The 55,608-nt window shown below is 68.2% G+C and carries 54 protein-coding genes and 1 pseudogene (2 of these 55 running past the window's edge); 19 read left to right on the plus strand and 36 right to left on the minus strand.

From position 1 onward, the window contains the following. The 4 genes and pseudogenes from hflK to LZD57_RS05500 form a co-directional block, all read left to right on the plus strand. On the plus strand, positions 1-739 hold the 3' portion of the coding sequence (gene hflK / locus LZD57_RS05485; RefSeq protein ID WP_233718299.1) for an FtsH protease activity modulator HflK. Its footprint begins 401 nt before the window's first position; the window shows 739 of its 1,140 coding nt (coding positions 402-1,140); its start codon lies off the left edge, out of view; it ends in the stop codon at positions 737-739. Continuing rightward, positions 739-1,665: pseudogene (gene hflC, locus LZD57_RS05490) on the plus strand (protease modulator HflC); the annotation flags it as partial. The gene hflK and the pseudogene hflC, both read left to right, overlap by 1 nt. 330 nt (positions 1,666-1,995) lie before the next feature. Beyond that, complete coding sequence (locus LZD57_RS05495) at positions 1,996-2,181, plus strand: DUF2065 domain-containing protein (protein WP_233718301.1); 186 nt, start codon at positions 1,996-1,998, stop codon at positions 2,179-2,181. A 203-nt stretch (positions 2,182-2,384) separates the two neighbouring features. Beyond that, positions 2,385-4,100 (plus strand): Do family serine endopeptidase, encoded by a 1,716-nt coding sequence (locus LZD57_RS05500; RefSeq protein WP_233718303.1) that lies wholly within the window; start codon positions 2,385-2,387, stop codon positions 4,098-4,100. A 40-nt stretch (positions 4,101-4,140) separates the two neighbouring features. On the opposite strand, the gene LZD57_RS05505 is transcribed toward LZD57_RS05500, so the two are convergent. The 12 genes from LZD57_RS05505 to LZD57_RS05560 form a co-directional block, all read right to left on the minus strand. Then, entirely contained in the window at positions 4,141-5,520 is a 1,380-nt protein-coding gene (locus LZD57_RS05505; protein ID WP_233718305.1) for a TrkH family potassium uptake protein, read from the minus strand. Between the two features lie 228 nt (positions 5,521-5,748). Then, a complete protein-coding gene (gene pufC / locus LZD57_RS05510; protein WP_233718307.1) occupies positions 5,749-7,356 on the minus strand; it encodes a photosynthetic reaction center cytochrome PufC in 1,608 nt (535 codons plus the stop codon). Further along, on the minus strand, positions 7,353-8,336 hold the full coding sequence (gene pufM, locus LZD57_RS05515; RefSeq protein WP_233718309.1) for a photosynthetic reaction center subunit M: 984 nt from the start codon (positions 8,334-8,336) through the stop codon (positions 7,353-7,355). The genes pufC and pufM overlap by 4 nt, the downstream gene beginning before the upstream one ends. A 13-nt stretch (positions 8,337-8,349) precedes the next feature. Then, entirely contained in the window at positions 8,350-9,189 is an 840-nt protein-coding gene (gene pufL, locus LZD57_RS05520; RefSeq protein ID WP_233718311.1) for a photosynthetic reaction center subunit L, read from the minus strand. An 81-nt stretch (positions 9,190-9,270) separates the two neighbouring features. Continuing rightward, positions 9,271-9,465, minus strand: a complete 195-nt coding sequence (gene pufA / locus LZD57_RS05525; RefSeq protein WP_233718313.1) for a light-harvesting antenna LH1, alpha subunit — start codon at positions 9,463-9,465, stop codon at positions 9,271-9,273. Between the two features lie 12 nt (positions 9,466-9,477). Continuing rightward, positions 9,478-9,702, minus strand: a complete 225-nt coding sequence (gene pufB / locus LZD57_RS05530) for a light-harvesting antenna LH1, beta subunit (RefSeq protein WP_233718314.1) — start codon at positions 9,700-9,702, stop codon at positions 9,478-9,480. 86 nt (positions 9,703-9,788) lie between these two features. Next, a complete protein-coding gene (locus LZD57_RS05535) occupies positions 9,789-10,016 on the minus strand; it encodes a hypothetical protein (RefSeq protein WP_233718315.1) in 228 nt (75 codons plus the stop codon). A gap of 55 nt (positions 10,017-10,071) precedes the next feature. Further along, the gene (gene bchZ, locus LZD57_RS05540) at positions 10,072-11,535 is read right to left on the minus strand and encodes a chlorophyllide a reductase subunit Z (protein ID WP_233718316.1); all 1,464 of its coding nucleotides are present in this window, start codon (positions 11,533-11,535) and stop codon (positions 10,072-10,074) included. Then, the gene (gene bchY / locus LZD57_RS05545) at positions 11,535-13,145 is read right to left on the minus strand and encodes a chlorophyllide a reductase subunit Y (RefSeq protein WP_233718318.1); all 1,611 of its coding nucleotides are present in this window, start codon (positions 13,143-13,145) and stop codon (positions 11,535-11,537) included. Before bchY ends, bchZ begins: the two co-directional genes overlap by 1 nt. A gap of 11 nt (positions 13,146-13,156) precedes the next feature. Then, entirely contained in the window at positions 13,157-14,128 is a 972-nt protein-coding gene (locus LZD57_RS05550; RefSeq protein ID WP_233718626.1) for a chlorophyllide a reductase iron protein subunit X, read from the minus strand. Positions 14,129-14,175: 47 nt separating this feature from the next. Beyond that, positions 14,176-15,120, minus strand: coding sequence for a chlorophyll synthesis pathway protein BchC (bchC, locus tag LZD57_RS05555; protein WP_338034681.1), 945 nt, complete (start codon positions 15,118-15,120; stop codon positions 14,176-14,178). A 50-nt stretch (positions 15,121-15,170) separates the two neighbouring features. Next, on the minus strand, positions 15,171-16,403 hold the full coding sequence (locus tag LZD57_RS05560; RefSeq protein WP_233718320.1) for an acetylserotonin O-methyltransferase: 1,233 nt from the start codon (positions 16,401-16,403) through the stop codon (positions 15,171-15,173). Between the two features lie 98 nt (positions 16,404-16,501). On the opposite strand from LZD57_RS05560, the gene crtD reads away from it, so the two are divergent. Both crtD and LZD57_RS05570 read left to right on the plus strand, forming a co-directional pair. Continuing rightward, complete coding sequence (gene crtD, locus LZD57_RS05565; RefSeq protein ID WP_233718322.1) at positions 16,502-18,079, plus strand: 1-hydroxycarotenoid 3,4-desaturase CrtD; 1,578 nt, start codon at positions 16,502-16,504, stop codon at positions 18,077-18,079. After that, positions 18,043-18,912, plus strand: a complete 870-nt coding sequence (locus LZD57_RS05570) for a carotenoid 1,2-hydratase (protein WP_233718324.1) — start codon at positions 18,043-18,045, stop codon at positions 18,910-18,912. The genes crtD and LZD57_RS05570 overlap by 37 nt, the downstream gene beginning before the upstream one ends. On the opposite strand, the gene bchO is transcribed toward LZD57_RS05570, so the two are convergent. From bchO to bchI, 3 genes are read right to left on the minus strand one after another with little or no spacing between them, the layout of a single operon-like run. Then, entirely contained in the window at positions 18,885-19,799 is a 915-nt protein-coding gene (gene bchO, locus LZD57_RS05575; RefSeq protein ID WP_233718325.1) for an alpha/beta fold hydrolase BchO, read from the minus strand. The genes LZD57_RS05570 and bchO overlap by 28 nt on opposite strands. Continuing rightward, positions 19,796-21,667: a magnesium chelatase subunit D gene (locus LZD57_RS05580; RefSeq protein ID WP_233718326.1), complete on the minus strand. Its 1,872-nt coding sequence runs from the start codon at positions 21,665-21,667 to the stop codon at positions 19,796-19,798. Before LZD57_RS05580 ends, bchO begins: the two co-directional genes overlap by 4 nt. A gap of 19 nt (positions 21,668-21,686) precedes the next feature. Then, the gene (bchI, locus tag LZD57_RS05585) at positions 21,687-22,712 is read right to left on the minus strand and encodes a magnesium chelatase ATPase subunit I (protein WP_233718327.1); all 1,026 of its coding nucleotides are present in this window, start codon (positions 22,710-22,712) and stop codon (positions 21,687-21,689) included. A 176-nt stretch (positions 22,713-22,888) separates the two neighbouring features. On the opposite strand from bchI, the gene cobM reads away from it, so the two are divergent. After that, positions 22,889-23,659 (plus strand): precorrin-4 C(11)-methyltransferase, encoded by a 771-nt coding sequence (gene cobM / locus LZD57_RS05590; protein ID WP_233718329.1) that lies wholly within the window; start codon positions 22,889-22,891, stop codon positions 23,657-23,659. A 330-nt stretch (positions 23,660-23,989) separates the two neighbouring features. Here cobM and LZD57_RS05595 read toward each other — a convergent pair whose 3' ends face one another. Further along, entirely contained in the window at positions 23,990-24,721 is a 732-nt protein-coding gene (locus LZD57_RS05595) for a cobalt-precorrin-6A reductase (RefSeq protein WP_420844754.1), read from the minus strand. A 97-nt stretch (positions 24,722-24,818) separates the two neighbouring features. Further along, positions 24,819-25,943: a cobalt-precorrin-5B (C(1))-methyltransferase gene (locus LZD57_RS05600; RefSeq protein ID WP_233718332.1), complete on the minus strand. Its 1,125-nt coding sequence runs from the start codon at positions 25,941-25,943 to the stop codon at positions 24,819-24,821. Positions 25,944-26,049: 106 nt separating this feature from the next. On the opposite strand from LZD57_RS05600, the gene LZD57_RS05605 reads away from it, so the two are divergent. Genes LZD57_RS05605 through cbiB form a run of 3 tightly spaced genes read left to right on the plus strand, consistent with a single transcriptional unit; the run spans position 26,050 to position 29,440 of the window. Then, complete coding sequence (locus LZD57_RS05605) at positions 26,050-27,396, plus strand: cobyrinic acid a,c-diamide synthase CobB (RefSeq protein ID WP_233718630.1); 1,347 nt, start codon at positions 26,050-26,052, stop codon at positions 27,394-27,396. Beyond that, positions 27,393-28,415, plus strand: coding sequence for a threonine-phosphate decarboxylase CobD (cobD, locus tag LZD57_RS05610; protein ID WP_233718339.1), 1,023 nt, complete (start codon positions 27,393-27,395; stop codon positions 28,413-28,415). The genes LZD57_RS05605 and cobD overlap by 4 nt, the downstream gene beginning before the upstream one ends. Next, a complete protein-coding gene (gene cbiB / locus LZD57_RS05615; RefSeq protein WP_233718346.1) occupies positions 28,412-29,440 on the plus strand; it encodes an adenosylcobinamide-phosphate synthase CbiB in 1,029 nt (342 codons plus the stop codon). The genes cobD and cbiB overlap by 4 nt, the downstream gene beginning before the upstream one ends. A gap of 31 nt (positions 29,441-29,471) precedes the next feature. On the opposite strand, the gene LZD57_RS05620 is transcribed toward cbiB, so the two are convergent. The 5 genes from LZD57_RS05620 to LZD57_RS05640 form a co-directional block, all read right to left on the minus strand. Further along, complete coding sequence (locus tag LZD57_RS05620) at positions 29,472-29,795, minus strand: YnfA family protein (protein WP_233718348.1); 324 nt, start codon at positions 29,793-29,795, stop codon at positions 29,472-29,474. Between the two features lie 155 nt (positions 29,796-29,950). Then, positions 29,951-30,844: a class A beta-lactamase gene (bla, locus tag LZD57_RS05625; protein WP_233718350.1), complete on the minus strand. Its 894-nt coding sequence runs from the start codon at positions 30,842-30,844 to the stop codon at positions 29,951-29,953. 247 nt (positions 30,845-31,091) lie between these two features. Beyond that, positions 31,092-32,216 (minus strand): extracellular catalytic domain type 1 short-chain-length polyhydroxyalkanoate depolymerase, encoded by a 1,125-nt coding sequence (locus LZD57_RS05630; RefSeq protein ID WP_233718352.1) that lies wholly within the window; start codon positions 32,214-32,216, stop codon positions 31,092-31,094. An 88-nt stretch (positions 32,217-32,304) separates the two neighbouring features. After that, positions 32,305-32,721 carry a CopG family transcriptional regulator gene (locus tag LZD57_RS05635; protein WP_233718354.1) on the minus strand — a complete coding sequence of 139 codons (417 nt, stop codon included), beginning with the start codon at positions 32,719-32,721 and terminating at the stop codon, positions 32,305-32,307. 100 nt (positions 32,722-32,821) lie between these two features. Continuing rightward, complete coding sequence (locus LZD57_RS05640) at positions 32,822-33,688, minus strand: adenosylcobinamide-GDP ribazoletransferase (protein WP_233718356.1); 867 nt, start codon at positions 33,686-33,688, stop codon at positions 32,822-32,824. A 107-nt stretch (positions 33,689-33,795) separates the two neighbouring features. Between LZD57_RS05640 and cobT the strand changes: the two genes are divergently transcribed. Together cobT and LZD57_RS05650 are read left to right on the plus strand one after the other, a co-directional pair. Beyond that, positions 33,796-34,812 carry a nicotinate-nucleotide--dimethylbenzimidazole phosphoribosyltransferase gene (gene cobT / locus LZD57_RS05645; RefSeq protein WP_233718358.1) on the plus strand — a complete coding sequence of 339 codons (1,017 nt, stop codon included), beginning with the start codon at positions 33,796-33,798 and terminating at the stop codon, positions 34,810-34,812. A 117-nt stretch (positions 34,813-34,929) separates the two neighbouring features. After that, complete coding sequence (locus tag LZD57_RS05650; protein WP_233718359.1) at positions 34,930-35,826, plus strand: 2-dehydropantoate 2-reductase; 897 nt, start codon at positions 34,930-34,932, stop codon at positions 35,824-35,826. Here the strand turns inward: LZD57_RS05650 and LZD57_RS05655 are convergent. Continuing rightward, on the minus strand, positions 35,810-36,223 hold the full coding sequence (locus LZD57_RS05655; RefSeq protein ID WP_233718360.1) for a universal stress protein: 414 nt from the start codon (positions 36,221-36,223) through the stop codon (positions 35,810-35,812). The two genes, LZD57_RS05650 and LZD57_RS05655, sit on opposite strands and share 17 nt — an antisense overlap. A 265-nt stretch (positions 36,224-36,488) precedes the next feature. Between LZD57_RS05655 and LZD57_RS05660 the strand changes: the two genes are divergently transcribed. Beyond that, the gene (locus tag LZD57_RS05660; protein ID WP_233718362.1) at positions 36,489-36,938 is read left to right on the plus strand and encodes a PRC-barrel domain-containing protein; all 450 of its coding nucleotides are present in this window, start codon (positions 36,489-36,491) and stop codon (positions 36,936-36,938) included. Between the two features lie 65 nt (positions 36,939-37,003). On the opposite strand, the gene LZD57_RS05665 is transcribed toward LZD57_RS05660, so the two are convergent. Together LZD57_RS05665 and LZD57_RS05670 are read right to left on the minus strand one after the other, a co-directional pair. After that, entirely contained in the window at positions 37,004-37,798 is a 795-nt protein-coding gene (locus tag LZD57_RS05665) for a GNAT family N-acetyltransferase (protein WP_233718364.1), read from the minus strand. A gap of 200 nt (positions 37,799-37,998) precedes the next feature. Further along, positions 37,999-38,880: a LysR family transcriptional regulator gene (locus LZD57_RS05670; RefSeq protein ID WP_233718366.1), complete on the minus strand. Its 882-nt coding sequence runs from the start codon at positions 38,878-38,880 to the stop codon at positions 37,999-38,001. A gap of 157 nt (positions 38,881-39,037) precedes the next feature. Between LZD57_RS05670 and LZD57_RS05675 the strand changes: the two genes are divergently transcribed. Both LZD57_RS05675 and LZD57_RS05680 read left to right on the plus strand, forming a co-directional pair. Next, the gene (locus LZD57_RS05675) at positions 39,038-40,537 is read left to right on the plus strand and encodes a CoA-acylating methylmalonate-semialdehyde dehydrogenase (protein ID WP_233718368.1); all 1,500 of its coding nucleotides are present in this window, start codon (positions 39,038-39,040) and stop codon (positions 40,535-40,537) included. A 465-nt stretch (positions 40,538-41,002) separates the two neighbouring features. Further along, on the plus strand, positions 41,003-41,380 hold the full coding sequence (locus LZD57_RS05680) for a hypothetical protein (protein WP_233718370.1): 378 nt from the start codon (positions 41,003-41,005) through the stop codon (positions 41,378-41,380). A gap of 124 nt (positions 41,381-41,504) precedes the next feature. On the opposite strand, the gene LZD57_RS23970 is transcribed toward LZD57_RS05680, so the two are convergent. The 8 genes from LZD57_RS23970 to LZD57_RS05715 all read right to left on the minus strand — a co-directional run bounded on the left by LZD57_RS23970 (position 41,505) and on the right by LZD57_RS05715 (position 50,472). Then, a complete protein-coding gene (locus tag LZD57_RS23970) occupies positions 41,505-41,627 on the minus strand; it encodes an MFS transporter small subunit (RefSeq protein WP_255699774.1) in 123 nt (40 codons plus the stop codon). A gap of 15 nt (positions 41,628-41,642) precedes the next feature. After that, complete coding sequence (locus LZD57_RS05685; RefSeq protein WP_233718372.1) at positions 41,643-43,034, minus strand: L-lactate MFS transporter; 1,392 nt, start codon at positions 43,032-43,034, stop codon at positions 41,643-41,645. A gap of 378 nt (positions 43,035-43,412) precedes the next feature. After that, a complete protein-coding gene (locus LZD57_RS05690) occupies positions 43,413-44,666 on the minus strand; it encodes an OpgC family protein (protein WP_233718373.1) in 1,254 nt (417 codons plus the stop codon). A 17-nt stretch (positions 44,667-44,683) separates the two neighbouring features. Further along, positions 44,684-46,486, minus strand: a complete 1,803-nt coding sequence (gene mdoH, locus LZD57_RS05695) for a glucans biosynthesis glucosyltransferase MdoH (protein ID WP_233718374.1) — start codon at positions 46,484-46,486, stop codon at positions 44,684-44,686. A gap of 319 nt (positions 46,487-46,805) precedes the next feature. Beyond that, positions 46,806-47,141 (minus strand): hypothetical protein, encoded by a 336-nt coding sequence (locus LZD57_RS05700; protein WP_233718391.1) that lies wholly within the window; start codon positions 47,139-47,141, stop codon positions 46,806-46,808. Then, positions 47,123-48,742 (minus strand): OpgD/OpgG family glucan biosynthesis protein, encoded by a 1,620-nt coding sequence (locus LZD57_RS05705; RefSeq protein ID WP_233718392.1) that lies wholly within the window; start codon positions 48,740-48,742, stop codon positions 47,123-47,125. The genes LZD57_RS05700 and LZD57_RS05705 overlap by 19 nt, the downstream gene beginning before the upstream one ends. A 157-nt stretch (positions 48,743-48,899) precedes the next feature. After that, positions 48,900-49,868, minus strand: coding sequence for an aldose epimerase family protein (locus LZD57_RS05710; protein ID WP_233718393.1), 969 nt, complete (start codon positions 49,866-49,868; stop codon positions 48,900-48,902). Between the two features lie 157 nt (positions 49,869-50,025). After that, positions 50,026-50,472: a MarR family winged helix-turn-helix transcriptional regulator gene (locus LZD57_RS05715; RefSeq protein WP_233718394.1), complete on the minus strand. Its 447-nt coding sequence runs from the start codon at positions 50,470-50,472 to the stop codon at positions 50,026-50,028. Between LZD57_RS05715 and LZD57_RS05720 the strand changes: the two genes are divergently transcribed. Further along, the gene (locus LZD57_RS05720; protein WP_233718396.1) at positions 50,471-50,806 is read left to right on the plus strand and encodes a hypothetical protein; all 336 of its coding nucleotides are present in this window, start codon (positions 50,471-50,473) and stop codon (positions 50,804-50,806) included. The genes LZD57_RS05715 and LZD57_RS05720 overlap by 2 nt on opposite strands. Continuing rightward, complete coding sequence (locus tag LZD57_RS05725; protein ID WP_233718398.1) at positions 50,794-51,207, plus strand: dihydrofolate reductase; 414 nt, start codon at positions 50,794-50,796, stop codon at positions 51,205-51,207. The genes LZD57_RS05720 and LZD57_RS05725 overlap by 13 nt, the downstream gene beginning before the upstream one ends. Here LZD57_RS05725 and LZD57_RS05730 read toward each other — a convergent pair whose 3' ends face one another. Genes LZD57_RS05730 through pabB form a run of 3 tightly spaced genes read right to left on the minus strand, consistent with a single transcriptional unit; the run spans position 51,208 to position 54,063 of the window. After that, on the minus strand, positions 51,208-52,095 hold the full coding sequence (locus LZD57_RS05730) for an aminotransferase class IV (RefSeq protein WP_233718400.1): 888 nt from the start codon (positions 52,093-52,095) through the stop codon (positions 51,208-51,210). Continuing rightward, complete coding sequence (locus LZD57_RS05735) at positions 52,079-52,675, minus strand: anthranilate synthase component II (RefSeq protein WP_233718402.1); 597 nt, start codon at positions 52,673-52,675, stop codon at positions 52,079-52,081. The genes LZD57_RS05730 and LZD57_RS05735 overlap by 17 nt, the downstream gene beginning before the upstream one ends. After that, a complete protein-coding gene (pabB, locus tag LZD57_RS05740) occupies positions 52,672-54,063 on the minus strand; it encodes an aminodeoxychorismate synthase component I (RefSeq protein WP_233718404.1) in 1,392 nt (463 codons plus the stop codon). The genes LZD57_RS05735 and pabB overlap by 4 nt, the downstream gene beginning before the upstream one ends. Before the next feature lie 193 nt (positions 54,064-54,256). Between pabB and LZD57_RS05745 the strand changes: the two genes are divergently transcribed. After that, positions 54,257-54,547 carry a hypothetical protein gene (locus tag LZD57_RS05745; RefSeq protein WP_233718406.1) on the plus strand — a complete coding sequence of 97 codons (291 nt, stop codon included), beginning with the start codon at positions 54,257-54,259 and terminating at the stop codon, positions 54,545-54,547. A 100-nt stretch (positions 54,548-54,647) separates the two neighbouring features. Continuing rightward, on the plus strand, positions 54,648-55,608 hold the 5' portion of the coding sequence (locus LZD57_RS05750) for an SH3 domain-containing protein (RefSeq protein ID WP_233718407.1). The gene runs 902 nt beyond the window's last position; 961 of the gene's 1,863 nt are visible here — the first part of the coding sequence; its start codon is at positions 54,648-54,650; its stop codon lies beyond the right edge, outside the window.

The following is a 55,608-nucleotide window of genomic DNA, read 5'->3' on the forward strand; positions in this document are numbered from 1 at the left end:
GCTCGGCTCGAACCAGCGCGGCGACAGTTCCGGTCTCATGCTGTCGGGCGATCAGAACATCGTCGACGTCCAGTTCGCGGTTCTCTATCAGGTCGACGATCCGAAGAACTTCCTGTTCAACGTCGACGATCCGGTCTCGATGGTGCAGCAGGTTTCCGAGAGCGCGATCCGTGAAGTCGTCGGCCGCCGCCCGGTCCAGGACGTCTTCCGCGACGATCGCGCCGGCATCGCCGACGAGGTTCGCCAGATCACCCAGGACACCCTGAACTCCTATCAGGCCGGCATCCGCATCAATGCCATCTCGATCGAGGACGCCGCGCCGCCGTCGCAGGTCGCCGATGCGTTCGACGAGGTGCAGCGCGCCGAGCAGGACGAGGACCGCTTCGTCGAGGAGGCCAATCTCTATCGCAACAAGCAGCTCGGCCAGGCCCGGGGCGAGGCGGCGCAGATCCGCGAGGACGCGGCGGCCTACAAGAGCCGGGTGACCCAGGAGGCGACGGGCGAGGCACAGCGCTTCTCCTCGGTTCTCGAAGAATACCGCAAGGCCCCCGACGTGACCCGCAAGCGTCTCTTCCTGGAGACGATGGAAGGCGTGTTGAAGGATTCCTCCAAGGTCATCCTCGATCAGAACGCGCCCGGCGGCGGGCAGGGGGTCGTTCCCTATCTGCCGCTCAACGAGATCACCCGCAACAGTTCCGCCCGCCAGGGCGGGACCACCGAGAGGGGCACGAACAACTGATGGCCAATCGTTTCTACGCCATTCTGATCGTCCTTGCCGTCGGAGCGCTCTTGTTGTGGAACTCGGTCTTCGTCGTCAACGAACGGGAGCAGGCGATCGTCCTGCGCTTCGGCGAGATCCGCCGGGTCGTCGACGAGCCGGGGCTTTACTTCAAGATGCCCCTGTCCTTCATCGGCGCCGACAACGTGCAGATGCTGCCCGACCGGTTGCTGCGCTTCGATCTCGACGACATCCGCGTCCAGGTCTCGGGCGGCAAGTTCTACGAGGTCGACGCGTTCCTCGTCTACAACATCGCCGACGCCGCGAAATTCCGGCAGACCGTCTCGGGTTCGGTGCCGCAGGCCGAGCAGCGGCTGCGCACCCGTCTCGACGCGGCCCTGCGCCGGGTCTACGGCCTGCGTGGCTTCGAGGCGGCGCTGTCTGACGAGCGCGGCGAGATGATGCGTCAGGTGCGCGACGAAATCCGCCCGGACGCGGCGAGCCTCGGCGTCAACATCGACGACGTCCGCATCCGCCGCACCGACCTCACCCAGGAAGTCTCGCAGCAGACCTACGAGCGGATGAAGGCCGAGCGCCTCGCCGAGGCGGAGCGGCTGCGGGCGCGCGGTCAGGTCGCGGCCCGCGAGATCCGCGCCGCCGCCGATCGCGAAGTCACCGAAACGGTCGCCACCGCCCGCAAGGACTCCGAGATCGTCAAGGGTCAGGGCGACGCCGAGCGCAGCGGCATCTTCGCCGATGCCTATCAGGGTGATCCGGAATTCTTCGACTTCTATCGGTCGATGCAGGCCTATCGCACGGCGCTGGAGAATTCCGGGACGACGATGGTGCTGGCGCCGGACTCCGAGTTCTTCCGCTATTTCAACGGTGGAAGCGCGGGCGCCGAGGGTTCTTCCTCCTCGTCGGCGCCGACGGGCGAGCGCGCGCCGGAGAACGCTTCGCCGGAAAATTCCGTCCCGCCGGCCGACCAGTCGAGCGCGGTCGAACCCGCTGCCGGATCCTCGCCTGCCGGCGTGGTGTCGCCCGACACGGCTGCCGCGACGAGCGGCAATGGCGGCGAAGAGGGCGCGACGGCGCAAGCGGCCGCCGGCACGGACGCTGGCGCACCGACGCCGGCCGAGCCGGCGGGGACCACGGCGGCCTCACCTGCAGAGCCCGCTTCGCCGGAGCCAGAGGATCAGCAACCGGCTGCCGCGGCGCAGGCCGATGCGCCCCAAGGCGCGGCCCCGGCGACCGTCCAGTAGCGGGCGGTCCCGGCGATGATCGACTTTTTCGATGCCCTCGGTCTCCTCCTGGTGATCGAGGGCATCGTCTATTGCCTGTTTCCCGCTTTCGCCAAACGCATGGCGAAGGCGGCGCTCGACGTTTCGGCCGAGAGGCTGCGCTATGGCGGGCTGGTCGTCGCCTGCCTCGGCGTGGCGCTCGTCTGGATCACCCGGCATTGACGAGGGGCTGCCGGTCTTCCGCCGGTGCTGCGCTTCGCGGCCCGGCGACGGCGGGTGCGGCCTCCCGCCTCGATCACCATTTCTCCAACTGTCGCCCGTCCCCTTGATTAAGTCGAAATTCTCCGCTCCGCTCGCATTCGTGCAGCGCGACCCGTTCGGTTCCCCGACGTGACGCCAGACTTTGAGGCCCCGCGATGACTTCGATGCGCGTTCAAGCTCTTCTTCCCGTCCTGTTGGCGGCGCTCCTGGCGAGTGTGGCGCCACCGCACATGGCGGGCGCCCAGACGCCGGGCGGGGCGGAACCGGCACACCCGGCGCCCGGGGCCGAAGCGCCACAGGCGGCGCCCGGGGCCGAGGCGCCCCCCGAACCGCCGGCTACCAATGAAGAGCGCGTCCCGGCGCTGCCCGTGCCGCCGACCGACGGCGGCGCCACCGAACAGGCTCCCGCCAACGGCAACGCGCTTCCCGGCGCGCCGGGCGCGGCTTCGCAGGCGCAGGGCGAGGCTCCGCGGCCGACGCGATACGGGCCGGTCTCGGTGGCCGATCTGGCCGACAGGCTGCTCGATGCCGTCGTCAACGTCTCCACCTCGCAGGGCGTCGACCGGCCGGGGCGCGGCGTGCCGCCGCTGCAGGCACCGGAGGGTTCGCCCCTGCAGGACTTCTTCGACGATCTGCTGCGCGACCGGGAGGGGCCGGGCGAACGGAGCGTCCAGTCGCTCGGCTCGGGCTTCGTGATCGATCCGAGCGGCATCATCATCACCAACAACCACGTCATCGGCGACGCCGACACGATCACGGTGAATTTTCCCAATGGCGACCAGCTCGACGCCGAGCTGCTCGGCAAGGACGCCAAGACCGACATCGCCGTCCTCAAGGTCGACGCCGGCAAGCCGCTGCCCTTCGTCAAGCTGGGCGATTCGGAAGATCTGCGGATCGGCGACTGGGTGATGGCCATCGGCAACCCCTTCGGCCTCGGCGGCTCGGTCTCGATCGGCATCGTCTCGGCCCGGGGCCGCAACATCAATGCCGGCCCCTACGACAACTTCATCCAGACCGACGCGGCGATCAATCGCGGCAATTCGGGCGGGCCGCTCTTCGACATGTTCGGCAACGTCGTCGGCATCAACACGGCGATCATCTCGCCGACGGGCGGCTCGATCGGCATCGGCTTCTCGATTCCGTCCAACCTCGCCGTCAACGTCATCGACCAGCTGCGCGAATATGGCGAGACCCGCCGGGGCTGGCTCGGCATCCGCCTGCAGGCGCTGAACGAGGACATCGCCAAGGGGCTCGGCGTCGAGCGGACGGAGGGCGCCGTCGTCATGGGCATCGTGCCGGGCGGCCCCTCGGACAACGGCAGCCTGAAGGTCGGGGACGTCATCGTCTCCTTCGACGGGCGCAAGGTCGAGGGCTCGAACGACCTGCCGCGCATGGTGGCCGAGACGAAGGTCGGCAAGAAGGTTCAGATCGGTATCCTGCGCAAGGAATCGGTGTCGGCGGCAGCCACGCCCGAGACCGTCGAGGTCACGCTCGGACGGCTCGAGGACGGCGAGAAGATGATCGCCGAGAACGAGACGGAACCGACCCCCGAGGCGGGCGAGCCGACCGAGGAGACCGGAGCCGTCGAGACCCTAGGCCTGACGCTCGGCGACGTCGACGAGAAAACGCGCAAGAGCTTCGACCTCGCCGAGGATGCGTCGGGTGCCGTGGTGACGGCAGTCGCTCCGAACTCGGCGGCAGCCGAAAAGGGCGTCGAGGCCGGCATGCTCATCACCGAGGTCGCGCAGGAGCCGGTGTCGAGTGCCGCCGAGGTGAAGGAGAAGATCGACAGGCTGAAGGACGAGGGCCGGCGCAACGCGCTGCTGCTCTTGACCGGGGCGAACGGCGACGTTCGCTTCGTCGTCGTGCCGATCGACTGACCGCGCGGTACGGCACGGGCGGGAGCGCCGCCGGGCGGCCTCACACGGCGAGGTCGTTGTCGGCCTCTTCCTCGCGACTCTCGTCGGGAATCGCCGTCGCGAGGCCGAACGTCAGGACGCCGAGGCGCCCGACGATCATCAGCACGATCAAGATCAGCTTGCCGATCGCCGTCAGATCGGTCGTCAGGCCCATCGACAGGCCGACCGTGCCGATCGCCGAGACCGCTTCGAAGATGATTTCGTCGAAGGCCACCGTCGGTTCCGTCAGGCCGAGGAGGAAGACCGCCACCGCCAGCGCGCCGCAATAGCAGGCGAGGGAGGTGGTTGCCGCCTGGAGCTGCGCCGGGGGGACATCGCGCTTGAAGAACCGCACCGAGCTTCGCCCTTTCAGCGTCGATCGGACCAGCGCGATCAGCGCGGCGAAGGAGGTGGTCTTCAGGCCGCCGCCGGTGCCGGCCGGCGAGGCGCCGACGAACATCAGGAAGAGAAGCACGACCAGCGTCGCGTTGGAGACGCCGCCGATGTCGATCGTGTTGAAGCCGACGGTCGTCGAAGCGGTCATCGCCTGGAAGAACGCGGCCTGCAGCCGCTCCCAGGGCGGCATGCCGGCGATCGACGGCTCGACGACGAAGATCAGCAGGGTTCCGAGGACGAGGAGGGACGCCGTCATCCGGGCGATCACCTTGCAGGTGAAGCCGAGGTGGGTCGTCTGGCCGGCGATGCGCCTGACGATGTCGGTGACGACGATGAACCCCATCGCTCCGAGGATGCTGAGGACCGAAAGCGTCGCGTTGAGGGGAACGTCGGCGACATAAGGCGCGAAGCTGTCCGCTCTCAGGCTGAAACCGGCGGTGCAGAAGGCCGACACGGAATGGAAGATCGCGCTCCATAAGGGGTCCGGTTCTCCGCCGCCCTTCAGGATCGGATAGAGAACCGCGGCGCCGACCGCCTCGCAGGCGAAGGTGAAGAGGATCACGGAGCGAACGAACAGCGCCGGCGTGATCGAATCCGGCAGCGAATACGCCGTTCTGGCGGTGTTTTCCTGGGTCTTGCTCAGATGATTGCGCAACGACAGGAACAGGAAGGACGAGCCCGTCATGTAGCCGATGCCGCCGAACTGGATCAGCAGGCAGACGACGATCTCGCCGACGAAGCTGTAGCTCGTGCCGGTGTCGATGGTGGTCAGGCCCGTCGTCGAGACCGCCGAAACGGCGGTGAAGAGCGTGTCGAGCGGCGACAAGGGCTTTACCTGGGAAAAGCCGAAGGACAAGGCGATCCAGCCGGCGACGACGTAGGACAGATAGCCGACGAGCAGGAGTTTTGCCGGGCCGGCCCGCTCGCGGGAGACCTCGGCCGGCGATTCCTCTGCCCCGACGGCGATCTTGAGCGACTGAAGCGACTTGTGGAGGTCCATCGGCATGCGTTTCCAGATGAGGGCGATGCGCCTCGACGCCGCCCTCACTCGGATGGCCGGTAGACGCGAACTCGCGGGGGCGATCGGCTCCCGGACGGCCGGAAGCCGACTCCAATCATAGGAAGCCGGGCGATTTCGGCCATCGGGCGATCCGGCGATGTGCCGAACGAGCGACGGCCGGGCTGCCCGAGCAACCCGGCCGTCGGAGATGGGCCTCGAGGTCCGCTCTTGCGGTCAATCGAAGCGGGTCGTCGTCCCTTGCGCCGGGCCGCGGTTCGCCGGCGCGCTTCCCGCGCCTCCGCCGGAGCCCGCGGCGTCCGCACCGCCGGTCTCTCCGCTGCTCTGCGGCTCGTCCTTGCCGGGGGTTTCCTCGTCCGGCGGCGGGTTGCTGGCCGGCTGGCCGGTCGAGGGCGCGTTCGCTGTGCCCTTCGTGGCCGGGGAACCCTCGCTCGGCTGCATCGACGTGCCGGGGTCGAGCTGCGACGGCGCCGCCCCCTGGGGAGACTGGTCGCCCGTCGGTTCCGAGGAGGGCGGGGCGGCGTTCTGGTCCTGCGGGACGGGCCGGACCGTGCCGCCGAGATCGTCGTTCCCGGTGGTTGCCGGCTGCTCCTGCGATTCGTACGCGGCGCCGTTGCCGCTTCCGCCGCTGCCAGGCGCCACCGATTGACCGATCGCTTCCTGCGAGACCGGGGCAGGGGAGGGCGCCGGCTGCGCGGCGTCCTGGTCGGGGCCGGTGACCGCCGTCGGCTTCGCTTCGCCGATCAGGATCGCCTCTTTAGGGGCGGGATCGGGCGCCTTGCCGTCCTCGGTCAGGCCGACGAGATAGTGGTCGAGCAGCTTGTAGCCGCCGAGCGGCTTGTTGTTGCCGAGATGGCAGGTGCCGCAATGGGCCTTGGCCGGATCGCCGAGCGGTCCCTTGCGCTCCTCGGGGAAGACGCTTGCGAGCGGCTCGATGTAGTTCGAGTTGATGTCCCGCGCCATGCGGATGCCCCAATAGGCGATCCAGCGATAGGGCGTCGACTGCGACCAGTCGCGGAAGGCCCGCGAGTTGTGGCAGTAGGTGCAGTTGACGCCCATCGAATTCGCCATCTGCATCATGAAGAGGTAGAGGTTTTCGGCGTCCTGTTCCCTGGCGACCTCGGCGTTGCCCGTGCGACTGACCAGCGGATCGGTCGACTGGATCTGCGCGCTGGCGTGCTCCTCCATCAGATATTTGTCGTAAGGCACGTTTGGGAAGAACTGCCGGATGGTCTTGGCCTCGAGATGCCATGGCCGCGGCTTGCCCATGAAGCTATCGCCGGCCGGCTCGTTCTGCTCGTACCAGCTCCAGGGCGGCACGTTCTGGCCGCGGTGGCAGGTATAGCAGGTGACGCCCGAGGGAGCGACGTGCTCCGGCCAGTTGGTGTTGATGTGGCGCACCATCTGCAGCATCTGACGCGCGACCTTCTTGGTGTAGAGGGCGTCGCTGGCGAAGCCTTCGTCGGAGGTCAGGTCGTGGCAGTATTCGCAGCCCTGCTCCGGCGAGACCCATTCGGTGATGGCGAGCATCAGCCGGGTGAACTCGGCGTCGGTCAGTTCGCCGAGCACCTGGACGTTCTGGTAGACCTCGCTGGCCTGCGGGCTGCCTTCGTTGTCGGCCGGCTCGAGGGCGATCGGCTTGGCGCTGTAGGGCAATTGCCGGCTGGCGGCCTTGAACTGCACCATCTCGATCGCCGCCGGGCCCGTCTCGATCGATTCGATCGGCGGCAGCACCCAGGGCGGCACCGTCAGCCCGACGAGGACCAGGGCGAAGGCGACGACCCCGACGATCACGGGGCTGTAGCGGACGTGCTTCGTGCTCATTGCATCACACTCCGCGTGGCCTCGTCGGGGATCGGGAAGGACGGATAGACGGAAGGGTAGCTCGGCGCGATGCCGTGCTTGACGCCCCACAGATACCAGTTGTCCACCACCGTGCCGGTCAGGAGGACGCCGATCGCGCCGGTGAAGGTGGTCAGCACCGCGAACCACCAGGCCCAGCGGTGGATGGACTCGAAGGTGGCGTTGAAGCCCATGGTCCAGCGCCAGAAGAGGGCGCCGCGCTCGGCCGCGGTGCCGCGGTCGACGATCTCCTCGGCTTCACGTTCGCCGCCGAAGCGCGAGACCGCGAGAATGGTGGCGCCGTGCATGGCGAACAGCATCGTCGAGCCGTAGAGGAAGACGATCGAGAGCATGTGGAACGGGTTGTAGTACCAGTTGCCGTAGAGCACCGAGACCGAGGCCGTCCAGTTGAGATGGGTGATGATGCCGAAGGGCACGGCCTCGGACCACGAGCCCATGAGGATCGGCCGAAACAGGCCGAGCGACAGGTAGAGGAAGATCGCCGAGGCGAAGGCCCAGCTCGTATGGGTGCCCATGCCGAGCGCCCGGGCCCGGGTGTAGCTCCTTACCCACCAGAGCAGGATCGACGTCGTCAGGAAGAAGCCGGCGAGGATCCACCAGCCGCCGTCTCCGAGCGGCACCAAGGGGTTGAGGCCGTATTTCGCCGGCGGCGGATCGAGCGACAGGAAGGCGATGTTGCGCACGAAGGCGTAGGGATCCCAGTCGACCGAGGCCCACATGTTGAGGCCGATGATCTCGATGGCGATGAAGCCGAAGGCGAGCGAGGCCGCGCCCGACCAGCCGAGATAGAGGGGGCCCAGCTGCGGGTCGCCGATCTTGCCGAGCCAATAGGAAAAGGCCTTGGACTGGATGCGCTCGTCCGAGCCGGGTTTCATCGGCACGCCCGGATCGAACGGCCCGCGAACCTGGATGCGATTGTAGATGCTGGAATAGGATCCCATCGTCCCGCCTCCCTCAGTAAGCAACGTTGCCGATGGCGGCCGGGGTCTTCAGGAAGAAATCGAAGAAATACGGCCAGCCCCTGTCCCAGAAAGGACCCGAGATGATGATGCAGACCGCGCTCCAGAAACCGGCGTTCAGGGCGAAGAACAGGCCGAGCCGGTGAATGCCGTAGGGGCCGACGGAGTAGCAGATGTAGTCGCGGAAATAGGCGTTCTCGTGCTCGCCATACTTGACGACCTCGTCCTTGCCTGGATTGACCGCGCCGAGAATGACGCCGGCATGCAGGCCCAGGAACATCGTGGTGGTGAAGAAGAAGGTCACCGCCAGCATGTGCGCCGGATTGTAGTGGAAGTGCAGGAACTGGTAGCCGACGTTGGATACCCAGTCGAGATGACTCATGATGCCGTAGGGAAAGCCGTGGCCCCAGGCGCCGAGCAGCAGCGGGCGGATCACCACCAGCGAGACATAGGCGAGGAGCGCGAAGGAGTAGGCGACCGGCACGTGCCAGCCGATGCCGAGCTTGCGGCAGATCTCCACCTCGCGCAGCGCCCAGGAGGAGAAGGCGCCCACCGCACACATCGTGACGAGCTGCCAGGTGCCGCCCTCGTCGAGCGGCGCGAGCCCGAGGCCGTATTTGATCGAGGGCGGGTTCACCGAAAAGGCGAAGACGTTGGTCTCGTTGCCCTGGCTGATGTCGTAGAAGATCAGCAGCGAGCCCAGAAGGGCGAAGAAGATCGCGGTGACGCCGAAGAATCCGACATAGAAGGGGCCGACCCAGAAGTCGAAGAGATCGCCGCCGACGAGCGTGCCTCCCCGCACACGATATTTGCGTTCGAACGACAGCATCGCCATGGCGAGATTCCCATCCCTGTCAAACCGGGTCGTTTTCCGGGACGGCGCGGAACGCCGTCCCGAGGTCGCGTCGAATTCGCCTCAGCCGAGCTGCGTGAGGGGCGTTTCGAGCTGGCTGGTCTGAGCCGCGCCGCCCGGCGGGTTCGGATTGGCTAGCCAGTTGAAACGGGCCGTCGAGAGCAGGATGAAGTGAATGAGGAGCGCCAGCACCAGAAGGAAGGTGAAGAGCCCGATGAGCGCTCTGCGCGGGTCGAAGAGAAGCCACATTCTCCACATAGTTCTATCTCCTTAGCTGAGCATCGTGAGAAGCGACTTGGCCGTGTCGAGGCTCGCCTGGCTCACCTCGGGGGTCTGCAGCCAGGGCCGCCAGATCCAGACGAGAATGTGCGCGACGACCGCGATGCCCAAGAAGACGAAGAAGGAGGTCATGAAGAGTCCGTTGAACTCCTGTGCCTCTCTCTCCGTCATGCCGGAGAGCGTTCCCGCCTCCCGGCCTGTCATGTGATCTGCCATTTCCTTTCTCCTTGTTGCCTGTATCTCCGGGCCGGCCGCGCCGATGACGGGGTCGCCGCCGAAGCTTCAAAGTCCTCGTCTCGCGCTCAGCGCATGAAGGCGAAGGGGAGGACGGAGTTGGCCGCGGCCTTCGCATCCCGGAAAACGGCGAGGACGCCCTTGTTCTCGGACGGGGTGGGACGCAGGCGGGCCGGCAGGAGCCGCGAGACCAGCGCGACGCAGAGAAAGATCGGATAGGTCACCGCGTAGACGATCCGATATTCCTGCTCGTCTGCTCGAAACTGCGACAGGCCATTGCGTTCGACGAGGCTCATGTGACGGTTCTCCCTGGCTGTCCTTGCGATCGGCGGGTGTCTGAGGCGGCTTCGGTCATGCGACGGGTTCTCCCGCCGGAGTGCAGGCCGCCACGTGGCGCAGTTCGACGGTTTCGGACCGCTCCTGCCGGGCGGCCGCCTCGGCGGCGTCGCGCAGGCGCCTCGCCGCGGAGATCCGCACCAGCACCGGCTCGCGCTCGAGCGCATCCTGCAAAAGGTCGTTGGCGGCGCTCGACCAGGCGAGCTCTTCGCTCCGCTCCCGCCTGCCCTTGGCCGGGGTGGCGACGACGCGGTCCATCTCGGTACCGAGCGGCAGGATGTGGAAGAGCGCGTCGAAGAGCGCGTTGCAGACTTCCTGGACGAGATAGGTGGCGCCGGAATAGCCCATGAAGGGCGTGCCCGTGTGCCGCCGGATCGCCGCGCCGGGGAAGGAGGCGGGGATGAAGGCGCCGCGTCCGCCGGTCTCGGCCAGATACATGCGCTCGTTGTAGCTGCCGAAGAGGACGAGCGGCGGCGTGTCCTTCAGCTTCTGCCGGACCTCGTCGTTCAGCGTCTTCTTGCCCGACAGGCGCGGAACGGCGAAGCGGCAGGGCAGGCCCATCTCGTCTTCGAGGAAGTGCCGGATGCCCCTCGCATAGGTTTCGTTGGCGACGATCGCAAAGCTCGCCGTGCCGAAGAAGTCCTGCGTCACCGAGCGCCAGAGATCCCACAGCGGCTTGATCGTCGTGTGCTTCTCGCGGGTGATGAAGGGTTCGGGGTCGAGCCCCAGCATTTCGCCGAGCCTGCGCAGGAAGGCGGTGGTCGAATGCAGGCCGATCGGCGCCTGCAGATAGGGGCGCTCCAGCGCCTCGCAGAGCTGCCGGCCGTATTCGCGGTAGAGGCAGACATTGGCGTCGGCGAGCGTCAGTTTGGGCACGTCGCGGAGGTGGCTGCCGAGCGGGAAGACCAGATTGACCTCGGCTCCGATGCCCTCGATCAGCCGGCGGATCTCGTGGAGGTCCGAGGGCATGTTGAACATGCCGTAGGCCGGGCCGATGATGTTGACCTTCGGCTTCTCGCCCTCCCTGCGCTCCCTCGGCGCCGGAATCTTTCCCTTCTTGGGCCCGTATTCGGTCAGAAGCCACTTCAGCGCCCGGTCGGCGCATTGCCACTGGTCCTCGTCGATGGTGCGCGGCAGGAAGCGCTTGAGATTGGTGCCTTCCGGCGTCACGCCGCCGCCGATCATCTCGGCGATCGAGCCGGTCACGACCACCGAGGGCTGGGCCGGGTCGAGCGTTGCGTGGGCGCGCTTCATCGCGCCTTCGGTGCCGGTCTGGCCGAGGTTTTCCTCCGACAGGCCGGTGACGACGATCGGCAGTTCGTGGGGCGGCAGGGCGTCGGTATAGTGCAGCACCGAGGTGACGGGGAGGTTCTCGCAGCCGACCGGGCCGTCGACGACGACCTGCAGGCCCTTCACCGCGGTGAAGACGTAGACGGCGCCCCAGTAGCCACCGGCCCTGTCGTGATCGAGGACGAGCATCAGACGTCCCCCATCCCGGCATCGTAGGTGGGTGCCTTCCTTCCGTTGATGGCGACGTCGGCGCGGATCTTCGCCGGCTTCGGCTTTTGCGGAACGTCCTCCCAGATGCCGGAGGCGTAACCCTCGCCGACGCCCTCGAAGAAGGCCTTCATCCGGTCGAAGCGGGGCTTGCCGCCGATCGCGCCGTTGATCACCTCGGCCAGCGAGCCGGCTCCGGCCGGGCCCATCAGCGGCCGCGAGGAGATTAGATTGGTGAAGTAGAGCGCCGGCGTGCCGGACTGTTTGGCCGTCTGCACCACCGGGGTCGTGCCGATGGCGAGATCGGGCGAAAATTCCGCGAAGGCGGCGAGATCGTCTTCCAGCGAGGCACGGAATTTCACGTGAACGCCCCTGGCTTCCAGCCATTCGCGGTCGGCGGCCGACCACGGCGTCTTCGGGCAGGCGGTGCCGACATAGCGCACGTCCGCGCCGCTCTCGACGAGGAGCCGCGCTACCAGAAGCTCGGAGCCCTCGTATCCGGACAGCGTGATCCGGCCTCTGACCGGAGAGCCGGCGAGCGCGCCCCGGATCGCCGGGAGAATGGCGTTCTGGGCAGTGGCCACGCGGCTCGCCGGCACGGCGGCGGCCTCGCCGATCCGAGACAGCCACTCCGCCGTGCCTTCCACCCCTACCGGGGCGGAGCCCACCACGGGCCGGCCGGCCATCTCGAATTCCCTGATCGATGCGGTGTAGAAGGGGTGGATTGCCGCTGCGACGGTGCAGTCCAGCGCGGCATAGAGTTCGCGCCACTCGCGGGTCGGCACGACGGGACCGGCGGCGAGCCCCATCGGCGCGAGGAGGCGGCCGATCACCATCGGATCGGCCGGGAACATCTCGCCGAGGAGCGCGACCGACGGCCTTTCGTTCCGTCCGCCCGCCGGCGCCGCGACCGGCCCCTCTTCGGCTTCGCCGCGGGCATAGGCGAGCATCGCACCGGCGAGGATGTCCTTCGCCTCGGCATGGGTCGGCACCCCGAAGCCGGGAACGTCGATGCCGATGATCCGGACGCCCTCGATCTCCTTCGGCAGGAGCCGCAGCGGCACGCCCGAGGCCGTCGGAACGCAGAGATTGGTGACGACGATCGCGTCGTAGAGGGCCGGATCTGCGAGCTCGTGGACGGCCTCGCGGATGTCCTCGAACAGCTTGCCGGTGACCAGCGTCTCCGAATTGAACGGCACGTAGCCGACGGTGCGCCGGGCGCCGTAGAAATGCGAGGTGAAGGTCAGGCCGTAGACGCAGCAGGCCGAGCCGGACAGGACGGTCGCCGTGCGGCGCATCCTGAGGCCGACGCGCAGCGAGCCGAAGGCCGGGCACATGGATTGCGGCTGGTCGTGCGGCCCGGCCGGATAGTCCTTCGCGTAGCGTTCGAGGATCTCGTTCTGGCCGGCCTTTGCGGCGGCGGCACGCATCTCCGCCTTGCCGCCGTGGCAGGCGGCGTCGCCGTCGGCCGGCGCCCGGGCGAGGGTCGCCGCGTCGCCGGTCCCGGCCGCCGGAAAAGGACGCTCGACGGGCGCTTCGGCCGCAAGGCCGCCGCCGTCGTCACGCTTCAGGTCGATGTCGGAATAGTCCATGACCTTGCCCCTCACGCGTCGTCGTAGACGACTTCGAGGGACGGCCGCTGCACGACGGGACGGCCCATCATGTCGGCAAGGCTCGCCGGCTGGAGGACGACGTCGCGCCCGGTCTCCTCGTCGCCGAAGAGACCGAGGAGGCCATCCTGATCGAGCGGCGTCGGATGGAGCGGCGGCGCCTCCGCCACGTTGGTGGCGAGCCGTTCGAACAGCGGCGCCCAGCGCCCGCCGGGCTTGCCGACGATCTGGTAGTTGGCGCTCTTCTTGCGGATGTCGTCGTCGGCGGGGATCGCCGAGAGGATCGGAATGCCGACGGATCTGGCGAAGGCCGCAGCCTCGCCGGTGCCGTCGTCCTTGTTCACCACCATGCCGGCGACGCCGACATTGCCGCCGAGCTTCCTGAAATATTCGACCGCCGAGCAGACGTTGTTGGCGACGTAGAGGGACTGGAGGTCGTTGGAGCCGACGACGATGACCTTCTGGCACATGTCGCGGGCGATCGGCAGGCCGAAGCCGCCGCAGACGACGTCGCCCAGAAAGTCGAGCAGCACGTAGTCGAAGCCCCAGTCGTGGAAGCCGAGCTTTTCGAGGAGTTCGAAGCCGTGGATGATGCCCCTGCCGCCGCAGCCGCGGCCGACCTCCGGCCCGCCGAGCTCCATGGCGAAGACGCCGTCGCGCCTGAAGCAGACGTCGGAGACGTCGACCTCCTCGCCGGCCGCCTTCTTGGCGGACGAGGTCTGGATGATCGTCGGGCAGGCCTTGCCGCCGAACAGCAGCGACGTCGTGTCGGACTTCGGGTCGCAGCCGATCAGGAGGACGCGCTTGCCCTGGCTCGCCATCATGTAGGAGAGGTTGGCCAGCGTGAAGGACTTGCCGATGCCGCCCTTGCCGTAGATCGCGATGATCTGCGTCTCCTTCGTCGCCTTGCCGGGGGCGACGGCATCGGGCTCGATCGCGGCCTCGGCCCGGAGCCGTTCCGCCATGGCGCCGGCCGGTCCGCTCGCGCTTTCGAGATGTCGCAGCGCGTTGCTCACATCGTTCTCCAGTCCAGGATCATCTTCAGGCAGTCGGCGTCCTCGAACGCCGTGCGATAAGCAGCTTCCGCCTCGGCCGGCCGGCCCCGATGGGTCGCAAGGCCGTCCAGGGAGAGGCGGCCGGCGCCGACGAGCGCCAGCACCGTTTCCATGTCCTCCGGCCGCCATTCGGCGGCGACCTTCATCCGCGCCTCGCGCATGAAGGCGGGCGGGAAGGCGAAGCTGACGGGCTCCTTGTAGAAGCCGGCGAGGACGATCTCGCCGCCGCGGCCGAGCCGCGGCACCAGCCGGTCGAGAATCTGCGGGGCCCCCGAGACGTCGAGGATCTGGCGGTAGTCGGTCCACTCGTCGTCGGAAGGGTCGATCACCGCATAGCCGACGGCGCCGGCACGGCGGGGCTTTGCTGTTTCCCAGACGACGGGCTGCCCTCCGAGCGCGACGACCATCCGTGCGGCGAGCCGGCCCAGCGCGCCGTGGCCGACGACGAGTTCCGGCAGGTCGCGGCCGGAGGCGCGCACCGCATGATGGGCGGTCGCCGCAAGGGCGAGGAGGGTCGCCTCGTCGCCGAGACCGTCGCCGATCGAAACGACACGCCCCTCGGGCAACTGGACGTGGGAGGCCGAGGCGCCGAACAGGCCCCGCGCTCCGTCGAACCCGTTCGAGCCCGGGACGAAAACCCTGTCGCCGACCGCGAGCCGGCGCGCGTCCGGCGCCTCCACCACCCGGCCGACGGCTTCATAGCCCGGGACGAGCGGATAGCCCATGCCGGGGAAGGCCGGCATCTCGCCGGACCACAGGAGCCGCTCGGTTCCGGTGGAAATGCCCGAGGCTTCGATCTTAACGATCACGTCGCCGGGTTTGCGCGCCCCCGCCAGACCCAGCCGCCGCATGCCGAGCTTGCGGGGCTGATCGAAGACGATAGCATCGGATTGGGTGACCACGGTGATGAACTCCTGGCTTGCATGTCAGTCTAAATTGACACTTCGGTATGTCAAGAAAAACTGACATTGCGGCGCGGAATCTCGCCGACGACGATGCTCGTCGCCAGCGGCAGCGCGGTGGGGATCTCGTGAGCGCGGGTGAGCCCGGCGGCGGTCATGAGCCGGCCGATCTCGCGCGGCGTGCGCGGACGGCCGCGCCCCATGGCGAGCAGGTAGAAGCCGAAATAGGCGTCGGCGACGGCGGCCGAATCGCGGCCTCCGGCCATCGGTTCGGCGACCATCACGACGCCGCCGGGCTCGAGGCTCTCGCGCGCCCGCGTCAGGAGCTTCAAGGCCTCCTCGTCGTCGTGGTCGTGGAGGATGCGCACGAGGGTGATCAGGTCGAAGCGGCCCTCGGGATAGGGATCCTCGAAGAAGTCGCCGGAATGGACGTGGATGCGCCGCCCGAATCGAGTCTGGCCGATCCGCTCCGCGGCGATCCCGGCGACCTGCGGCAGGTCCATGAGATGCAGTTCGGCGTCCGGATGATGCTCGGCCACCCGGCGCAGGAACCGGCCGTCGCCGCCGCCGAGGTCGAGGATGCGCCTCGCCCAGGAGACGTCGTAGGAGCCGAGGATTTCCTCGGCGACAAAATCTTGGCTGGTGGCCATGAGGTCGGTATAGGCGGCGACGTCGCCGTCCGGCGCCGCCCCGCCGGGCGCTGCCGCATAGGGCCACAGCTTCGACAGCCGGGTCGCGGGCGCCGTGCCTTTCAGAAGCGCGACCGGATCGCCGAGATCCTGATAGAAGTCCTTGTGGTGGCGGATCATCGCCTCGGCGCCGGGATTGGCGACCAGCGCCGCGCCGAGCGCGCCGAGGCCGTAGACCGTCTCGTCGTCGCTGTCGTCGATCTCGACGAGATCGATGGCGTCGAGGGCGCGCAGCAGCCGATCGGCGGCATCGAGCGTCAGGCCCGCCGCCGCCGCGATCTCGGCCAGGGTTCGCGGACCGCGCGAGAGGTGCCGGAAGACGTTCAACTCCACGCCCGCCGCGAGAACCTGCGAATAGACGAAACCGGCGACGAGATCGAACAGCCTGCGCGAGTTGCGACGGGCGAAGCGCCGCGTCAGCCAGAACCGCGCCGAGCTTCGCTGGAAGGCCCGGTCCTGCAGCTTTCGGTTTCTGAAGCTCTGCCAACTCTCGCGGCTCGGCCGGAAGAAGCGACGGATCTCCCGGATCGGATCCGCCCAGCCGGATGGCCTGTCGGAGTGGAGAGAGACGGGCTCTGTTTCCGTGGTCGACATGATCGTCAATCCTTTTGGACAGATTTATCTGTCAATTTTATTGGACAACCAGACGGGCGCCGTGTCAATCTCTCGCGAAAGGTTCCGAGGATGATCCAATGCACGTCGCCATCGTCGGCGCCGGGATCGGCGGTTTGGCTGCGGCCGTCAGGCTTGCTTCGCAGGGGCTCCGCGTCACGGTCGTCGAAGCTGCCGAACGCCCCGGCGGAAAATTGCGGGAGATGGACATTGCCGGCCGGACGATCGACGTCGGTCCGACCGTCTTCACCCTGCGCGACGTCTTCGACGACGTTTTCGCCTCGGCCGGCGAGCGGCTCGACGAGCATCTGACGCTCCATCGCTCCGAGACGATCGCCCGGCATGTCTTCGCCGACGGCGCCGTGCTCGATCTCTTCGCCGACCAGGAGCGCTCGGAGCGGGCGATCGCCGCGTTTTCGGGCGAGCGGTCGGCCGGGGAGTACGGGGCCTTCTGCGACCGGGCGAGGGACGTCTGCGAGACGCTGTCGCCGATCTTCATGCGCGCCGGGCGCCCCGCCGGGCCGCTCGGCCTCGTCGCCCGGGCCGGCCCGAAAGGCTTGCCGGCGATCATGCGGATCGGAGCGGAGACGACGCTCTGGCGGGCGCTCTCGGCGCAGTTTTCCGATCCTCGCCTTGCCCAGCTTTTCGGCCGCTACGCCACCTACAACGGCTCCTCGCCCTTCCTCGCCCCGGCGACGCTGATGCTGATCGCCCATGTCGAGAAGTCCGGCGTCTGGCTGGTCGAAGGCGGCATGATGCGCCTTGCCGAGGCGCTCGCGGCCCTGGCCGAGCGATCCGGTGCGACGCTGCGCTACGGCGTTCCCGTCGCCGCGATCGACGCGTCCGCTTCCGCCGTCTGCGGTCTGACGCTTGCGGACGGCGAGACCATCGCCGCCGACGTCGTCCTCGCCAATTGCGACGTCGCGGCGCTCGCCGCCGGCCAGTTGGGCAAGGCCGCGCAAGCGGCGGTCGATCCGCCGATCACGCGCGAGGAGCGCTCGCTCTCGGCGCTCACCGCCGCGATGGAGGCGGCGACGGACGGGATGGAGCTCTTGCGGCACAACGTCTTCTTCTCGGCCGACTACCGGCGCGAATTCGACGAGATCCTGACCCGGCGCCGGCTGCCGTCCGACCCGACGGTCTACGTCTGCGCGAGCGACCGGGACGATCGCGGACGGCTTTCCGACGAGGCTGCGACGCGCGGCCGCGAGCGGCTTTTCCTGATCATCAACGCGCCAGCCGACGGCGGCGAAAGAGACTTCGGCAAGGAGGAGGTCGAGCGATGCGTGACGGCGGCATTTTCGAGACTTCGCGCCTGCGGCTTGCGGGTGGAGGTGCCGGACTTTCGACGGATCGGACTTTCGACGCCCTCCGATTTCGCGAGACGCTTTCCGGCGACGGGCGGAGCGCTCTACGGGCGGGCCTCGCATGGGTCGACGGCTTCGTTCCGCAGGCCCGGCGCCAGAACGAAGCTCGAGGGCCTCTATCTCTGCGGCGGCAGCGTCCATCCGGGGGCCGGCCTGCCGATGGCGGCGCTCTCCGGCAAGATCGCGGCGGAAGCGATCCTGGCGGACCGCGCTTCGACCAGCATGTCCCGCCGGGCGGCTATGCCTGGTGGTATGTGGACGCGCTTTCGGCGGACGGTCGGCACGCCCTGACGCTGATCGGCTTCGTCGGCAGCGTGTTTTCACCCTATTACCGCTTTGCCGGCCGCCGCCGGCCGGAGGACCACGTCGCGCTGAACGTCGCGCTCACCGGCGCGGGCGCCAGGCGCTGGACGATGACCGAGCGCAGGACGAAGGCGCTCCGCCGCGACGCCGGCACCCTGTCGATCGGACCGAGCGCCATGCGCTGGGACGGCAGCGGCCTCACCGTCACGATCGACGAGATCTCGCCGCTGATCCCAAAGCGGGTGCGGGGCACCGTCCGGCTCTATCCGGAGGCCGTGGTCAACCATCCGGTGGCGCTCGATGCAGAGGCCCGCCACTGCTGGTGGCCGATCGCCCCTTGCGCGCGGGTCGAGGTGGAACTCGACGAGCCCTCGCTCTCCTGGTCGGGCAGCGGCTATTTCGACTTCAACACCGGCGAGGTGCCGCTGGAGGAAAGCTTCCACCGTTGGAACTGGTGCCGCGCCTCGGTGCCGGACGGCACGGTCGTCCTCTACGACCTGCTCGACCGGGACGACCAGTCCTGCTCGCTGGCGATCAAGTTCGATCCGCGGCAGGGCGTGACGGATTTCGAGGCGCCGCCGCCGGCGCGGCTGAAGAAGAGCTTCTGGGGCATGCGCCGCTCGACCCGCTGCGAGCGCGACGCCTCGGCCAAGGTGATCGAGACCCTGGAGGATTCGCCCTTCTACACCCGCTCGGTCGTCGGCACGCGGCTGCTCGGACGCGACGTCACGGCGATCCACGAAAGCGTCGATCTCGGCCGCTTCGCCAACCCGATCGTGCAGATGATGCTGCCCTACCGGATGCCGCGCCGGTTCGTCTGATCGTCGAGCTGGTCGTCGGCGAACACCCCCAGCATCACCTCCGCCACCCGATCCGGGGCCTCCTCGTGGGCGAGATGGCCGAGGCCGGGGAGCCTCTCGATCGCAGCGCCGCGGACCATGCGTGCGACGCGTTCGGAGACTTCCGGGGGAATGGCCCGATCCCTGCTGCCGACGACCAGCGTCAGCGGCACATTCAGCTGGGGAAGATCGCGGCGCAGGCCTTCCAGATCCCAGTTCGCCATCATTGACAGGGCACCCTCGACATGGGTCGGGGATGAAAACAGCCTTTCGTAATAGGCGACGCCCTCAGGTGATATCCGCGAGCCGGTGCTTTCCATGAGCTGCGCCACGGCCCGCGTGTTGCGGGCCCGCCAGGAGAAGAAGCGCGGCGCGACGGGGTTGAGGAAGAGGAGCTTGGCGAGCCGCGGAAAGAGATGGGCGGCGACGCCCGGAAAGGGCAGCAGCGCGCCGTTGAGCGAGACGATCCGCTGCGGCGCGATCTGGCCGTCGAGGGCCATGCGCAGGAGGATCGCCGCGCCCGCCGAATGGCCGGCCGCATAGACGGGCGCAACGCCGAGCGCCGAAAGCATGGCGGCGATCGCCTTCCCCATGCCGGTGATCGAAACGCGGCGCCAGCGCGGCGCGGCGGTGAAGCCGTGGCCCGGCAGGTCCGGCACGATGACGCGATAGTGTTCGGCGAGGATCGGCGCGAGGTCGCGGAAGGAATGGGTCGAAGCCCCGGTGCCGTGCAAGAGGAGCAGCGCCGGCGCGTTCTCCGGGCCGAAGATCTGGACGTGGAAGCGCGTGCCGCCCGCCTCGACGAAGCGGCTCTTCTCGCGGTGCGGCCAGTGGCGCCCGTCGCGGGCAAAGTCGAGCGGCGCGGTCACGGCCGGCTCGTGCGGGGGGCATCGCCGCCCCGCGGCGCGGCGGCGACCGCATCCGACAGGGCCCGGGAATCGGCCCGCGGCAAGGCGAGGTAGGTCGCGCCCATGTCGGCGGCGATCTGCCGCGCCTCGGCGCTCGGCCGTTGCGACAGGTCGATGACCAGGGCGGCGATGCCGCCGGCGCGCACCGCCTTCGCCGCCTCCTTGGCATCGGCCCCCGCCTGCGGCCGGCCGGCTGCGCCGTTTCGCCCGATATTGGCGCGCCCGTCGGTCAGAAGCGCCAGCAGCGGGGTGCGCCCCTCCCTCGCCGATGACCTGGCGAGATCGAGCGCGGCGAGGATGCCGCTCGCCAGCGGCGTGCCGCCGCCGGCCGGCAGTGCGGCGAGCGAGCGCTTGGCCCTCGTCAGGGATTTCGTCTCGGCAAGGAGCACGTCGGCGCGGGTTCCACGGAAGGCGACGAGGGCGACGCGGTCCCGCCGGACATAGCATTCGGCGAGGATGCGCTCGACGGCCCCCTTGGCCTCGGCGAGCCGGGCGAGCGCCGCCGAGCCGGAGGCGTCGACGCAGAAGATCGTCGCCGTCTCGGCCTTGCCGCGATGCCGGCGGACGCGGATGTCGGAGATGCGCATCTCGAAGAACCGCGGCACCACGCCGGGCGCGCGTTCGGCCCGCCGGATGGCCTGCCAGGGCGCGGCGGTTCGCAGCGTCGCCAGAAGGTCGAGCCGGTCGCGGCACGGATCGCCCTGCCGCGTGCCGACCACCCGGCCGCGCCGGGCCCGCTTGGCGAAGCCGCCGCTGCGGCCTGCCCCGGATCTTGCGAGCGGCGGCCTCGTCATGGTGGCGAGGGAGGCCAGAAGATCGGCGGGGAGGCCCGTTGCCGCCGCGTCGATCGTCATGTCCTGGGGCGGCTCGGCGTTGCGGTCGTTTTCGCGCGGCGTTTCGGTTTCCGGCTCGGGCGGAGGAGGCTCTGCGGCCGGCTCCTCGTCGGGACTGGAATTCGCCGGCTCGTCGTCCCGGCCCTCGTCGGCATTTGGCATCTGCGGCATGGTGACGGCGCGGGGCAGGAGCACCAGCCGGATCGCCGTTTCGACGTCCTCGGGCGAGGGGTGCGATCGGCCGGTGAGCGCCGCAGACGCGCGAGCGGCGCGGACCGCCAGATGCGGCACGCGCAGCGAGACGATGCCGAAGGCCATCGCCGCCTGGCAGATCGTCTCGATCGCCGCCTCGTCCGGCTCGACGGAGGGCAGGTGCCGCCGCGCGGAGGCGATGCGGTCCGCATCGAGGCCATGATCCGGCGCGCCGCGGGGGTCGGCGCCGTCGAGCGAAAGCCACAGGCCGAGCCGTTCGCAGAGGCTTGCGGGCGGCGCCTCGTCCGGCTCCATGCCCTCGTCGAGGGCGACGATGCCGATCCGCGTCGGCAGCTGCCGGGAAACGCCGTCCCGCTCGACCGAGACGTGCCCGCGGTCGAGGGCGAGGGCGAGCAGGCCGGCGGCTTCTTCCGTCATCCGCTCGGCCATGGCCGCGACCAGCACCCCGCCGTCGCTGGCGGCAAGAAGGCCTCTCTCCAGAACCGGCTGGCCGCTTTCCAGAGAGGCCGCGAGGTCGAGCCCGCCGAGAAGGGCCGCCTCGGCGATCCCGGCCGGCATCCTGCGGAAGGGGGCGTCCCGGGGAAGCAGCGACCGCAGCGTCTCCAGGGTGGCCGCGCGAACCGGTCCCGCCCGGGCCGCGAGCCTGAGGCCGATCCCGGGATCGACGGCGAAGACGCCGATGGCCCGCACCGCCTCGTGCCACAGGGCGGCGGCCTTGCCGGGCGTCTCGGTCCAGGCGGGGCGGGCTGCGTCGTTCGCCGCTGCGAGCCGACCCGCGGTCATGGTCGGCCGCGCCCGGCCATCAGGCTGCGGCGAGTTCGTCGACGGCGCGCTCGACGCGCGTCGCCGAGCCGGCCTCGTCCAGCGGATCGCGGCGCAGCCGGTGGGAGAGGGCGAGCGGGGCGAGCGCGGCGAGATGGCTCCAGCCGACGACGCTGTCGCCGCGCAGCGCGGCAAAAGCTCTCGCGGCGCGCATCAGCGTCAGCTCGCCGCGCAGCCCGTCGGTGCCGAGGCGGATCGACAGCTGCGCCGCCTTTTCCAGGCTTTCGTCGGGCACGGCCACGTCGTTCAGCCGATCGCGCGCGGCCAGGATTGTGTCCCGAACCTCGGCGTTTGCGGCTTCGTATTCGGCGGCGAAGCCGGCCGGATCGCGCTCGAAGGCGTCGCGTCGCTTGACCACCTGGATGCGGGTCGCAAGGTCCTGCGGCGTCTTCACCTCGACCGACAGGCCGAAGCGATCGAGAAGCTGCGGCCGCAATTCGCCCTCTTCCGGGTTGCCGCTGCCGATGAGGACAAAACGGGCAGGATGGCGGACGGACAGGCCCTCGCGCTCGACGACGTTCTCCCCCGACGCCGCGACGTCGAGGAGGAGGTCGACCAGATGGTCCTCCAGAAGGTTGATCTCGTCGATATAGAGGAAGCCGCGATGGGCCTTGGCGAGGAGCCCCGGCTCGAAACGCTTCTCGCCAGCGGACAGGGCCCGTTCGAGATCGAGCGATCCGGCGATCCTGTCCTCCGTCGCGCCGAGCGGCAGGTCGACGACCGGCACACGCACCATCCCGGTCTTTTGCGGGATTTTCGACTCGGCCCGCGACCGGCAGAGGTCGCAGGCTTCCTCGGGCCGGGCGGGATCGCAGTGATAGGGACAGTCCGCCGTTTCGATGTCCGGCAGGACGGCGGCGAGCGCCCGAACGGCGGTCGACTTGCCGGTGCCTCTGTCGCCGAAGACGAGGACGCCGCCGACTGCCGGGTCCACCGCGGCGATCGACAGAGCGAGCTTCATCTGGTCCTGGCCGACGATGGCGGCGAAGGGAAACATGATCCTCATGAAAGCAGGCTAACGGCTTTCCCCCGCCGTGAGAAGCCGGCTCGGCCCGAAATGGACGCCGATGTGTCAAATAATCTGGACACATCCCCATGTGACCGGGGAAGCAGCGGTGTTGTCCGCGCCCCGCGACTGTGGTCGAAGGCGGGCAGACGCAAAAGAGCAGGACACGAGCAGCCATGACGGTTCATTTCATCGGGGCGGGGCCCGGTGCGCCCGATCTCATCACCGTGCGCGGGCTCCGGCTGATCGAGCGCTGCCCGGTCTGCCTCTATGCCGGCTCGCTGGTGCCGCAGGAGGTGGTGAAGGCGGCGCCGGACAGCGCACGGGTGATCGACACCGCGCCGATGACGCTCGACGAGATCATCGCCGAGATCGAGGCGGCCCATGAGCGGGGCGAGGACGTCGCCCGCGTCCACTCGGGCGACCCCTCGCTCTACGGCGCCATCGCCGAGCAGATCCGCCGGCTGGAAGCGCTCGAAATTTCCTACGACATCACCCCCGGCGTGCCGGCCTTCGCCGCCGCCGCGGCTGCGCTGAAGCTCGAACTGACGATTCCGGAAGTCTGCCAGACGGTGATCCTCACCCGAACGGCGATGAAATCCTCCTCCATGCCGGCGGGCGAAGAGCTTTCGACGCTGGGCAGAAGCGGCGCGACGCTGGCGATCCATCTGTCGGTCAGGAACATCCCGCACATTCAGCGCGAGCTGACCCCCTTGGATGCCTATGGCGCGGACTGCCCGGCGATCATCGCCTACCGGGTCGGATGGGAGGACGAGGCCTTCATCCGCACGACGCTGGGTGAACTCCACCGTGCCGCCCGCCAGGCCAAACTCACCCGCACGGCGCTGATCTTCGTCGGCAAGGCCCTCGGGGCGACGGAATTCATCGATTCGCGGCTGTACGATGCGGGGCACGTGCATGTGCTGCGGCCGAAGCGGAAGGCTTGAGGGCTCAGAACGCGCCGCCGCGTCGCGTCGGCCAGATCATCCGGAAACACCGCGGGCCGTCTTTGACGTTTGCGCCACGACGTCGCTCTGCCCTGCCGGGCATCTCCCCCACAAGGAGGGAGATCGACCTCGCGGTGAGGCCTTGCGAGCCTTCGCACGGTCTCTGATTGCACGAACGTCGAAGAGCGGCCGCCGAGGCTCGATCCTGTGATCTCCCCCCTTGTGGGGGAGATGCCGGCAGGCAGAGGGGGGTGCCTCGGCGCATCGCATGAAGCTCTGCGAATATCGGCACCGTGCGCGGCCGGTCGAGCGCAGCCTCGAGCCGCGTCCTCAGCCCGCCGCCGCGATTGCCGCCACCACGTCCTCCACAGTCTCGCACACCGTCCCCTCCGGCGCCGGCGGCCGTGCGATCATCACCACCGGCAGCCCCAACTCCCGCGCTGCCGCGACCTTGGCGTAGGACGCTGCGCCGCCGGCATTGCGGGTGACGAGATGGCTGATCCCGTTCTCGCGCATCAACGCCGCCTCGGCCTGACTGTCGGATGAGGGACGGGCGAGGACCAGCGTCCAGCCTTCGGGAAGCGGCTGTTCGGGCGGCTCGATCATCCGGGCGAGGGGGGAAATGTCGCCGCGCCGCGTGAAGGGCGACAAGTGCTGTCGGCCGAGGGCCAGAAACGGCCGGGCGCCGGCAGGCAGGGCGCGGCAGGCCTCGGCGAGGCAGGTGACCGCCATCCAGCGGTCGCCCTCGACCGGCTGCCATTCGGGCCGCAGCAGCTTCAGCCGGCATACGCCCGCACTGGCCGCAGCCTTTTGGACATTGCGGGCCATGCCGGCGGCGAAGGGATGCGTCGCGTCGATCACCAGCGATATGCCTTCGGCCACCAGGAAGGCGGCAAGGCCGTCCGCGCCGCCGAAGCCGCCGATGCGGACTGCGACGCCTTCCGGCAGGTGCGGCGCGCGCGTGCGGCCGGCGAGCGAAAGAATGACGCGGCGCTCCGGCCAGCGCGCGCGCAAGGCCTCGACCAATGCGTTGGCCTCGGCCGTGCCGCCGAGGACGAGGATGGCGGCCGCACCCGCCGTCGGCCAGCTCTCGTCCGAGGAGCGGTCTTGTGCCGACCCGTCCGCGGCTTCGACGCCGGACCCCGGCGGCGTCGTGGCGCTAGACCCGGGCAAGAAGGCCTCCCTTGCGGTCGGCGACGACGATCTCGACCGCCACCCCCGAGCCCCCGAGCCGTTCGAGGCTGACGGCTCGCGCCCGCCGGGCGATCTCGCCGGCGAGGTCGAGCCCGCCGGCGGCCGTCATGTCGAGCACTTCCTTGGCCGTGTTGGCGGAAAGGATCTGCGGTTCGAGCCGTTCGGCGGCCAGCGGGTCGAGCCCGGCGAGGGTCGTGAGCAGAAAGGCGAAATCCACCTGGCTGCGGCCGGAGTGGAGGTCCATCGCCCCCTGCGCCAGCTTGGTCAGCTTGGCGAAGCCGCCGGAAATCGTCAGCTTCGGTACGGGATGGGCCTTCAGATACTTGATCAGGCCGCCGGCAAAATCGCCCATGTCGAGAAATGCGATTTCGGGAAGCTCTGGATGGAGCCGGCGGGCGAGGTCCTCGCTGGCCGAGCCGGTCGAGCCGACGACATGAGACAGTCCGGCGGCGCGCGCGACGTCGACGCCGCGGTGGATGGAGTGGATCCAGGCCGAGCAGGAGAACGGATGGACGATCCCGGTTGTGCCGAGAATCGACAGGCCGCCGAGGATACCGAGCCGCGGGTTCCAGGTCTTCTGCGCCAGGTCCTCGCCATTGGTCACGGCGATCTCGATCACGACGTCCGCCGGCCGCCCATGCTCCCCGCAGAGCGCTTCGACCACCTCGGTCATCATCCGCCGGGGGACGGGGTTGATCGCCGCCTCGCCGGGCGCGATCGGCAGGCCGGCGCGCGTCACGGTGCCGACGCCGGGACCCGCCTCGAAGACGAGGCCCGACCCCGGAGGCCCGAAGGAAACGGTCGAAACGATCTCGGCGAGATGGGTGACGTCCGGATCGTCGCCCGCGTCCTTGATGATCGACGCCATTGCAGAAGGAGACGAACGGTCTGAGCGGAGCGCCTGCCGGTGCAGTGCAAAGCTCGGCGTTTCGCCTTTCGGCAGGCGGATCTCGACCGGATCGGGAAAGTCGCCGGTCAAAAGCGCCGTCAGCGCCGCCTTGGTCGCGGCGGTGGCGCAGGCGCCGGTCGTCCAGCCGCGGCGCAGCGGCCGGCCCTTTGGCCTGACAGTCTCATTCGGCGGAAACCCCATTGCGCGCTTATAGCCGAGTTCCCTAAAGCTGCCACCGGCGCCCGGAACGCTTCGGCGCGTCTTTGAGGATCGCCCGCTTTGGACGGGCCGCGTGACGGAGAAACGCTTGGCCGGGCTGATGATCGCAGCGCCCTCTTCCGGGGCCGGCAAGACGACCGTGACGCTGGCGCTGATCGCCGCGCTGCGGGCGGCCGGGCACGGGGTCGCCTCGGCCAAGGCGGGGCCGGACTATATCGACCCGGCGTTCCACGCCGCGGCGAGCGGGCGCGAATGCGTCAATCTCGATCCCTTCGCCATGCGGCCCGCTCTGATCGCGAAGCTCGCGCAGCGGCAGCAGAGCGGGGCCGACCTCTTCGTCGCCGAAGCGATGATGGGGCTCTTCGACGGGGCCGTCGACGGGACCGGCTCGGCCGCCGATCTTGCGGCTGCGATCGGCGCGAACGTCGTTCTCGTCGTCGATTGCGCCCGCCAGTCCCATTCGGTTGCGGCGCTGGTCTCGGGCTTTCACCGGTTCCGCGCCGACACGACGATCTCCGGCGTCGTCCTGAACCGCGTCGGTTCGGATCGGCATCGCGCCATGCTGACGGACGCGCTTCGCCCGCTCGGCATTCCCGTCCTCGCCGCCCTGCCGCGCCGGGACGATCTGGGTCTCCCCGAGCGCCATCTCGGCCTCGTCCAGGCCGGCGAACACGGCGACCTTGCGACATTCCTCGACCGGGCGGCGGCATGGATGGCCGAGAACGCCCATCTCGACGCCCTGGCAGACCTGGCAAAACCGGATCGCGCAGGGAGCGGCGGCGCGGTCGGAGCCGATGCTTCCCGTGAAACGCCGGGCGAGCCGTCCGGCGCGACTTCCCTGCCGCCGCTCGGGCAGCAGATCGCGATCGCCCGCGACGAGGCCTTCGCCTTCGCCTATCCGCACGTGCTTGCGGGCTGGCGCGAGGCGGGGGCGACGCTTTCCTTCTTCTCCCCTCTCGCCGATGAGGCGCCGGCGGAGGGTTGCGACGCCGTGTTCCTGCCGGGCGGCTATCCCGAGCTTCACGCTGGACGGCTGGCTGCCGCGGGGAAGTTTCGCGCCGGCGTGACGCATGCGGCAGGCCGCGGCGCGCTGATCTATGGCGAGTGCGGGGGCTACATGGTTCTCGGCGAGGGGCTGGTGGATGCCGAGGGCGTGCGGCACGAAATGCTCGGGCTCCTGCCGCTCGAAACGAGCTTTGCCGAAAGGCGGCGGCATCTCGGCTATCGCCGCATGACGCCGATCGGCGGATCGCCCTTCGGCGAAGGGGAACTGATGGGCCATGAATTCCACTATGCGACGACCGTCTGCGAAGGGAGCGATCGGGGCTCGCCGCTGTTTGCCGTCCGCGACGCGGCAGGCGCCGATCTCGGCCGCACGGGGCTCGCCGTCGGCCGCGTCATGGGTTCCTTCTGCCACGTGATCGACCGGCGATGACGCAAGACGGCGCCTATGTCCATGGCGGCGGCCTCGACGCCGCCGTCGCCCGCTTCGGCGGCAGCCGGGCCGACTGGCTCGACCTGTCGACGGGCATCAACCCGGCGCCGGTCGCGCTGCCCGATCTTCACCCGGACATCTGGGCGAGGCTTCCCGAAGCCGGGCTTCAGGCGCGATGCATCGCGGCGGCGCGCGGCGCCTATGGCGTGCCGGAGACCGCCGGCATCGTCGCGGCGCCGGGCAGCCAGGCGCTGATCTCGCTTCTGCCCTTCCTCCTGCCGCAGGCCGAGGTCGCGATCGTCGAGCCGACCTATGGCGAACATCGCGCGAGCTTCGAGGCGGCGGGCCACCGCGTGACCGGAATAGGGACGATTGCGGACCTGCCCGACGGCGCAAAGGTCATGGTCGCCGTCAATCCGAACAATCCCGACGGGCGGCGAGCGGGGCGCGAGGCGCTCGTCGAACTCCTCGGCGAAATGCGGCGGCGCGGCGGGCTGCTGGTCGTCGACGAGGCCTTCGCCGACGCGACGCCCGGCCTGACCATCGCCGACATGGCGGGCGAGCCGGGGCTGCTCGTCCACCGCTCCTTTGGCAAGTTCTACGGGCTCGCCGGCGTCCGGCTGGGCTTCGCGCTGACCACCGCGACGCTTGCCGAGGGCCTGCGACAGCGGCTCGGTCCCTGGGCAGTCAGCGGCCCGGCGCTCGCCCTCGGTGCGGCGGTGCTGTCGAGCGAAACGGCGCGGAAGCGGATCGCGGCGGAGGTGCTGGTCCAAGCGCGGCGTCGCGACACGGTGCTGGCCGCGGCGGGCTTGCCGCTCGTCGGGGTAACGCCGCTGTTTGCCACCGTCGAGACGCCGGGGGCCGGCGATCTCTTCACAGCGCTCTGCCGGCGTCGGATCCTCACCCGGCCGTTCGCCTACCGTACCGACTGGCTGCGCTTCGGCAATCCGAAGGACGATGGCGAGGCCGCAAGGCTCGCCGGCGCGCTGGCCGAGGCCGCGCGGGAGAGACATCCGTGATCGCCCGCCTCGCCATCCTCCTCGCCGCCCTGCTGCTCGACCGGCTGGTCGGCGATCCGCCCTGGCTGTGGCGGTCCGTCAAGCACCCGGTCGCGGTGATCGGCGAGGCGATCGATGCGCTCGACAAGCGCCTCAACCGGCCGGATTTCACCGGCGAGACCCGGCGGCGCGCCGGCTTCTTCGCCCTCGGCCTGCTGCTGCTCGCCGCGCTGATCCTCGGCGGCTTCGTGTCGGCGCTGTGCGAGGCCTTCGGATTCCTCGGCATGATCGTCGAGGCGGCGATCGTGGCGATCTTCCTCGCCCACAAGAGCCTCGTCGATCACGTTCGCGCCGTCGGGGCCGCACTTCGCACGGGTGGTCTTGTGGAAGGACGGCGGGCGGTCGCCCTCATCGTCGGCCGCGACCCGGCCCATCTCGATCGGCCGGGGATCCTGCGGGCGGCGATCGAGAGCCTCGCCGAAAACGCCTCCGACGGCGTCGTCGCGCCGGCCTTCTGGTATCTCCTTCTCGGCCTGCCGGGGCTTCTCGCCTACAAGGTCGTCAACACCGCCGATTCGATGATCGGCCACATGGACGAGCGTTATCGCGACTTCGGCTTCGCCTCGGCCCGGCTCGACGACTGGCTGAATTTCCTACCCGCCCGGGCGACGGCACTCTCGCTCGCCGCGGCGGCCGGACTGAGCCGGTGGGGGCGAAGACGTGGGGAGGCGGGTGATGCCGACCCGGCGTCGTCGCAGCGCGGCGGCTTCTCGCAGGTGATGGCGATCACAAGGCGCGACGCGAAGCTGCACCGCTCGCCCAATGCCGGCTGGCCGGAAACGGCGATGGCGGCGGCGCTCGGCCTCTCCCTCGGCGGCCCGCGCCGCTACCGCGACCTCATCGTCGACGCGCCGCAGCTGAACCCGGAGGGTCGCCGCGCCGCCAATCTCGACGATCTCACTCGCGCGATCTCGCTGTTCGAGCGGGCGATGGGGATCTTGCTGGCGGCGATCGCCGCAGCGCTGCTGGCAGGTCTGGCGGCATAGCGCTGCATCGGCGGGGACGGCGGCCCCCGCTTCAGCCGCTTCGCGGCCCCCACAGGATGACGGCGGCGCCGACGAGGCAGATCGCGCCGCCGGCAAGGTCCCAGCGATCCGGGCGGGCGCCTTCGACGAGCCACAGCCAGGCCAGCGAGGCGACGATGTAGACCCCGCCATAGGCGGCGAAGGCGCGGCCGGCCTGTTCCACCGGCGCGAGCGACAGGAGCGCGGCGAACAGGCAGAGCGAGGCGATTGCCGGCGCCAGCCAGAGCACCGATCGGCCGAGGCGCAGCCAGGCCCAGAAGCCGAAGCACCCGGCGATTTCGGCGATCGCGGCTGCGATGTAGGCGAAAGCGGTCATCGGGTTCGTGTGGCACCGGACGGGCAGGCGCGCAATGCCGGCATTCCGGTTCTGGGCGGCGGCTGTTCCGCCACCCGCGACGATCCCGTCGCCAAATCCACGGCCCCGTTCCGGAAGGACGCCGTGGGCCGCTTCGTCGGCGCCGCCGGCGGGCCTCAGCGTGGCAGCGAGGCGGCGATCGCCTTGCCGATGTCGGCGATCGCGGCGCTGCGCGCCTCCATCGATGCGTCCGTCCCGGTCAGATAGATCGCCGCGACGATCGGCTGGCGCTCGGGCGGCCAGGCGATGGCGACGATCGAGCGCGAGCCGTGTCCGCCGGCGCCGGTCCTGTCGGCGATCTTCCAGTCCTTCGGGAACCCCGCCCGCAGCAGCGGGCCGCCGACCTCGTTGCCGACCAGCCAGGCTTCCAATTGCCTGCGCGACTGCGGCGAGAGGGCATCGCCCAGGACCAGCGTCTCGAGACTCCTCGCGGCCGCTTCCGGGGTCGTCGTGTCGCGGGGATCGCCGGGCGTCGCCTCGTTCAGCGTCGGCTCGGTCCGGTCGAGGCGCGTCTCCTCGTCGCCGATCCGGCGCATGAAGCGGGTGACGCCCTCCGGCCCGCCGAGACTTTCGATGACCAGATTGCCGGCGGTGTTGTCGCTCATCGTCATGGCGGCGTCGCAGACCTCGCCGAGCGTGATGCCGGTCTCGACACGGGTCTCGGTGACGGGCGAATAGGTGACGAGATCGTCGGCGTCGAAGGTGATCGGCTGGTCGAGCGAAGCCTCGCCCGCATCGACCCGCCCGAGGACGGCGGCACAGGCGAAGGCCTTGAACGTGCTGTTGAGCGGGAACCGCTCCTTCGCCCGCACCGACCATGTCTTGCCGGACCGGGTGTCGACGATCATCGCGCCGACACGGGCGCCGAGCTCGTTTTCGGCTTTTGCGATCGCGGCGGAAACGAGATCGTTCTCCTGGCCCGATTGGGCATGGGCGGGAGGGACGGCGAAAAGTGCGAGGAGAGCGCCGACGGCCGGCAGGAGCCTTGGGCGCAGGATGGACGCAAACATGGATGTCACTCTGACGATGATCGGACGGAGACGTCCGGTGTCCATGGCAGCGGGATGGATCGCTAGCAAGGCGATTTCTATCACGTGGAAATGCCGCGCATTCGATACGTAATCTTAAGGGATCGTCGAGGCGCTTGCCGAGGCCAGCGGCTGGCGACCATCGCGGGAACGCTCCGGCCAGGACGGGCTTTCGTCCGTCCGCTTCAAAGTGCCCCACACTGTCTCCGTCCGTTTCCTCCGACGCCGCTCAACCCACCACTGCGAGGAAGAACCGCAGCATCTCGCGGCTGGCGTCGGGACCTGCGGGCAGGGTGAAGGTGCCCCTTGCGCTGCCGCCCGACCAGGCATGGCCGGCGCCGTGAATGCGCCAGCTTTCCAGCCGCTCGCGGCCGTCCGGCTCGCGATGGACCGTCCGGCTGTAGGCGATGCCGCCGGGCGAGACGCCCTGGCTCGTCACCGCCGTCGCGGCGGCGCCGGCCCGAGCCTGCTCGATCACGCCGTCGCCATTGACCGGCGCGACGGTGGTGTCGCGGTCGCCGTGGAAGACGATCGTCGGGACGACCGTGTCGCCGGCCTCGACCGGGCCGCCGCCGCGCATCGCCGCGAAGGCCGAGCCCATGTCGCGGGCGGCGCCGCAGGCAAGGCCGGAATGCACGCCGACGGCGGCGAAGAGGTCCGGATAGCGCTGGCCCATGATCGCCGCTGCGGCGCCGCCGGCCGACAGGCCCGCGACGAAGACGCGCTTCGGATCGACGCCATGTTCGGCGACGACGTCGCGGGTGATCCCGGCGATCAGCGCCGGCTCGCCGCCCTCGCGCCGCTGGTCGCGCGCCTCGAACCAGTTCCAGCATCGTTGCGCGTTGGCGCGCTGGGTCTGTTCGGGATAGGCGACGAGAAAGCCGACCTCCTCGGCAAGCTCGTTCATCCTTGTGCCGGCGGCGAAATCGTCCGGCGACTGGGTGCAGCCGTGCAGCATGACGACGAGCGGCGCGGGCGAACCGTCGTGGCGGGCGGGAACGTAGAGCTTGTAGTCGCGGCTGCCCGCCGGCCCGCGATGCGAGCGCGTCTCGAAGCGGGCGCCTTCCGGCATCGGGAGGGGCGTGGCGGACGGTGCGAGGCCGCTGAGGCCGGCGAGCTCCGGCAGGGTCTTGCCGAGGACGCCGGACAAGAGGTCCTGGCTCGACGGGGAGCGGGAGACGGCTTTCGCAGTGTTCGATCTCACCGGCTCGGCCGGGGTTCGACCTGCCGCCGTTTCCCGACCTAGCGTCTGATCTTTCGGTTCGCCCCGCAGCAGCTGCATCGCCTCCTTCAGCCGGCCCTTGCGGGTCAGCCGGGTCACTTCCTGCATGTCGACGTTCGGGAAAGCGTTCATGACGATGGTCCGATGGTGGGAAGAACGCAGCCCCGACGTCGGATCGAGGTCGCCTCTTCGCGGGTGACGAAACGGGGCCGGGCGAGGGTCAGCGGATGCGATCCCTCAGCGCGGCCTTGACGGGGGGCGATGCCTGCAGCGCGCCGAGGATTTCCAGCGAGGCGATGGTCTCGGCGGCAAGCTCCGGCGGGACGTCCTCGGCGATCACGGCGAGGCCGAGCACCTGGATGGCGAGGCGTGTCCCCGCGGCCTTGGCGGTTTCGAGATCGGCGCGGCTGTAGCGCCTTACGCCGAGTTCGATGGCGCGGCGCTCGACGGTCTTGCGCATGGCGTCCTCGTGCCGCGTCAGCTGGTTGCGGATGGCGGTGCGAATGAAATCGGTGCGATTGGCGTAAAACCCTTCCTGCACCAGGAGATCGATCTGGCCGAGATCGACAGGACCGAGATTGATGGTGATCTTCTCGCTGTCGGCGATCCTGTGTTTCGGTTCCTGCGGCATCGCCATCTCCCGACCATCCGTGTGGATGGTATATGGATGTCGATGCTGCATTGCACAAGAGATACGCCGTGCAAAATGCGACGGCGCTTCGTTTGGTTGCCGGTCGTCAGCTGCCTAGAGAGACGCCGAGAAGAAGGGCCATCTCGCAAAGCTGCTGGGCGGCGCCGAGGCAGTCGCCGGTCTGGCCGCCGATCCGGCGAAGGACGAAGCGGCGTAAGAGAACGAGGCCGACGGCGGCAAGGGCCGCGGCGGCGAGCGTCGGCAGGAGGCCGGCCAGCGGCAGACCGAGGCAGAGCGCGATGACCCCTCCGATCAGGAGCGACGCCTCGCCCTTTGGCCGCGACGGCCTCCCGGCGCGGGCGGCAAGGCCGGTGCCCGTCGCCGGCGGGGTGAGCGCCCAGAACGCCGCCATCGCCCCGCGGCTCGCGCTGGCGGTCGCCAGGATGGCAGCCGCCGCGAGCAGCGGACGGGTGGCGCAAAGTTCGGCGAGGAGCGCCGCGCGCAGGCCGAGCGACAGGACCAGGGCGACCGCGCCATAGGTGCCGACGCGGCTGTCGTGCATGATCTCGAGCGCTTTTTCTCTCGGCTGGTGGCCGAACAGCCCGTCGGCGACGTCGGCGAGCCCGTCCTCGTGCAGGGCCCCGGTCGTCGCGACGAGGGCGGCGACCGCGACGAAGCCGCAGACGAGCGGCGACAGGCCGAGGGCGGGAAGGACGAGCAGGAGAATGGCGGCAGGCGCTGCGGCGACGAGGCCGACCAGCGGAAAGGCGTGGGCATCGTCGCCGAGTTGGTAGCGCCGGGCTCTCTGCGTGGCCGGCCTGCCGCTCCCGGGCTCCCCGGTCGCCGCATTTTCGGGGGATTGGGCTTCTGCAGGACCGCCAAGGCTCTCGAAGACCCGGTTGGAAATGCTAAGCCGCGTCAGAAAGGCGGTGGCCCTGAGCGTCGCCTCGATGAGTGCCTTCGGCTGATGCAACTGCGTCCCCCGTTCCCGAGCTTTTGCCCGGCTTCGCTTTTCCGGACGGGCGATCGGCGATATGGACGGCCGTCCGTCGGCCCCGGCTGAACACCAAGGAGCATGCGATGTCCACCACCGGCCTTCCCTTCGATGACATTCGCGATCTCGTCCGGAGCATGCCCGGACCCGACGGTGCCGCCGTCCATGCGGCGCGGCACCGGGAGGAGGAGCTGACCAAGCCCGCCGGCTCGCTCGGCCGGCTCGAGGAACTCGCGCAGTGGCTGGCCGCCTGGCAGGGCGGGGCACCCCATGTCGACCGGCCGCTGGTCGCCGTCTTTGCCGGCAATCACGGCGTGACCAGAAAGGGCGTTTCGGCCTTTCCACCCGAGGTGACGGCACAGATGGTGGCGAATTTCGCGGCCGGCGGGGCGGCGATCAACCAGATCTGCGCGGCCTACGATCTGTCTCTCAAGGTCTACGATCTGGCGCTGGAAATTCCCACCGAGGACTTCACCGAAGACGCCGCCATGGACGAGCGGACCTGCGCCGCGACCATGGCCTTCGGCATGGAAGTGCTGATGGACAAGCCCGACCTGCTGTGCATCGGCGAGATGGGCATCGGCAACACCACCGTCGCCGCGGCGATCTTCGCGGCGCTGTTCGGCGGGACGGGCGCCGACTGGGCCGGCGCCGGAACCGGCATGGCCGGCGAGGCTCTGGGACGCAAGGCGGCCGTCGTTGATTGGGGGCTCGCCTTCCACAAGGGGCATCTCTCCGATCCGCTCGAAGTCCTGCGGCGGCTGGGCGGCCGCGAGATCGCCGCGATGGCCGGAGCGATCCTCGGGGCAAGGCACCAGAACGTCCCGGTGATCGTCGACGGCTTCGTCGCCACCGCCGCGGCCGCGATCCTCCACAAGCTCGACCCGCGGGCGCTCGACCACTGCCTGTTCGGGCACGTCTCGGCCGAGCAGGGGCACATGAAGGCGCTCGAGGCGATGGGCAAGGTGCCGCTGCTCGCCCTCGGCATGCGGCTCGGAGAGGGGACCGGCGCGGCGCTCGCCGCCGGCATCGTCAAGGCCGCCGCCCGCTGCCATCGGGACATGGCGACCTTCGCCGAAGCCGCCGTTTCGAACGGTGATTGAGGGCCGCTCGAGAGGCAGAGACGACCGCGCGCATTCCGGGTGGCTCGCCATCCCGGCTTCGGCGATTATGTCGCGGTGCAAAGCGCAGGCGTGGCCGGTGCATGACGGGGTGAGACGATGAAGGCTGTGGTGATCGGGTCCGGGGCGATCGGCGGCTATCTGGCGGCGATGCTGGACGAGGCTGGCCATGACGTGACGCTCTGCGTGCGCACGCCCTTCGACGAACTGACGCTGGAGGACGATGGCGAGGCCCGCAAGGTCGCGGCCACCATCGTCGCCGAACCGGGCGATCTGCCCGGTGACGCCTCTGCCGATCTGGTGATCGTCGCCACCAAGGCGCAGGACACAGAGAGTGCCCGCATCTGGCTCGAAGCCCTCGTCGGCCCGCAGACGCTGGTTCTCATGGCACAGAACGGCATCGAGCACGAAGAGCGCGTGGCGGCGTTCCATCTGTCCGGCACGATCGTCCCGTCCATCGTCTACATCGCCGCCGAGCGGGTCGCGCCGGGGCGGATCGTCCATCATTACAACAGCCGGCTTGTCCTGCCGGACGATGCGGCCGGCCGACGTGTCGCCGAATGGTTCGCCGGAACGAAGCTCAGCGTCGAGATCGACCCGGAGTTTCTCACCGCCGCCTGGCGCAAGCTCCTGTCCAACGTCGTCGCCAATCCGGTCACCGCGCTGACGCTGCGCCGCATGGCGGTGTTTCGGGATCAGGCGATCCGCCAACTGGCGACGGGGCTTCTGCTGGAGGCGATGGCGGTGGGCCGCGCGGCGGGGGCGAAGTTCGGCGACGACGAGCACGAGCGCATATTGGAGCAGTATGCCCGCGCCAATCCGGACAGCGGGTCCTCCATGCTCTATGACCGGCTGGCCGGGCGTTCGCTCGAGCAGGACTACCTGACCGGGGCCGTCGTCCGCGCCGGGGAGCGGCACGAGGTTCCGACGCCGTTGAACGCGGCGATCCTCGCCCTCCTGTCCGCGGTCGACCGGACGCCTATCGAACGACCATGACGCTCGTTTTCGCATGCGCGGCGACGTTGCCGGCATGGGAGGCGAAGAAGTGCTCCGGAAATCCGGGACGATGCGAGGCCATCACCACGAGGTCGGCGCCGCTCTTTTCGATCGCCGCCAGCAGCGTGCGGTCGAGATCCCGGGCCGGGTCGGGCACGACCTTGAACTCGGCCCTCGCAGCGACCCCGTCTTCTCGCGCGCGCTCCTCGGCGAAGGCCCGGAGCTTCTCGCCGAATTCCTCAGGCGTGTGGGCGACGGAGCCAGGGCTCGACGCGGTGATTCCGAGATAGACGAGTTCGCTATCGTACAGCTTGGCGAGTTCGGCAGCGGTCTGCAGCGCCTTGTCGAGCGTCCTGACGTGGCTGAGATCGACGGGAACGAGAATTTTCTCATACATGACGTACACCTTTCCGATGTTCGGTCTCGATCGGTGTTCGAGGTCGCCGGCGAGCGCCGGCCGGGATGGCAGGCCCGGCCGTCGGCTCGGCAGCGTCCGATTGACGGCGGCGGAGCCGGCCCTCTTCCGGGGAACTTTGGCCGGCCATCGCGGTTCCGTCAGAACGACCGTCGTCGAGAAAGTCCCGCGCGACCGGCCTTGCCCGAGGTCGTCGACCGTATCGACCCGATCGGGCCGACCAACCTTGCCAGTCATGGAGCCTTGCTTGAAATCGTTCCTTCCTACCGCCCTCGCCGCCGCGATCCTGGCACTGACCGCCGGACAGGCTCTCGCCCAGGATGCGAACACCGCAAATTCCGGGCCCTCCGGCCAGGCCGCCGCGGGCACGGCCGAGGTCAGCCCTCAGGCGGCCAGCGGCGTTCTCGCGGCGATCGAGAAGGACGAAGCTCCGGTGGCGCAGCTCAACCTGATGGTCGATCAGGTCGAGGAGATGGACGTGGTCGGGCCGAACGGCGAGACCGTCGGCGAAGTGGACGACGTCCTCGGGGATGCGAACGGCAACGCCAAGGCGATCACCGTGGAGGTCGGCGGCTTCCTCGGCATCGGCGAGAAGACGGTCATCCTGATGCTCGACGACGTCTCGCTCGACATGGGACGGGTCAAGACGGCGCTGACCAAGGAGCAGATCGAGGAGCTGCCGGCCTTCGGCGGCTGAGCGGGGAAGGTGCAAGCCGCCTTCGAGGTTGTCCCTCGCTGCCGGACGCGACCGGGCGGCACCGGCTATCGGGTGAAGCGAGCGCCCTCATTCGGAGCAACTACGCCACATATCAGCTCTGGTTCATGACGGAGCCCGCAGGTCGCGACCATTTTGCGCGAGGGGACGTTGGCAGCAGACACGAGTTCGTAAAGGTGGGTTGCGCCGAGGTCGCGAAAGGAAGTCGCGACCATCCTGGCATTCACGTAATTGCCCAGCCCCCGCCCTCGCTGCGAGTCCAGCACGGCGACGAGTCCGCCCCAGGCGAAGCGATGATAGGGGCTGTGGGCATTGTGGGGCAGGTAGCAATGAGCGGCTGCCACGAGCGTTCCGTTCTGGTCGCCGATGACCGTGGTGATCGCCGGGCCAAGTGATCCCGTGAGCAGCGAACCAGAGAAGGGAACGATGCCGGCCCCGCCCATCAGCGCCTGGATCTCCCTGACATAATTGCTTTCGGGGTCGCTCGGGCGTTCCCGTTCGACCAATCCGTCCGGCAGTCCGCGAGCCAGGACTTCCTCCGCAGCAGCAAGCGCAGCGTCGCGCTCCGCGATGAAAACGTCCCAGCTATCGAAACGATAGTCCTTCCCGACGAGTCGCGACCGAACTTGCTCAGCCTTGGTCGCCGAAAGGAGACGGAAGCCACAAATGCCGTCGCGTTCGAGAAATTCCGCGAGGCGTTCCCACCCGAACTGATCGGGATCGTCACAACCCATCGTGCGACCCGTCTGGCACGCGCCAGGGGTTTCGCTCACGAAAGCCGCATTTGCCTCGGCCTGCCTTTGCAACTGCTGTTGCTGCTCAGAACCGAAATAGCCCGACATTGCCGAACCTTCCTACGCAGGGGACCTTTTCGTGACCAGAAGACATCGAAGATGATCGGACGGCGAGACGCCTTCCACCGATCGCGAACGTTCGTTCGTGAGGCACTTTCACCCTATTCCGTTTCGGTCGCAAGTGCCCTCCGACGCGCCGTCGCAGCCTGCGAAGCTCCGGCTTCGTCGTGCCCGATCCTGCCAAAGGATCACCCGAACGAGCCCCGCTCGTCCGCGACGAGTTCGCGGATGAACTCGGCGGTGACCGTGATCCGGCGGACGTCCCGAGCGCTTTCGTGATAGACCAGCCAGTAGCTTCGCCGGATCGTCGCATCCAGGAGGATGCGCGTGAGGTCCGGCCGGCGGCTCGCCAGGAAATCGTGGAGGATGCCGATGCCCGCGCCGGCGGCGACGGCTTCGGTCTGGCCGATCGCGCTCGACACCTCGAAGCGCGACGGCCAGCGATCGAGAAGATCGGCGTGATAGGCGAGTTGCGGCGAATAGAGGAGGTCCTCCACCGAGCCGACCAGCCGGTGCTGCAAGAGATCGGCGAGGGACTGCGGCGTGCCTGCGGCCGCGAGGTAGCCGGGGCTGGCGTAAAAGCCCAGCCGGTAGTCGCAGAGCTTCGACGCGACGAGCCGCCCCGCCGCGGGCCGCTCCACGGTGATGGCGATGTCGGCCTCGCGCCGCGACAGCGAGAAGGCGCGCGGCACCGGGACGAGTTGCACCGTCAGATCGGCGTGGCGCTCGGCGAGCCGCCACAGCCGCGGTGCGAGGAACGCCGTGCCGAAACCGTCCGGCGCCCCGACCCGCACCGTTCCCGAAAGCTGGACGTCGCTTCCCCCGACCTCAGCGCGGCCGGCGGTCATCGCCGTTTCCATCGCCTCGGCGTGATCGCGAAACACCCTTCCTGCCTCGGTCAATTCGCAGCCGCCGGGCGAGCGGTCGAAGAGTTTGGCGCCGATCGCCTCCTCCAGCGCCGTCAGACGCCGGCCGACCGTCGCGTGGTTGAGGTCGAGCCGGCGCGCCGCGGAAAGGATCTGGCCCGCCCGGGCGACGGATAGAAAGATGCGGACGTCGTCCCAGTTCATGTGATGAAAACCCGACCCCGCTCCGATGGGGCTATAAAATTCGCACAATGGATGGGCGCCGCAAAGGCTTTATGCGCCGTCCATTGTGCGGGAAAATTGATCCAGTCACAATGGCCGCCGCCATGTCGGGGCCAGTCACATCAGGGGAGGCTCATCCATGTACGAGATCGGTCATTTCATCGGCGGCGAGCGGGTCGCCGGCAAGAGCGGCCGCAGCGCCGAGATCTTCAATCCGGCGACGGGCGAGGTGCAGGGCTCCGTCGCGCTTGCCAGCAACGAAGAGCTGCGCGCCGCCGTCGAGAACGCCAAGGCGGCGCAGCCGGCCTGGGCGGCGACCAATCCGCAGCGCCGCGCGCGGGTGATGATGAAGTTCGTCGACCTGCTCAACCGCGACATGGACAAGCTCGCCGAGGCGCTGTCGAAGGAGCACGGCAAGACGTTTCCGGACGCCAAGGGCGACGTGCAGCGCGGCCTCGAGGTCGCCGAGTTCTGCATCGCCGCGCCGCAGATGATGAAGGGCGAGTTCTCCGAAGGCGCCGGCCCCGGCATCGACATCTATTCGATCCGCCAGCCGCTCGGCGTCGTCGCCGGCATCACGCCGTTCAACTTTCCGGCGATGATCCCGATGTGGAAGTTCTGCCCGGCGATCGCCGCCGGCAACGCCTTCATCCTGAAGCCGTCGGAGCGCGACCCGTCCGTGCCGATGATGCTCGCCGAACTGATGCTCGAAGCTGGCGCGCCGGCCGGCATCCTCAACGTCGTCAACGGGGACAAGGGCGCCGTCGACGCCATCCTCGACGATCCGGACATCGAGGCCGTCGGCTTCGTCGGCTCGACGGCCATCGCCAAATACATCTATGGCCGCGGCTGTTCCAACGGCAAGCGCGTCCAGGCCTTCGGCGGCGCCAAGAACCACATGATCGTCATGCCCGACGCCGACATGGACAAGGCCGTCGACGCCCTCATCGGCGCCGGCTACGGCGCGGCGGGCGAGCGCTGCATGGCCGTCTCCGTCGCGGTTCCGGTCGGCGAGGAGACCGCGGACCGGCTGATCGAGAAGCTGATTCCCAAGGTCGAGGCCCTGAAGATCGGACCATGGACCGCCGGCAACGACGTCGATTTCGGCCCGCTCGTCACCCGCGAGGCGCAGAAGCGCGTGCTCGGCCTCGTCGATCGCGGCGTCGAGGAAGGGGCGAAGCTCGTCGTCGACGGACGGAACTTCAAGATGCAGGGATACGAGGACGGCTTCTTCGTCGGCGCCTGCCTGTTCGACAACGTCACCAAGGACATGGACATCTACAAGACCGAGATCTTCGGTCCGGTCCTCTCCGTCGCACGGGCCAAGGACTACGAGGAAGCGCTCGACCTGCCGATGAGCCACGAATACGGCAACGGCGTCGCGATCTTCACCCGCGACGGCGACGCGGCGCGGGACTTCGCCAGCCGCATCAACATCGGCATGGTGGGCGTCAACGTGCCGATCCCGGTGCCGCTGTCCTATTACACCTTCGGCGGCTGGAAGGCCTCGGGCTTCGGCGACCTCAACCAGCACGGCGCCGACGGCTTCCGCTTCTACACGCGGACGAAGACCGTCACGAGCCGCTGGCCGTCCGGCATCAAGGACGGCGCGGAATTCTCGATCCCGACGATGAAGTGAGCGGTCCTCGCCAATCGGATTGGCCTGAACGCGCGGGCCAACCTGCGCCTTAGGGACATGGCCGGGACAAGCAAGTGCAAGAATAGAAGGAGGGGCGGTCGCAAGGCCGCCCCTCTTTGCATGACAGCCATGTCACGGCCCGCCTCCCCTTGACCGACCGCAGTCAAGGAATATCCGATAAGCCAATGAAAACCATGAAAGAAATGGCGGACTCCTGAATTTTCCGAGCAACTCGACGGGACTGCATTCAACCGTTCCGGGTCGCGCCGTGCCCGTCCAGATTGCCGATCGCCGACGACAAAGCGACAAGAATTCGTGACCGATTCCGTCATCGACGGACCGTTCATGATCGCACCATTTCGAGCGGCGAGATGGGTCTTACATGAACACTCGACGGACGAGAGGCCGCCGATACCAGTCCGGTACTGGCCTCGCTCGTCGAAGCATTTCGCAAGGAGTAAAAAAATGCGTAGCAATATTGTCGCGACTTCGATCTTCGCAGCGGCGGTGACGCTGAGCGCCGCCGCATCGGCGCAGACTGTTCCGGGATCCGATTACTTCCAAACGCGGGCCGACGAAGCCTCCCGGGCCGATGTCGCGGCCAGCGGCGTCTACGGCGGCGCGAGCGAGGGAGCGAGAGCCTACGGCTTTGCCACCAACGAGCGCGTCCCGGGCTCGGACTATGGCCGCACCCGTGCGAATGAAAAGGCGCGCGCCATGGTTCGTGACGAGGATTATCGCGGCTCGGCCGGGGCGGCCGGAACCGTTTCGCAGACCCGCGTTCCAGGGTCCGACTACGGCCGCACCATCCGCAACGAGCAGATCCGCGACAGCGTCCGCTGAAGACGCGATACCGCCGGCCTGGATGAGGCCCGGCCCGTGAAATGCGAAAGGGCGGCTCCGCAGACGGGGCCGCCCTTTTGCTTCGCACGGTCGACGGGCGCCGCTTCGGCGCCGGTCTGCTCGCCTATTGGAACAGGGCGAGCGCGTTCAGCAGCGTCATGATGATCCCCCAGGCGAGGGGGATGCCGACGAAGGCCCAGGCGAGGGCCAGTTTGACGTTGGTCGAATTGGTCGTTTCGTTGGCCATGTCAGAAATCTCCCGTCAGGCCCGGCTCGGGGCGGCTTCGGCTTCCATGTGATGGCGCTCGTCCACCGGCTTCATCATGAAGTTCAAGACGAAGCCGACGGCCAGGAGACCGGCCATGATGTACATCGTCACCGTATAGGCATCGGCCTTGGCGACGCCGGAATCGATCTGATACTGGCGGATGTAGTTGACCAGCACCGGCCCGACGATGCCGGCCGCCGACCAGGCGGTCAGCAGACGGCCGTGGATCGCGCCGACATACTGGTTGCCGAAGACGTCCTTGAGATAGGCCGGGATGGTGGCGAAGCCGCCGCCATACATCGACAGGATGATGCCGTAGAACAGGACGAAGAGGACGATCGATCCCATCTGGCCGGTGGTCGGCACCAGCGCATAGAGGACGATGCCGAGCGCGAAGAACACCATGTAGGTGTTCTTGCGGCCGATATAGTCCGAGGTCGACGCCCAGAAGAAACGGCCGCCCATGTTGAAGAGCGAGAGCAGGCCGACGAAACCGGCGGCCGCGCCCGCGGTGATGAGGCCGGGGAACATCTCCTGGCTCATCAGCGAGGCCTGGCCGAGAACGCCGATGCCGGCCGTCACGTTGAGGAACAGGACGCCCCAGAGCAACCAGAACTGCCGGGTCTTCAGCGCCTGGTCCACATGGACGTTGGCGGTGGTGATCAGGCCCTTCGACTGCTTGGGCGCGACGTAGCCGGCCGGCAGCCACCCCTTCGGAGGCACGCGGACGATCGTCGCGCCGACCATCATGTAGACGAAATAGACGATCCCGAGGACGACGAAGGCGAAGGCGACGCCGCCGACGCCCATCAGCCAGACGGACAACGGCGACGCGATGAAGGCGCCGCCGCCGAAGCCCATGATCGCCATGCCGGTCGCCATGCCCGGCTTGTCCGGGAACCAGCTCATCAGCGTCTTGACCGGGGAGATGTAGCCGAGGCCGAGGCCGCAGCCGCCGAGGACGCCGTAGCCGAAATAGACCAGCCAGAGCTGGTGCCACGCCACGCCGAGGGAGGCCACGAGGAAGCCGCCGCCGAAGAGCGCGGCCGCCGCAGCCATGGTCTTGCGCGGCCCGACCTTCTCGACCCAGGTGCCACCGAAGGCCGCGGCAAGGCCGAGGAACAGGATCGCGATCGAGAAGATCCAGCCGAGCGAGGCGATCGACCAGTCGTCCGCCCCCGGAACCTTGGCGCCATCGGCGCCGACCGTGGCGTTCAGCAGGCTGAGCGGCTTGTTGAACACCGAAAAGGCGTAGACTTCGCCGATGCACAGATGCACGCAAAGCGCTGCCGGCGGCACCAGCCAACGATTGAAGCCCGGTTCGGCGATGGTTCGCTCGCGCGACAGCCATCCGCCTCTCGACGCCGATGCGTCATGATATGTCATGTATTTCCCCCTCTGCCGACGCGAACAAGGCCGGACTTCGACTTTAGCCGGATTTCGTCATATCTCAATACAATCGGGTGCGTGCCAAAAGCAATCAGAACGCGATCGAAAGAAGCGGCCGGCGAGTGATTGCTCGACCCTGAACGATGCCGCATTCCTTCACGACCGGAGGGCGGGCGAGATCGGCCACGGAAGGCCTGGAAGCGGGCACCGCGATCGTCGTGAGGAGCGATTTGCCACCGGGCACGGCCTCGGGTGACCGCTGATCGCCAAGTCTACGGCATCGGCCCGAAAATCGGAATCGATTTTCGGAACGCACGATGCGTAGATTCAATGGCTTAGAGCGTTCTTTGTGCATCCGATCGGACGCACGGTGCTCTAGAGGGCAGGCTTCAACCGCTTGCCGCCGGCCGAAGAACCGGCCGCGGCGCGCTGACCCGCTTCCCCGGCCGAGGGATCGGCGCCGAGGGGGCGTTCGGCCCGGGTCGGATCGACGGCGCGCCCCGCCTTCGGGCCGAGCACGACCTTCTGCGCGACGGCCCACCAGTCGAGGAACCGCGCCAGCGCGAACTGGATGGCGATGCCGGCCGAGATCAGCAGCGTGTCCGTCAGGAAATGCGACGTCTGGTCGTATTTGATCACCTGGCCGGTGAGCGACAGCACCGTACCGAGGGCGAAGACCGGAAGCGAATGGCGTCCCAGCATGGCGAAGGGATTGTCCCGCGTCACCGTCGAGAAGGGCGAGGTCGTCGCGGCATTGGCGAAGAGGTAGATGATCGCGAGGGTATGGAGCAGGCGGGGCAGGCTGACATAGGTCTTGTCGAAGCCCGTCAGCATGACCGGGAAGGGTAAGGCGCCCCACCAGGACCACAGATCGAAGCGGATGGTCAGAAAGGCGATCATGCAATAGGCGCCGGCCAGCGCCATCAGCCATGGCCGGAACGGCACCGACAGGCCGCCCTCGATGCGCCTGAAGCCGCAATAGAGGCCGATCGCGAAGATCAGCTGCCAGGAGAACGGATTGAAGAACCAGCCGCCGGGCAGGGGATAGTTGGGTGGATCGATGCCGAAGACGGCAGCCAGCAGCCACAACGTCGCCGAGACGCCCAGCATGAGGTTGAGGCCCATGCGGGCAAGGGCGAGGAGCGCCGGCAGCATCAGAAGGAGGACGGCATACATCGGCAGGATGTTCACGTAGCCGAGCTGATGGGTCATCGTCGCGAAGCCGATCATCGTCTCGATCGGCGCCGAGATGAACTGCGAAAGGCCGATGCGCGACAAAAGCTCGCCCCGACCGAGGGCGAGGGCGCCCCAGGAGAAGATACCGAGCGCCAGGGTTCCCAGCATGAGCTGGACGAGGGCGAGGACGCCGGCCCGCCGCCAGGCCTTCAGCGTCGCCACCAGCCGGTGACCGGCAAAGAACAGGCGTCCATAGGCATAGGCGGAGGCAAAGCCGGCCAGGAAGACGAACAGCTCGGCCGCGTCGGAAAAGCCGAAATTGCGGGAGGTGAAATTCTCGTAGAGATTGCCGGGGACATGGTTGATGAAGATCATCACCAGGGCGATCCCCCGCCAGAAGTCGACACGATGATCCCGGCTTGCCGAGATGGGGGGGCGGGCGGCGATGTTCATTTTCGGTATCGCGGAACTCACACGGGATCGGGCAGGCCCTCGGAGCGCTCCATGGAGGGCGTCTCGGGGCGTGGATCGATCGTCAGGGCAGCCAGGCGTTGACGCCAATCGGCGCTCGCCCGGATGACGGATTCGGGATGGGCCTCGAAGGGCGTGACGAAGAGACCGAGTCGTTTCAAGGCGTCTCCGAAGGTGGGATTGCCGGTGAGGCTGATCATCACCGGCGCCGCCACCAGCGGAATGGCGATCGGCAAGGTCCACAGAATCAGGTCCGGCGCGTAGGCATAGGTGGCATAAAGCACGACCGCGCCGGACAGAACCATCCACCAGGAGGCGCGGAAGGCCGCTGCGACCGGCATGTGGCCGTCCTCGCGGTCAGTCGAGGGCCAACCCGCATCCGCACCGATCAGGATCTCGTAGACCGCCTTCGACTGGAACATCATCATGATCGGCGCGAGGATGCTGGTCAGGATCAGTTCGACGAAGGCGCCGGCGAGGACGAGGCCGGTTCCGCCGAACTCCCTGCGCCGCTCGGTGAAGGCCGACCCGAAGGCGATCAGCGTCTTCGGCAGGAGCAGGAGGACGAAGATGCCGAACAGGAGCAGCAGCGCCTTGTTGGTCTCGGGCTGGGGGAAGACCGGGAAGAGCGAATTCGCCGGGAAGTAGTTCGGCTCGGGCGCGAGCACGGGGTCGAGCAGGCTGACGATCAAGAACATCAGCCAGATCGGCGAGGCGAGATAGGCCATGATCCCGGCCACGAGCGAAATCCGGCTCCAGACCTTCAGCCCCGGCGCCGGCAGGAGCCGCGCATGCTGGAGATTGCCCTGGCACCAGCGGCGGTCGCGCTTGGCGTATTCGATGATGTTGGACGGAGCTTCCTCGAACGAGCCTTCGAGATCGGGGTCGACGCGGACCTTGTAGCCGGCCCGCGCCAGCAGCGCCGCCTCGACATAGTCGTGGCTGAGGATGTGGCCGCCGAAGGGCGGCTTGCCGGGGAGGGTCGGCAGGCCGCAGCTCGCCGCGAACGCCCGGACGCGGATGATGGCGTTGTGGCCCCAGAACGGTCCCTCGCGCCCCTGCAGGGCCGCGATGCCCCGCGAAAAGATCGGCGAGAACAGCGCCGCGGAGAACTGCAGCGCCCGACCGAAGGGGGTGCGCCGTCCGATGATGAGCGGCTGGCTCTGCAGGAGGGCGAGTTCCGGATCCTCGTCCATGCGGCCGACCATCTCGACGATGGTGTCGGCCCGCATCAGGCTGTCGGCGTCGAGGATGAGCATGTAGTCGTAGGCGCCGCCGTTGTTGGTGACGAAATCGGCGATGTTGCCGGCCTTGCGGCCGACGTTCTGTTCGCGATGTCGATAATAGAGGCGCCCTGCGGCGGAAAGCTCGGCGACGAGGTCGTCGTAGACCCTGCGTTCGAGAGCGACGTTTTCCGCCTTGGTGGAATCGGAGAGGATGTAGAAATCGAACCGGTCGAAGTCGGACGAGCGCCGCAGTTCCTCGAACATGGCCGCGACTCTGGCGAAGACGGCCGTGACGTCCTCGTTGTAGACCGGCATCAGAACGGCCGTCCTGCTGCCGGGCGACGCGGGACGGTTTTCGGGAGAGGGCAACCTGTCCGGCGTGAAAATGCCCGCCAGTGCGGTGTTGAAGCCCCAGGACAGCCACATGCAGCACAGAAGCAGAAGGCCGATCTGCACGAAATGCAGATATGTGATCCCGTTGACGGTGACGACGACGAAGAAAAGCCAGGCCGCAAGGACCGCAAGGGCCATCGCCGCCAGCACGAACACCACACGTCGTAACGCCATCATCGCCATGTCAGCTACCGTCGTTCACGGCGCGAGCGCCAGTTTGCCTGGTGGGTTCGCCTCGTCTTCCGGCTCCGTCCGCCGAAGACCGCGAGCGGAGTACCGGCATCGACCCGTTCCCTTTCGGCTCTTGATGCGTCCGGCGCGTTCTGTGTCGACATTCGCAGCCCATAGTGTTCCCATGTGGGCATCCGGTGCATGCAAGGGTCTGCCGTGCGGACGCGCCTCAAAGGGCGCACAAGAATATAGCTCCCGGCAGCATCGCGGCCAGGAGCTCCAAATTGCTACACGCGATCACGGAGTGTGGGGAGACCCCCGACTGCCTGTCTTATCCGCGAGTCCACGAAAACCGGATCGACGGCAGACCGAAGCCGCGGCGCTGCGTATCGCGGGTCAGCGCCTGCGTCGGCATCGCCAGGCGAACCGACGGTGCGGGAACCTGGATGGTCCGCAGGAACGAGATGGCCTCGCGGTCTCCCCCAAGGGCGGCGTTCAAGAGATGATCGGCATCCCCTTCCGCGCGATTGCGGGTCGCGAGCCGGCTCTTTACCGCATCGACCACTACGTCGTCGGAAAGATCGGCGCGGCCGATGATCGCGCCGAAGTTCATGTCGCTCGGTACGGTATGATCGGTTGGGAGATTCGTCATGTCGTACTGGTCCATTGATATAGCCACGTTTCGCTTACAATGCGCTGCAGCATGGAAAGTTTCACACGAAGTTCGACCGGTTGGGAGTCTTCGCGTTCGATTTCGAGGGAGAGCCGCCATCCGCCGTCCGGCAGACGCGAAACGCTGCTGTCCAGAAGGCGGGCGTTCGACGGAATGTCGATCTGCGGATCGATTTTTGCGTCGTCGGGCAGATTGTGGATCGTGCCGCCGGTGAAGTTGATGGCGAAGCGTCGGCTGCTCGGATTGTCCCCGGCCTCGGCCGCGTTGCCGCCGACCCCGACATAGGTGCCGGAGATGCGGGCCATCAAGGTCGGATCCTGGGTGCCGAGGCCCCATCGCATCCGGTAGCTGAATTCGATCGGCTTGCCGGCGACCGCCTTGGCTTCGGGAACCCAGAAGGCGACGATGTTGTCGTTGACCTCCGAATTCGTCGGGATCTCGACGAGTTCGACCGTGCCGTTCCCCCAGTCCCCGATCGTCTCGATCAGCAGGGACGGGCGCAGGTCGTAACGGGCCTCGGTATCCTGATAGTGCGAGAAGTCGCGATCGCGCTGCAACAGGCCGAACGCCTTGGGGCTGCTTTCCTGGATATAGGACAGAGCCAGCGTCTGCGGGTTTTTCAGCGGCCGCCAGATCTCCTCGCCGGACGCACGGACGATGTAGAGCCCGTCGCTGTCGTGCACCTCCGGGCGGAAGTCCTCGTGATCGGAATGGTCGTTCTCGCCGAAGAAGTACATCGAGGTCAAAGGCGCGATGCCGAGGCGGGTGATGTCGGTGCGCGGATAGAGCCGGCAGGTCGTCTCGATCGTCGTCGTCTGCCCGGGCGTGATGACGAAGAGATACGCCCCGGCAAGGCTCGGGCTGTGCAACTCCGCCATGATGCGGATCGCGCCGTCCGAGGGCTGCGGCTGATCGATGTAGAAGGCCGAAAAGCGGGGAAACTCCTCGGTTTCCGAGGTTGCGGTGTTGATCGCCAGGCCGCGGGCGGAAAGCCCGTAGCGCGACCCGGCGCCGAGCGCCCGAAAGTAGCTCGCGCCGAGGAAGGTGACGAGTTCGTCGAAATAATCCGGCCGCTGCAGCGGCGCGTGGATGCGAAAGCCGGCGACCCCGTCGACCTTCAGCGACTGGAATGCGCTCGGATCGAGCGGCGGGCGATATTCGAAGTCGGACGCTGCGAAGACATGCTGGCGGTAGACCCCGCCATTGCCGATGAAGATCCGCGTCGTGTCCTTGAACACCCAGCCCGGATAGAAGGCCTGGAGGTGGAATTCCCCCGGCTCGGCGCGCCAGAGCGCCTGCTCGGGCCGGAAACGGATTGCCCGGTGCTGGTCGTAGCTGAGATTGGCCACCACGTCGGGAAGCGTGGCGTCCGGCGCCGCGTAGGACTCGGATGCCCGTTTCTCCATCGCGGCCGACAACGTGTCGAACGTGAAGGGCTGGTCCTGCGTCCCCACCGTCGCCTCTCCGGCCTCGGGGGTCGGCTGCGAAGCCTCTTGAGCCGCCGCCTTGCCGGCACTCCAGAGGGCCGCACTGCAGGCGGCTGCGACGCCCAGCTTGAGGGTCGACCGGCGCGACGCGATACGCGGACTTTTCACGGCAAACATCTGGATTTGGATTTCATTGACGGTCGGAATGCGGGCTCAGGATATCTGCAAACCCGGCTATTTGATAGCGGTATTGCGATGCAGCATCAACTTTCCTCGCACGCTCTCATCCTGGTCCGCGCGTCCTTGTCGGACCATGCGCCCGAGATCATGAACCGTCGATGAATCGATAGCGCGAAATGCTGCGATAGGTCTCGCCCGGCAAAAGCAGCGCGGAGGGAAAACCCGGTCGGTTCGGCGCGTCGGGCCAGACCTGCGGCTCCAACGCCAGCCCGCCGAAGGCCTCGATGGGGCGGCCGTCGGCGGCGACCTGCCGGCCGTCGAACTTGTGGCCGTCATAGACCTGCATTCCCGGCTCGCTGGTCGACAGCTCCAGCGTCCAGCCGCTTTGCCCCGCTTCGAGCCGGACCGCCGGGCGCAGGGCCGTGCTGCGCTGCGATCCGATGCAGAAATTGTGGTCGAAGCCCTCCGGTCGTTCGGACAGGGGACGCGGATGGCGGAAATCGAAGGCCGATCCGCTCACCGGCGCGATTTCTCCGGTCGGCAGCGTGGTCTCGTCGATCGGCAGGTAGTGGTCCGAGAAGACCGTCAGGCGGTGGCCGAGAACGTCGCCGGCGCCGTCGAGGTTGAAGTAGAGATGCGAGGTGAGATTGACGATCGTCGGCTGCTCGGCCGTCGCCTCGTAGGCGATTTCCATCTCGTCGCCCGCGAGAATCGTGAAGATCGCCTTCGCCTCGAGGCGTCCGGGAAAGCCCTGATCGCCCTCCTCGGACGTCAGGGCGAGGACGAGTCGGGAGGCCGTATGGCGAGCGGGCACCCACCGCCGTGTCGAAAATCCGGCAGGGCCGCCATGCAGCTGGTTCGGCCCGTCGTTGATCGGCAAGGCATGGGAGCGGCCGTTGAATTCGAAGCGTCCGGCCCCGATCCGATTGGCGAAGCGGCCGATGCTCGCCCCGACGAAGGATTGGTTTGCTGCTCCGTAGTCTTCCTTCGGCAGCGAGAGGACCATCGAGTGTCCGGCGCCTCGGGGCGTGACGCTGGCGATCGACGCGCCGAGCGCGAGGACCTCGACGGCCATGCCGTCCTTCTCGATCGTGAAGACGTCTTTATCGCTCACCTGATCGCTCGTCCGTTCCGCCATAAACGACGAGGCTAGATAGGTCGCCCGTCGACGAATCGACAGTGACGGAACGGGCGATCCGCATTTTCCGACGAGCGAGGGCGCGTGACGAACGACCTCTTGTGAAGCGACCTCTGATGGAAGGTGTCGGGCGTCAGCGCAGTCGCCGCAGCCTCTGGGTGAGGATGTCGCCGGCGCGATAGAGCGACTCGTCGAGGACCGCGATATCCTCCGGGGTCAGCGCCGCCGTCAGGTCGGCCTCCAGCTTCATCCAGATCTCGCGCACCTGACGCTGGGCCTCGAGGCCCGCGGGCGTGAGATGCACCATGGTTCGCCGGGCGTCCCGGGCATTGGCCGAACGGGACACCAGACCCCGTTCGATCAACCTGTCGAGCATCTTGGAGACCGTCGACGGCCGGACCGCCAGCAATTCGGCCAGCGTCGAGACGTTGACCGGATTTTCGATCTCGAGTCGGTCGAGCAACTGGTCCTGGCCAGGATGCAGATCGATTTCGGCGAGCAAGATCGTCAGGAAGGCGCGGGTCGATTTGGCGATCGACAGCAGCGATGGAACGAGAATCGGTGGCGACTTGGTGAGCATGCTGAGACTTTTCGCGATCGTCACGGTGAAAAACTTATCCCGGCATATGCAGCCAATGTTGGTCGGCGATCATTTAAATGCTTTACGAATTCCGACTTGGTTTGCCAGCAAACGCAGCGTATCCGCTCAAGACTGCCGAGCAGATTCCATCACTGCCCATGAACACGCGTCTCCGATGCATGACGACGAGGCCGATCCGGGCCCGCAACGGGAGAATATGGGCGAAAATCTCGCAGGACTATACCGCGAAAGGCTGGCAGGCTTCCATCTCGAAGGTGAGTCGTCCATCGAAACGGGGATGAAATGGCAGGGAGCAGGACTTTGGCGGATGTGAGAGTGATCTGCGCGATCGGTCGGAGCGGCCAGCTCGGTCTGGGCGGCGGGATGCCCTGGGAGGGGCGGACCGAGCGCGCCTTCGTGGAGGATGTCGAGCGGTTCTTCGAGATCACCCGGGGCCACGTGCTGATCGCCGGCCCGAAGACCGTCGCGTCCTTCCCCGACTTTGCCCATGACGAACGGACGATCGTCGCGATCCATTCGAAGGACGAGCCGGAAGAGGTGCTGTCGCGGTTTCCCGGCCGGGTCGTCTATATCGGCGGCGGTCCGGCGGTGTGGACGGCCTATTCCCGTTTCGTCCGCCATTGGGACGTCAATACCGTTCCCTATGACGGCGAGGCGGACACCTGGTTCGACCCGGCCTGGCTGCTCGCCGGCGGCACGGCGCGCCGGGACTGATCAGGTCCGAGGCCGCAGCGCATCGAGCGAAGCCCCGCAATCGCGCGGGTCGCGGCCGCACTCCGCGGCGATGGCCCGGCAGAGCCCCTCGGCGAGAACCTCTGCGGTCTCGCTCTGCGGCAGGGCCGCTCCGTCGAGGCGGGTGACCGGCGCGATCAGCCGCAGGCTGTTGGCGACGAAGAGCGGACGGCCCTTCGCCATTGCCTGGGTGACCGGCGCTTCCTCCGCCGTCAGTCCGAGAGCCTGAGCGTTCCCGAGGATCCATTTGCGCGTGATGCCGGCGAGAACGCCCTCTTCGAGGCTCGGCGTCGAAAGCCTCGTTTCGTCCGCCACGAAGACATTCGCGAGGCAAGTCGAGGCGAGGCGCCCGGCGGTGTTGAGAAACAGGGCGTCGTCCGCTCCCTTCGCTTTCGCCTCGTCGGTGGCGAGGACGGCGTCGAGATAGGCGAGGGATTTCAGCCGCGCGGTCGGCGAGGTCTCGTTGCGCCGGATCGCCGTGGTGACGAGCGAGACGGGCCGAAACATCATGGCGGGGGCGAGAGGCGCGATGCTGCCGAGGACGGTCGGCCGCGGTTCGGCCGGACGGGCGAGGCCGCGCGGTGCCGGGCCGCGGGTGACGGTGAGGCGGATCGACCCGTTGCCGCACCTTTCTGCGAGCGCCGCCATCGCCTCGTCGAGCCGGGCGAGCTGAACCGGAAGCTGCAGGGCGGCGCAGGCATCGGCCAGTCGTTGCAGATGATCCGTCCCCCGAAACACCCGGCCGCCGAGGACGAGGGCGGTATCGAAGACGCCGTCGGCGAGAAGCAGTCCGCGGTCGTTCGCGGCGATGGCGCCTTGGGCGGGACGGAAGGCGCCGTCGAGCCAGATCTCCTCAGGCGTCGCAGTCATGAAACCGCTGCGCCAGGGCGAGGAAGTTGGCGATCATCGTGTCGCCGCCTTCGGTCAGGATCGATTCGGGGTGGAACTGGACGCCATAGGTCGGGTGGGAGCGGTGCGACAGGGCCATGATCTCGCCCTCGGCGGACCGCGCATCGACGACGAGCTGTTCCAGCATCGCCGGTGTTTCCTCGACGATGAGCGAGTGATAGCGGCCGACGGTCGATCCCGGCGGGAGCCCGTCGAACAGGCTCGAGCGATCATGCGTGATGGCGGAGCCGCGCCCGTGCATCGGCCGGATCGCCCGCGTCACCCGGCCGCCGAAGACCTCGCCGATCACCTGGTGGCCGAGGCAGACGCCGAGGATCGGCACCGTCCCCGAGAGCCGCGTGACGAGTTCGCTCGAGATGCCCGCATCCTTCGGCGCGCAGGGTCCCGGCGACACGACGATGGCGTCGGGCAAATCGGCCGCGATGGCATCGACGCTCGCCGCGTCGTTGCGGATCACCGTCGTCTCCGCCCCCTGCCGCACGAAATAGCGCGCGACGTTGAAGACGAAGCTGTCGTAATTGTCGATGACGAGAACCTTCATCGCCGCTCGCCTTCGAAGGCGGCGAAGACCCGCGTCGCCTTGGTAAATGTCTCCTCGTATTCGGCCGCGGGATCGGAGAGGACGGTGATGCCGCCGCCGGCGGCGAGCTTCGCCTCGCCGTCTTCGAAGCCGACGGTGCGGATGGCGATGTTGAGGTCCATCGATCCGTCGAAGCCGACATAGCCGAGCGAGCCGCAATAGGCGCCGCGGGCGATCTTCTCGATTTCGGTGATGATCTCCATCGCCCGGATTTTCGGCGCGCCGGTGATCGATCCGCCGGGAAAGGCGGCGGCGATCAGGTCCGTCGCGTCGCGGCCCGCCGAAAGCCTGCCGGTGACGACCGAGACCAGATGATGGACGGCGGCGTAGCTTTCGAGCCCGCACAGCACGGGCACCTCGACGGAATCGGCCTCGCAGACCCGGGCGATGTCGTTTCGAAGGAGATCGACGATCATGACGTTCTCGGCCCGGTCCTTCTCCGAGGCGAGGAGTTCGGCCGACAGCCTGTCGTCTTCCTCCCGGTCTGCGGAGCGCTTCGCCGTGCCCTTGATCGGCCGGGCTTCCACCGTGTCGCCGGACAGAGACAGGAAGCGCTCCGGCGAGGAGGACGCGATCTTCAGATCGCCGAAGTCGAAGAAGGCGCCGAAGGGGGCGGCATTGGTCCGGCGGAGCCTCAGATAGAGCGCGAAAGGGTCGAACCCGTCCGGAAGCTGCGATCGGAAGGTCTGGGCGATGTTGGCCTGGAAGATGTCGCCGTCGAGAATGTATTCGCGCACCCGCTCGATGCCGGCGCGATACTGCGGCGCAAAGACGTTCGACCGCCAGTCGAAGCCGCGGGGGAAGGGCGCTTCCGCCACGGATCGGTCGAGCGGGGCCGCAAGCCGCTCTTCGAAAAGCTCGAGCCGACGGGCCGCCCGCGTGGCACGGCCGGCTTCGCTCCGTTCCGGATGGCCGGTGGAGACGAGAAAGGCTCGGCCTTCCATGAGATCGAATGCGAGCACGGTGTCGTAGAGGCCGAGGCGGATCGTCGGCTTGCCGGGGTCGAGATCGACGGGCTTCGCCAGTCGCTCCAGGTGATGGGCGAAATCATAGGCGATCATCCCCATCGCGCCGCCCTGGAACGGCGGAAGATGCGGCATCGCCGCCGCCGGATGACGCGCGAGCACGGCCTTCAAAGCCTGAAGCGGCGGCCCCGGAAGGCGCGCACCATCCAGCATCGCGCCTTCCGCGTCGACGGTGAAGACCGCAAAAGGATCGGCGGCGACATAGGAATGGCGGCCGAGCGTCGCGTGCTGCATGGCGCTGTCGAGAAAGGCGAGCGATCCCAGCGGCCGCAGCTTCTCGGCGGCGACTTCGGGCGGCTGAAAGGGAATCTCGCGGCTTTGCATGGCGCCGAATTGGACAGGATTTGCCGCTCTCGTCAAACCGTCCAGCGCTTTCCGGCAGCCGGAAAGACCTCGCCGCCATCACTCGGACCATGTCCGAAGGCGGGACACATCTGATTGATCGCATTTGGCTTTTTCCGCATTTGCAGCAGATTGCCGGATGACGACCCATACCTTTCCGACGACGGAGTTTCCCATGCGCGCTTTCGCTCTTCTTCTCGCCGCCGCCCTGCCGCTCGCCGGCTGCAACGCTTCGACCCCTTATCCGAACGGTTCGCCTTTCGTCGGGGCCCGCGTCTCGGCCAATCCCTATCGTCCGGGCACGCCGCAATTCTGCCGTCAATACGCCCGGCAAACGGCCGCGAACAATTACGAAGGCCGGATCGATCGCGGCGAGGACGGGTTCGGCGTCCGCGCTTTGACGCGCCAGAGCGCGGCGCGCAGCGGCGAACGGGCCTATCGCCGTTGTCTGGGAAGGGGCCGCTGAGGGCTGACTGCGCTGCGGCCGATCGCTTTCGATCGAGGCGAGTTGCCCTTGGGGCAGGTCGGCGGTATGGACGAACGGCACCGTTGCTTGCGAGGCTGCCATGCGTTCGCCACTCGCCGTTCTCCTGCTCTTCGTTTGCGGCCTCCTCGCCGCGCGGCCGGCCGAGGCCCAGTATGCGCAAGGGTGGCAGGCCTCGATCGAGCGCTGGCTCTACGGCCTCGAAAGCCGCACCGCGACGGCCGCCTGCATCGACAGGCTGAAGAACCGGGCGATCACCTTCATCGGCATCGCCGAGGACGAGCCGCGTATCGGCTCGGGCCGGCGGCGCGACCTGAACAGCCTGATCGTCGACGCGATCCCCGGCAAGTATACGCCGCGGCTCGGCCGGGCCTATCGCCAGATGGTCGAGGGCATCCTGCCGCAGCGGGCGGGCGCCGTCGGCAGCGCCGAGGCGCTGCAGAACTTCTTCGGCTCCGACATGTTCCTGACCGTCGAGCCGGAGCGGCGGCTGCCGGAGATTTTGCGGCTCTATCTCGGCCTGACCATCCTCGATCCCGAGACCGGACAGATCTGCGCCACCGAGACCGGGCCGACGCTGACCCTCGATCTCAACCGCCTCGGCACGGCGGAACTCGCCGACACCTTTTCGAGCCGCGAATTCTACGACGTCGACGGGGCGCTGCGCGAGGCCTCGCTGAAGGCGATCGCCCGGCTGCAGCAGCACCAGCTTTTGAAGGACCCGACGGTGCCGCTCGCCTACCGCGTCACCGCCGACGTCGACGCACCGCACTGCCGGCTGGCCGATTCCATCGACGACACGTTCAACAGCGCCTATACCGAATTGTCCGGCGATCGGCAGCGGCGGATCAACGAGACGATCGGCGCGACCTCCTGGCCGCTTCTGCGCCGGCTTCCGCCGGCGAATACCGGCACCGCCGACGGACAGCCGCCCGTCGAAGGCGTCTTCCTCGAGATCGACGTCGCACCGGCCCCGGACGACCGGCTCGCGGACGGCGAGGCGGGCACTTCCAACTCCGCCGTCCTGAAGCTCGACGTTGCGG

Source organism: Jiella avicenniae (assembly GCF_021390325.1).
GTDB lineage: Bacteria > Pseudomonadota > Alphaproteobacteria > Rhizobiales > Rhizobiaceae > Jiella > Jiella avicenniae.

What these genes read in the sequence shown, in the direction of transcription:
- LZD57_RS05495 (WP_233718301.1), top strand. Translation starts at nt 1,996, where the DNA reads ATGATCGACTTTTTCGATGCCCTCGGTCTCCTCCTGGTGATCGAGGGC.
- LZD57_RS05500 (WP_233718303.1), top strand. Translation starts at nt 2,385, where the DNA reads ATGCGCGTTCAAGCTCTTCTTCCCGTCCTGTTGGCGGCGCTCCTGGCG.
- LZD57_RS05505 (WP_233718305.1), bottom strand. Translation starts at nt 5,520, where the DNA reads ATGCCGATGGACCTCCACAAGTCGCTTCAGTCGCTCAAGATCGCCGTC.
- pufC (WP_233718307.1), bottom strand. Translation starts at nt 7,356, where the DNA reads ATGAGCACGAAGCACGTCCGCTACAGCCCCGTGATCGTCGGGGTCGTC.
- pufM (WP_233718309.1), bottom strand. Translation starts at nt 8,336, where the DNA reads ATGGGATCCTATTCCAGCATCTACAATCGCATCCAGGTTCGCGGGCCG.
- pufL (WP_233718311.1), bottom strand. Translation starts at nt 9,189, where the DNA reads ATGGCGATGCTGTCGTTCGAACGCAAATATCGTGTGCGGGGAGGCACG.
- pufA (WP_233718313.1), bottom strand. Translation starts at nt 9,465, where the DNA reads ATGTGGAGAATGTGGCTTCTCTTCGACCCGCGCAGAGCGCTCATCGGG.
- pufB (WP_233718314.1), bottom strand. Translation starts at nt 9,702, where the DNA reads ATGGCAGATCACATGACAGGCCGGGAGGCGGGAACGCTCTCCGGCATG.
- LZD57_RS05535 (WP_233718315.1), bottom strand. Translation starts at nt 10,016, where the DNA reads ATGAGCCTCGTCGAACGCAATGGCCTGTCGCAGTTTCGAGCAGACGAG.
- bchZ (WP_233718316.1), bottom strand. Translation starts at nt 11,535, where the DNA reads ATGCTCGTCCTCGATCACGACAGGGCCGGTGGCTACTGGGGCGCCGTC.
- bchY (WP_233718318.1), bottom strand. Translation starts at nt 13,145, where the DNA reads ATGGACTATTCCGACATCGACCTGAAGCGTGACGACGGCGGCGGCCTT.
- LZD57_RS05550 (WP_233718626.1), bottom strand. Translation starts at nt 14,128, where the DNA reads ATGGCGGAACGGCTCCGGGCCGAGGCCGCGATCGAGCCCGATGCCGTC.
- LZD57_RS05560 (WP_233718320.1), bottom strand. Translation starts at nt 16,403, where the DNA reads ATGTCGACCACGGAAACAGAGCCCGTCTCTCTCCACTCCGACAGGCCA.
- crtD (WP_233718322.1), top strand. Translation starts at nt 16,502, where the DNA reads ATGCACGTCGCCATCGTCGGCGCCGGGATCGGCGGTTTGGCTGCGGCC.
- LZD57_RS05580 (WP_233718326.1), bottom strand. Translation starts at nt 21,667, where the DNA reads ATGACCGCGGGTCGGCTCGCAGCGGCGAACGACGCAGCCCGCCCCGCC.
- bchI (WP_233718327.1), bottom strand. Translation starts at nt 22,712, where the DNA reads ATGAGGATCATGTTTCCCTTCGCCGCCATCGTCGGCCAGGACCAGATG.
- cobM (WP_233718329.1), top strand. Translation starts at nt 22,889, where the DNA reads ATGACGGTTCATTTCATCGGGGCGGGGCCCGGTGCGCCCGATCTCATC.
- LZD57_RS05600 (WP_233718332.1), bottom strand. Translation starts at nt 25,943, where the DNA reads ATGGGGTTTCCGCCGAATGAGACTGTCAGGCCAAAGGGCCGGCCGCTG.
- cobD (WP_233718339.1), top strand. Translation starts at nt 27,393, where the DNA reads ATGACGCAAGACGGCGCCTATGTCCATGGCGGCGGCCTCGACGCCGCC.
- LZD57_RS05620 (WP_233718348.1), bottom strand. Translation starts at nt 29,795, where the DNA reads ATGACCGCTTTCGCCTACATCGCAGCCGCGATCGCCGAAATCGCCGGG.
- bla (WP_233718350.1), bottom strand. Translation starts at nt 30,844, where the DNA reads ATGTTTGCGTCCATCCTGCGCCCAAGGCTCCTGCCGGCCGTCGGCGCT.
- LZD57_RS05630 (WP_233718352.1), bottom strand. Translation starts at nt 32,216, where the DNA reads ATGAACGCTTTCCCGAACGTCGACATGCAGGAAGTGACCCGGCTGACC.
- LZD57_RS05635 (WP_233718354.1), bottom strand. Translation starts at nt 32,721, where the DNA reads ATGGCGATGCCGCAGGAACCGAAACACAGGATCGCCGACAGCGAGAAG.
- cobT (WP_233718358.1), top strand. Translation starts at nt 33,796, where the DNA reads ATGTCCACCACCGGCCTTCCCTTCGATGACATTCGCGATCTCGTCCGG.
- LZD57_RS05650 (WP_233718359.1), top strand. Translation starts at nt 34,930, where the DNA reads ATGAAGGCTGTGGTGATCGGGTCCGGGGCGATCGGCGGCTATCTGGCG.
- LZD57_RS05655 (WP_233718360.1), bottom strand. Translation starts at nt 36,223, where the DNA reads ATGTATGAGAAAATTCTCGTTCCCGTCGATCTCAGCCACGTCAGGACG.
- LZD57_RS05665 (WP_233718364.1), bottom strand. Translation starts at nt 37,798, where the DNA reads ATGTCGGGCTATTTCGGTTCTGAGCAGCAACAGCAGTTGCAAAGGCAG.
- LZD57_RS05670 (WP_233718366.1), bottom strand. Translation starts at nt 38,880, where the DNA reads ATGAACTGGGACGACGTCCGCATCTTTCTATCCGTCGCCCGGGCGGGC.
- LZD57_RS05675 (WP_233718368.1), top strand. Translation starts at nt 39,038, where the DNA reads ATGTACGAGATCGGTCATTTCATCGGCGGCGAGCGGGTCGCCGGCAAG.
- LZD57_RS05680 (WP_233718370.1), top strand. Translation starts at nt 41,003, where the DNA reads ATGCGTAGCAATATTGTCGCGACTTCGATCTTCGCAGCGGCGGTGACG.
- LZD57_RS23970 (WP_255699774.1), bottom strand. Translation starts at nt 41,627, where the DNA reads ATGGCCAACGAAACGACCAATTCGACCAACGTCAAACTGGCCCTCGCC.
- LZD57_RS05685 (WP_233718372.1), bottom strand. Translation starts at nt 43,034, where the DNA reads ATGACATATCATGACGCATCGGCGTCGAGAGGCGGATGGCTGTCGCGC.
- LZD57_RS05690 (WP_233718373.1), bottom strand. Translation starts at nt 44,666, where the DNA reads ATGAACATCGCCGCCCGCCCCCCCATCTCGGCAAGCCGGGATCATCGT.
- mdoH (WP_233718374.1), bottom strand. Translation starts at nt 46,486, where the DNA reads ATGGCGATGATGGCGTTACGACGTGTGGTGTTCGTGCTGGCGGCGATG.
- LZD57_RS05700 (WP_233718391.1), bottom strand. Translation starts at nt 47,141, where the DNA reads ATGGACCAGTACGACATGACGAATCTCCCAACCGATCATACCGTACCG.
- LZD57_RS05720 (WP_233718396.1), top strand. Translation starts at nt 50,471, where the DNA reads ATGCTGAGACTTTTCGCGATCGTCACGGTGAAAAACTTATCCCGGCAT.
- LZD57_RS05715 (WP_233718394.1), bottom strand. Translation starts at nt 50,472, where the DNA reads ATGCTCACCAAGTCGCCACCGATTCTCGTTCCATCGCTGCTGTCGATC.
- LZD57_RS05730 (WP_233718400.1), bottom strand. Translation starts at nt 52,095, where the DNA reads ATGACTGCGACGCCTGAGGAGATCTGGCTCGACGGCGCCTTCCGTCCC.
- LZD57_RS05735 (WP_233718402.1), bottom strand. Translation starts at nt 52,675, where the DNA reads ATGAAGGTTCTCGTCATCGACAATTACGACAGCTTCGTCTTCAACGTC.
- pabB (WP_233718404.1), bottom strand. Translation starts at nt 54,063, where the DNA reads ATGCAAAGCCGCGAGATTCCCTTTCAGCCGCCCGAAGTCGCCGCCGAG.
- LZD57_RS05745 (WP_233718406.1), top strand. Translation starts at nt 54,257, where the DNA reads ATGCGCGCTTTCGCTCTTCTTCTCGCCGCCGCCCTGCCGCTCGCCGGC.